The sequence below is a fragment of the Porticoccus litoralis genome (assembly GCF_030676955.1).
Classification (GTDB): domain Bacteria; phylum Pseudomonadota; class Gammaproteobacteria; order Pseudomonadales; family Porticoccaceae; genus Porticoccus; species Porticoccus litoralis.
In genome coordinates, this window is sequence record NZ_JAUUUU010000005.1 from 1 (window position 1) to 57671 (window position 57671).

Genomic DNA, 57671 nt, shown 5'->3' on the forward strand with positions numbered 1-57671 from the left:
TAAGGCTGGGTCACATCCGCATCGTCGCCATCGCTGACGGTGAAGGTGAAGTTCTCGGTGTCACTTTCACCGTCGTCCCAACCCTCAATATCAGTGGTCAGAACATACTGGTAAGCACCGGTGCCAGAGTTTACGTACAGCGTACCGTAGGTACCATCAACTGAAGTGTCGTAACCGGCCAGACTGTTATCGGCGCTACCACCCTGAACACCGTAGGTCAGGGTCTCAACATCCACATCGTCACCCACCAGCGTGCCGCTCAGACCGGAACTGCTCAGGGTGCCGCTCAGACGAACTTCGCTGATGCTGCCATCGGTCACATCCTGCAGGGTCGGCTGGTCGTCCGCACCGCTGATCAGTACGGCATAAGGCTGGGTCACATCCGCATCGTCGCCATCGCTGACGGTGAAGGTGAAGTTCTCGGTGTCACTTTCACCGTCGTCCCAACCCTCAATATCAGTGGTCAGAACATACTGGTAAGCACCGGTGCCAGAGTTTACGTACAGCGTACCGTAGGTACCATCAACTGAAGTGTCGTAACCGGCCAGACTGTTATCGGCGCTACCACCCTGAACACCGTAGGTCAGGGTCTCAACATCCACATCAGACGCAACCAAAGCGCCAGTCAGACCGGAGCTAGTAAGGTCGCCACTCAAGCGCACCTCAGACACACTACCATCATCGACTTCAGCCAATATTGGCTGATCATCAGTACCGATAATCGTTATGGTCAGATCGGCGGTTTGCTTATCGTTATAGGTATCCCATACGGTGTACTCAAAGGATTCGCTGAGAGATTCGCCCTCGCTCAAGCCCTGCACCAACGGGTTATCATTATTCAGTTCATAGGTGTAGCTACCGTCGGCTTTGAGGGTCAACGTGCCATAGTTCCCAGTAATTGGATTGCCGATATTAGCGGCATCACCATTAACTGCATCAATGACCAGAACATCTCCATCAGCATCTGTATCTGCAACATCACCAGGAGAAGCCGCAGTGATTACGTTGCCAGAAGTGGTGGTTTGCACATCCTCCTGCACTGAATTCTCATCGTCATTGGCAACTGGCGTTGTGTCATCATCGTAGATAGTGACAGTGGCCGTGTTGGAAGACGGACTCACAGTGGCATTAGTCGCGGACAGAATCATAATGTCGAAGGTTTCATTACCTTCGTCCAGATGATCTTCAACGATAGTGACTGTGACTGGGAAGCTGGTTTCTCCAGCGGGAATGATGACAGTATTTACCAATGGACCGTCATACCAGTCAGCCGGATTATCCGCTGTACCGGGCTTTAACTCATAGGTAACCGTCACGTCCTGATTGAAAGGCTTGTCCAGTTGCAGGATAAACACAACTTCTTTACCACCTTCACTGGTACCTTCAAGCACACTCGCGGCATTGCCGCTCACAAGAATAGGGTAGTCATCCGTTGGAATGGTTGGCGGCTCGCCACCATCCGGCGGATCCTGAATTTCAATTTCGACTTCAACTGAAACACTTACAGTCGGCACGCCCTCCTGCACGTCGGTATCAGCCGTTGGATCCAGAAGAGGCGGCGGAACATAGTCTGGATCAATACCTGCTGTAGGCGTCACTTCACCACCAATCAGGTTGAAATAGAGGCCCTGGCCAATTTCATCACCTGAGCCGCCAGCAGCCCCCGCCTCACCAGCAGCAGTTGCTTCCTGACCTTCGGTGATATCCTGGCCCTCATTAAGCGCCGCCAACAAGGCTTCAAACTCGGGGTTTTGCTCTTCGACACCATCGACCAGCGCCAGCTGCTGAAAGCTGTCCTGGGCAACAACAAAGGTGCCGCCACTATCCAACTGGCGGGTTGTACCATCTGCAAAGGTGATCGTCACGTGACTGCCATCAGTCACCTGTAATACATCACCCTCGCGGATAGCATCACCGGGATTGAGCTCTCGGAGCGTACCGTCAGCAGATACAACGACAACAGTCGCGCCGTCAGTGGAAGCAACAAACCCCATGATTTGCTGCCCATCATTGGACTCGATTGTGTTTCCTTGCTTAATTTGCTCGTTCATTTGCATAACCCTCCCGGCTTATCCCGGTCAAAATTCAGGCGTCACGCCTTATTGACGTTATCTCGATTACAGTTCCACACCCACGGTAAACAGCAGTTCACCCATGGTCTGGAACAACCGATACTCGTTGTAAAGAAGATCCTGCTGGGCAGCCACCAGTGACTGTTTGGCAGAAATCATTTCATTTTCTGTATTCAGCAGATCCAGCAAGGTCCTGCGACCCAGATCAAACTGCTTGATATAGGCTTCCTTGGTCGCGGAAGAATCCTTGACGTAGTCTTCCAGTGCTGGAATCTGATCACGAATTGCTTCGAAGGCTACCCAAGCCAAGCGGGTTTCCTGTTCCACCTGACGGTGAGTGTTGTTACGCACTTCCTTGGCCTTTTCGACCAGATACGCAAACTGCTGCTTACGAGCCTTGTCTGAACCACCACGGTAGAGGTTGTATCGCATTCTCAGCATGACCTTCAGATCATCGACCTGCTCTTCAACACCATCAATGTTGTCATTCAGATCACGCTCCAGCTCCACATGAAAATGAGGAAAGAAAGGGCTCTTGGTCTGTTCGTACTGGTAAGTCACCGATTCAATGTCAGCTGAGGCAGTTTTCAGCAGCGGGTGATTATCCAGCGCTTTGGCAACTGCATCGTCCACTGACATGGGCAGATACTTGCGATAAGTGCCAGGATGAGTCAAAGCGCCCTCACTGGGGTAAGTACCTACCACGCGCTGGAAGTTGGTTTTGGCATCCAGCAGGTTGGCTGTCTGACTGATCACGTTGGTTTTGGCTAAAGCCAAACGACCAGAAATCTGATCGAAATCAGCACGGCTGCCCACACCCGAATCAAAACGCTTTTTCATTTTGTCATAGATGTCTTCATGGGTTGCCAGCGTCTGCTTGGCCAACGCCAGGATATCCTGCTGCTTGATCACTTCCAGGTAAGTTCTGACTACCTGAAGTGCGACATCCTCAGCCACAGATTGCGCACGGAATTCAGAGCTCTTGTGGCGCGCCATCTGGTTTTTATGTTCATTGGGGGTTTGAAAACCGTCAAATACCAGCTGGCTGACATTGAGTTGTGCTTCCCGACGCTCGAGTTCGTTGCGGGTACGATTCGGGTCAGCAAATTCACGAGACGTGGGATCGCGTTCCTGGAAACCGAAACCAGCCAGCAGGTCTACTGTGGGGTAATAGCCGCCCAGTGCTTCACGCACCTGGCGATCTCTGGAGTCGACTTCACGCAACTCGGTGAGAACTTCCGGGTTGGTCTGTATGGTTTGGGCTATCGCCTCACGCAGGTCCAGGGACTCAGCCTGAACATGCAGTGCAGTGGCTGCCATTCCTGCTAGCAGCATTATTGATAACTGGCGCTTAAACATAATTTGTTTTCCTTTCGCACGACGTTGTTTGACACACGCCCCGAAACATTAACTGTTCCGATAGGTTGATTTGTATCACAGAACCTGCGGGATACAGTTACCGCTCAGAGGCGACTTATTACCGTTTATAGCTTTTGGCTTAAAAAGTGTGACGCAGCCTACATCTTTAACTATAGTAGAATCACCTGTTAGGTACATTACCTCTCTCGAAATGCCAACTCTTTTGTTTTCAAAATAGGCTTCAACAGGTAATCGAGAATGGTCTTTTTACCAGTAAGAATATCCACCTGAACCGTCATTCCAGGGATAATTGGCAGAGGGTCCTCAGGCTTGCCCAAGCTGCTGCTTTCTGTCTGCAATCTAACCTGGTAATAACTCACACCCTCTTCATCCACAATAGTGTCCGGGCTGATGTGAACCACCTTGGCTGCCAACCCACCGTGAATGGAAAAATCATAGGCGGTGAACTTGACGGTAGCCGATTGCGTTGGGTGAATGAAGGCAATGTCACGGGGTAATACCCGTGCATCCACCAACAATGAATCATCAAACGGCACAATTTCCACCAAATCCATACCTGGCTGAATCACCCCTCCGATTGTTTTTACCTTGAGCTGTTTAACCGTTCCTTTCATGGGGGAACGCACCACCGTACGTTTAACCCGATCTTCCAAGGCTTCATTACTCTGCTTGATTCGACCCAATTCCGACATCACATCATTCAGCTCACCCCGAGATTCGCTAGCAAATGTCTGGGCATGACTGATGACATTATTTTGGGCTTCGCTGTAGGCCGTTTCCAATTGTGGAATGGCAATCGCTGCCCGGTCCAGTTCACCCTTAAGGTCGGTCACCTGCCTTTCAAGTCGCAACAGTTCAACCTGAGACACGGCCCCCTCGGCCACCAGCGGACGGGTAAAATTCAGCTCCCGGCGCATCAGATCATAGCTATCCGACAAGCTCTGGCGATTTACCTTGATGGAAGAAAGCTCCTGCTTCTTCTGTGAAGCTTTTTGGTTAAGAATTTCCTGTTGTGACTGATGTTCCTGAAGTCGCGACTCATAAAGTGCACGCTCACTGGCTACCAGAACCGGATCGTAGTTTCCGCCAAGTTTGGCCAATTCCTCATCAAAACTGGTGCCATTCGCCTCTGCTCGCAGCCGCGCCGCCTTAATAGTCAGCTGTTCAGCCTGCAGAGACCGCTCCTTATAGGTAGAGGCAAAGATGGTGTCATCAATCTGTATCAGCGGTTGCCCCCGATCGACCACATCCCCTTCAGCTACGAGCAGCGAAGCAAGAATGCCACCTTCAAGATTTTGAACTACCTGGATATCACTAGACGGAACTATCTTCCCCTCGCCCCGAGTGAACTCATCAATTTTTGCGAGACTGGCCCAGACCAGCATCACCACGATAAAAGCAGCAATCACCCACAACAGCAATTGGGAAACAAGTGGAGACTGCTTAAGAACCGCCTCGGAGGAATAGGACATATATTTGAGGTCAACAGCGGGCGTCTGCTGAAAATGCTTTCGAAATTTGTTGCGCAACGTAGAAAACATTAGCTTTTGCCTCGGATTTTGCCTTCTTTAAGGGCTGCCAAAACCTGATCCTTGGGACCGTCGGCGACAATAGTGCCGCGATCCACTACCATCAGTCGATCGACCAGTGCCAGCATGCTCATTTTGTGGGTAATCAGGAAAAGTGTGCTGTCAGCAAACTCACTCTTGATCTGCCTACACAGGCTTTCCTCAGTGCCCTGGTCCATGGCCGAAGTCGGCTCATCCATCAGCAACACCTTGGGTTGCCGTAAGAATGTCCTGGCCATGGAAATGGCGCTGCGCTGTCCACTCGACAGATTCTCACCCCGCTCACCCACCGGCATCTCAAATCCCAGGGGATGGCTATTGATCAACTCCAGGATTCCGGCCTTTCTAGCAGCTTCAACCACCTCGGCATCACTAACGCCCTGGACACCAAAAGTGATGTTTTCTCGAACAGTACCAAAATACAGTTTGGCATCCTGCGCCACATAACCCACATTGGTACGCAGATCTGCCGGGTCCAGCTGTTTGACGTCAAAACCATCAACCAGAACTGCACCTTCATTCACGTCATAGAGGCGGATCATCAACTTCGCCAGCGTGGATTTACCAGAACCGATCCGGCCAATAACCCCCACTTTCTCTCCCGCTTTGATGGTGAAGTCCACATTTTCAATAGCTGGTCGTGGCTGGTCTGGATAACTAAATGTCACCTGCTTAAGCCGAATATTGCCCTCCAGTACGGGACGATGCAGATAACGTTTGTCAGCCTCACGCTCTACCGGCAACGCCATTACTTCATTGAGCGATTTCAATGTGCCTTCAGCATGGTCATAACTAACCAACAAACTGGCAATCTGGCTCAAGGGCGCGAGAGCCCGACCGTTGAGAATGACAGAGGCGATCAGGCCGCCCAGCGTCAGGTTTTGGTCTGCAATCAGGTAAACACCCACCACCACGATGGCCACCATAGCCACCTGCTGGAGAAACTGAACACTTTGTAAAGCGGTGTTTGAAATCAGGCGCGACTGCAATCCCCACTGGGAGACGTAACCCACCGACTGCTCCCAGCTTCTCTGCACCTGGCCTTCTGCGCCAAGAGTCTTGATGGTTTCGATTCCCACCAGGCTTTCAATTAGAGTGGCATTTTTCTTGGCGCTGCCGCGCATCACATTTTCAATGGTGGGCCGCAGTTTTTTCTGGGCACGCAACCCCAGATAAATGGCCAGCGGGAAGATGACTATCGGCACCGCTACCAGCCAACCACCCAGGTAGAAAATAAAAATCATAAAAATAATGACAAAGGGCAGATCAATCAGGGTCAGGATGGTTGAGGAGGTCACAAAATTGCGCAACATGTCAAAATCATGAATTCTCGAGGCAAAGGCGCCAGCCGAGCTCGGACGCACGGACATCTGTAAATTCAGCACTTTTTCAAACAGCTGTGCCGACAACACTACATCGGTTCTTTTTGCAGCCAGCTCTACCAGGTAGGCTCGCAACAGTTTTAATGCCAGGTCAAAGACATAAACAATCAACACGCCTATGGCCAGCGCCCACAGGGTTTCAACCGCATTGTTTGGCACCACACGGTCATAGACATTCATCACAAACAGGGGTTGTGCCAAAACAAACAGGTTAATCAAAAAAGAGGCCAGTAATACATCACGATAGATTTTTGATGAGCTTCGCAATACATCCCAGAACCAGTGGGCTCCTTTTTCCTGATGAATTTTTGGTGTGCGCGAATCAAATTGTTGCATGGGGCGAAGGTAAAACACCTTGCCACTGTAGATGGTTTGCAGCTCCTTCAGGTCAGCCTGTGTCTGTTCCTGGGTGACGGGGTTAGTCAGAAAAGCCAGATTTAGAGCGGTATCAAGACCACTCAGCACCAGCGCCTTGCCATCGGTGGTCAGCAATATGGCTGGCAGAACCTCCAGGGGGATGTCCTCCAGTGATCTTTGCAGCATCAATGAAGCCAATCCTGCCCTGTTGGCTGCGCGATTGAAGATTTTGGGAGTTAAACGGCCATTTTCCAATGGCAATCCTGAGGACACGGCAGGAGCTGATGTCGGTCGACCTTCCAGAGTGGCTGCCAATAACAAACAGTCCATCAACTCATAGGATTCGAGCTCAGAACTCGACGACAGGCCTTCGTTGGCTACCTCGGACATATTCATACAGTCAATCCATCAGCGAATTTAACACCAAAACGGGCGCAGCAATCCTATCACGCACATGGTGACACTCCCAATATCACGACCCCATATACTCAAGTTTGTCGATATAATGTCTTTTTTTCAGGATCGAACCCTCAAAATCGGCTATGCCAGAGCATCAACACGCCAATATTCCCCCGGTTAACCGCCGTTTTTCCGTTGCTCCGATGATGGAATACACAGATCGGTTCTGCCGATATTTTCATCGTTTATTGAGTAAACAGACACTGCTTTACACTGAGATGGTTACCAGCAGTGCGCTGATCCATGGTGATCAGCTACGTCACCTGGAATTCGCCGATATCGAACATCCAATAGCACTACAACTCGGTGGTAGTAACCCCACTGAACTTGAAGCAGCGACCCGTATTGCCGCCACTTACCATTACGACGAAATCAACCTTAATTGCGGTTGCCCCAGTGATCGGGTGCAATCCGGAATGTTTGGTGCGGTATTGATGAAAAATGCCGACCATGTGGTCAACTGCTTCAATGCCATGCAGGGTGCGACAGGGATCCCAATAACTATCAAACACCGCATTGGTGTTGACGATATGGATAGCTACGACTTTCTCTGTGATTTTGTCGGCAAACTAGCGGATGCCGGTTGTAAAACCTTTATCGTTCATGCCCGCAAGGCCTGGCTAAAAGGGCTTAGTCCGAAGCAAAACCGGGAAGTCCCTCCTCTGGACTACGAAGCCGTGTATCGACTGAAGCAGGATTTTCCTGACAGTGAAATTATTCTGAATGGTGGTGTAACAAGCATTGATCAATCACTGCAACACCTGCACCATGTTGACGGCGTGATGATGGGGCGAGAGGCCTACCACAATCCTTATATCCTCTCGCAGGTAGATACACGTCTATTTAATAATGAGACGTCACCACCGAGCAGAGCAGTCGTTCTCGAACAGTTCTCCAAGTTCGTGGAGCAGGAACTGTCCCGAGGGATCCGGCTGGGGCAAATGACCCGCCATATTCTTGGGCTTTACCAGGGCGTTCCCGGCGCAAGACGTTTTCGTCGTTATATCAGTGAGCATGCCCACCAGCCCCGGGCGGGAACCGATGTGTTACTGCAGGCTCTAAAGGCACTTAATGAAGTCAGAGTATGAATGAATATGCCCAGTAAACTGGATCAATTACGTGAAATGACCGTCGTCGTCGCCGATACCGGTGATATTGAAGCCATTCGCCAATATCAGCCAATTGATGCGACCACAAACCCCTCACTGCTGCTGAAAGCCGCATCCCTGCCCCACTATCAACACCTGATTGCAGCCAGTATTTCCAAGTCAAAATCAAAAGGCAGTGACTGGCTGCCAGACTGCATGGATGAGTTGTCTGTCGCCATTGGCCGGGAAATTCTCGATGTCGTACCCGGACGGGTTTCCACGGAAATTGATGCACGCCTGTCTTTTGATACCCAGGCCACAATCAGCCGCGGACTGTCACTGGTGGAAAAATACCAATCTGCGGGCATCGATAGTGACCGTATTCTGCTAAAAATTGCTTCCACCTGGGAGGGAATTCGTGCTGCGGAAGAGCTGGAAAAAAGTGGTGTGCAATGCAACCTGACGCTATTGTTCGGCTTTGATCAGGCAGCAGCAGCAGCAGATGCCGGAGCCTTCCTGATATCACCTTTTGTCGGTCGCATACTGGATTGGCACAAGGCCAATGGCGGCAAGCAGGACTATGCCGGCCATGAAGATCCTGGCGTTCTCTCCGTCAAAACCATTTACAATTTTTACAAGCAGCGTAATTACAACACCATTGTTATGGGCGCGAGTTTTCGCAACCCCGGAGAAATCGAGGCCCTTTCGGGTTGTGACCGCCTCACCATTAGCCCGCAGTTGCTTGCCGAACTTAGCGCCGACCATGGTGAGTTACCTCGACAACTGGACCCGCAGCAAACCGGAGACACCATCGACTATCAACTGGAGGGGGAATCAGCATTCCGCTTCAGGATGAATGACAATGCCATGGCCACGGAAAAACTGGCTGAAGGTATCCGCAATTTTGTGGCCGATCAGGTAAAACTGGAAAAAATGCTCTGGGAGATGAGCCGTTGATCGACCAAATCCAGAAGTTCTTTTCCTCCAAACTTAATCCCGTAAATGAGGAAACAGATCAGGAGAAGATGAGACTGGCAGCGGCTGCGCTGATGGTCGAAGTCATGGTCATCGACCGGGACCTAAATACAGCAGAGCTGACAGAAATCAAGTGTATGCTGGCGAAACGGTTTCAGCTTGCATCAGTAGAAATCGAGCAACTGGTAGAATTGGCCCGCAAGGAGGTCGACTCAGCCACCTCACTGTTTCAATTCACACGATTAATCAATGATCACTTTGATGCCGAAGCCAAAACCCATTTGATTGAAAATCTTTGGCGGGTCGCCTTTGCGGACCAGGTGCTGGATAAACATGAGGAAGCACTTATCCGGCGTATTGCAGAACTGCTATATGTGTCTCACATGGATTTTATTCAGGCTAAACAGCGCGCTATGGGCCGTTAAGCAAAGCGCATATCCCGTGTCAGCAATCCTGCTCAAGGGAATGGATAAGGTCGACAAATTCTTTCTGGTTGCGATCATTTAAAAGGGACAAAAGCCTGTGCGCTTCAAGGACCTGCTCCCGAATCTCTTCGACGCCGGACTCGATACTGCTCAGCTCCTCGTACCCGTCATCATCCTCGTGAGGGCCCTGGATAATATTGAAAATTTCATCCAACCCCATGACCGTCAAAATCTGGTAAATACTTTCGTCGTTGCAAAACACCGTGGGCTTGATGCCGTAATGTTCTTCGCAATACAGGGCCATTTTTGCCAGCAATCCCAGGGTGGTGCTATCCACCGCATCAGTGTCCATCATATCGGTCACGACTTCACTGACATGGCCATCCTTAAAAATCGCCTCAATATAATTATTCAGCGAGGTGCACAGGGTGACACGGACATCACCGACCAGTTTGATCAGATACGCATCTTCGTGGTGTGAAACCAGAATTTTTCCAGGTTGCACTAAAAACCTCTGCGAATTGTCAGTACGGTGACATCATCCGGGACATCACCTACCTCATTAATACCTAAACCTTCACAAATACTTTCCATGGAGGTGTCAGAGTGGGCCACAGTGTCTGCCAAGTACTGCTCTTTTTCCCGATAGGATTTACCCGGAAGAAACTCAAGTACGCCATCTGACACAATAACCATAGCAAACTTCTCGGGAAGCATAATTTCCTGCACGTCCCAGGTGGCATTGTCAAAAATACCCACCGGCTTACCCTTACCCGGTAATGTTCGTACATCGCCCTCACTAAAGAACACTGGCGTTGGCATATGTGCGGCCACGGAGTAACGCAAAATATTCTGTTCCATATCAATCGACGCTGAAAACAGTGTCAGGTGCTTATCCAAGCCCAGCGCCATAATCTGCCGGTTGATATGTTCGATAAAACCAAGAGGGGCCTTAGCCATAGCCTCATGGTCGTTGAGCGAAATGTGGCGACGAAGGATACGATTTAGTATGAATTTGAGCAATACCGTCAGAAATGCGGAAGAAGCGCCATGACCCGATACATCGGCCACATACAATACCATGTAGCGATCAAACACCACGTTGTAGCCAACAAAATCACCGCTCAAAAACAGGGATGGCACAATACGGTGGGCAATCTCATAGTCACCGTGTCGTAGTGGTGTGACGGGAAGCAAACTATGCTGAACTTGGCGACCCGCCATCTGGTCAATTTCCAGAATTCGTAGACTTTCTTCCAGCTCCCGATTTGCTTTCTCCAGCTGCTCGCGATATTGCCGGTTCTGTACCAATAGGCTCTTACATCCGGAGGCACGTTTAACAGCCTCACGAAAACGATCACCGGTAAAGGGCCTGATGACGACATCGGAGACATTTTGATGGAATAGTTCGACTACTTGTCTCGGATCAATTTCGGGCAGGACCATTATGTAGGCGACATCCAGATCCAACGATGCCAGGGCAAGCAATTGATCCTGCAGATCAGAAAATGGGAGGTTAATCACGACCACAGCAGGGTGATCGACCTGAATAGCATTTACGGCAGCCGTGGTGTCATCGAAGCAGGATACCTGCCATGGCGTGCCGACCAACAGGTCTTGCAGCTCATGGCAGTCATCTTGATTGTCGGCAACAATATACAGTTTGCCGTTTATTTCCATAGCTTAACCAGGGCCGACGTCGTGCGAGAATACAGCTCTTCGTCGCTGATAAAAGTTCAATCCGCCTGATAGGCCAACGGATCAGCAAGCAGCCTAGAACTCCTCGTAGTCGCCCCCGAAGTCATCCTCTACCAAACGGTCATTAAGGAGGAACTTCCGGCGCTGGAGATAGGCATCACGAATAAAGGTATAACGGTCACCGCGGATAAACTTCTCAGCTTCAAGGAGGTCCGCGCGGGTGGACAGCAGTTCCACACCATAAATAGTGTTACGGGTGGGCACATGGTCCACTTCGTTAATCGGATTGACGAGGCGATCCACAATTCTTGAGGGCGCATCGCGCATGGTGCTGGGGCCAAAGAATGGAATCACCACATAGGGGCCAGAATTAACACCATAAAAACCCAATGTCTGACCGAAGTCTTCACCATCATTTTTTGGCAGGCCCATGTTATCGGCTACATCAAAAAAACCGACCAAGCCAATGGTGGTGTTGATCACCAAACGACCTGTATCGTTGCCAGCCTGTTTGAACTTGCCCTGCAGAAGATCGTTAAGAATATTTACCACTTCTCCCACATTGGAGAACATACGGCTAATACCGCGTTCAACCGGGTCCGGGGTAATCGCTTTATAACCCTTTGCCACAGGTTTGAAGGCATAGGTGTCAACTGTATCGTTGAACACAAACACCTTGCGGTTAAAACCTTCCCAGGGATCTTCCGGATCTTTGGCATCCGTGGCGGCCATTACCTGACCTGACAACATAATTCCAGCAAGCAGCAGCATGAATTTTTTCATTGTGTCTTCCCCTTAACATTATTCTCGTAGCAGAAAATCCGCTGATTCTACACGTTCAGATAATACAGGTATACCGTCTAACTGCTCTTACAGCCCCTAAATATGGCCTTTCATTCTCAATAATCCTCATTAACTGTGTGGTTTTAAATGACAATTTTGTCATAAAAATGACACACATCTATCCGAGAATGCCCGCATGGTTTGAATGGGACGTTCCATTGAGCCTGAAATGGCCAGAGATAGGCCAGACACTTACTCACAACGCCCTCTATAAGGATTGGAGTTGACAATATGAAACGTACTGCAATTTGCTTAGCTGTTAGTGCTCTCGCGGCCAGTTCCATGGCCTATGCCGGAAGCATGAAAGACACCCCTGCCGCTGTAAGCGCCATTTCAGCCTCTGAAATTGAAAGCGCCAGCGTACAGGATTTAAAAAAATACGTTCTGGCTCTGTCCCAACGTATTGAAGACATGGAAGCCAAAACCGACAAGGTTGTGGCCCAAGCCAAGCCAGCCAAAACCTGGGCTGACAGCATCCAGTGGTCCGGTGATGTTCGTTACCGCTACGAAAACATCGACAACGATGCCAAAACTGACGAACGCAACCGCAACCGTGTTCGTGCCCGTATCGGCCTGACTGCTCAGATCACCGATGACGTGAAAGCCGGCGTAGCCCTCGCCAGCGGCAGCGACGACCCGGTTTCTTCCAACCAGACTCTGGGTGGCGGAGCCAGCTCTAAAGGCATCAACCTCGACCAGGGTTGGGTTGACTGGAAATTTGCCCCCAATACTCACCTGATCGCCGGTAAAACCAAAAACCTTTACTACGCCCCTGCAAAAAGCGGCTTGGTATGGGACGGCGATCTGCGTCCTGAAGGTGTTAACCTGAAATACGATAACGGCACTATTTGGGCCGTTGCTTCCTACCACTTCCTGAACAGTGATGACGGCAGCAGTGGTACTGGCGATATTGAAGAAATGTTTGGTGGCCAGGTAGGCTATAACGGCAATATCAACGATAACACTTCCTTTATCGTTGGCGCTGGCTACTACTACATCCCGGTTGAAGGCAGTGCCTCATTTGTAGATGGTGATTTCTTCGGCAACTCTGAAATTGCTGGTATGCACGCATTAGATTACAAAGTGGCTGAAGTGTTTGCCGAAGTGAATACCAAACTGGCCGGCGTCCCCGCCACCTTCTTTGCTGACTTTGTTCAGAACACTGAAAGCGATGCTGATGAAGACACCGGCTATGCCATTGGCTTCAAGCTGGGTAAAGCCAAGAAGCGTGGCGATGTCGAGTTCGGCTACATGTATGAAGACCTGGAAGCTGACGCGGTTTACGCAGCCTTTACCGATTCCGACTTCGGTGGCGGTGGTACCGACGTTAAAGGTCACAAGCTGAGTGCAGCCATCGGCCTCAGCAAAAACACCAAACTGGGGATCACCTACTTTAACAACGAATACGGTGATTACACTCTGAGCGATGAAGTGGATTACGATCGCGTACAGGTGGACCTAGCAACCAAGTTCTAATCAACACGGTTGATGCATCGTAAAAACGGCCCTTCGGGGCCGTTTTTTTATACTTGGAAAACCGCCATCACTCCGCCAGCACAATATCCAGTGACAGTAGCTGCTCAAGCACTTCTCTACCAAAGCCCATCAATGATTCAGGGTCTGATTGACCTAAAAGGCCTGCAAGCTCACGCAACACCGAGGCTCCCGATTGAGGGCTCTCCTCAAGTAATTGCAGCAACTGCATGGTCACCCGGTTGGTTTGCAGAAACCCAACCTCCTCTTGCCGATTGCGGTAAACCACCAAAAAAGCCGGCTCTTCGCCAGGTTCTTCCGGCTGATACTGCGGCCCGATAAGGTGTACCGGATATTGATAGGAGAGCCGCCAAGCCAAAGGGGAAACCTGCAATGGGTCTGACAGCACATCAACGCCCTCTTTCCGACCTGCCTCGATGCCACCCTCTGCCACATCCAGAGCCAGCTCTACCCACTCGTAATGGGCAAGCTCCAGCATAAAGCCGGGATCACAATCCACAGGCTGATGCCCCTCCTGCAGATACATGAGGAATTCCTGTGAGATTTCCAGAAAGTACGGGGAATGACTTTGGTGACTAGCAATAAATTGCCTGATCATGGCGTGCCAATCGCTATCAGCATAGAGACTACGCAGAATCGGGAACCCACTACTGATAAAGTCTTCAATATTGTTGTAAACCAGCTCCCGGTAGATTTTCAGGCGCCGGTCTTCAATGTCCGCGGGGGCGGGATTGGTATTGGGGTCCCGCAAATGGGCGGCAAATCGGTACTGGGTTTTCTGAAAGTCGGGGGCGCTGAGATCAGACATTGGTCAACTCCACCAAAGGCTGTGGGACGGCGACCGATTGAAGGTGCTGGATATGCTCGACTTCCAGCATCAGCTGTTCCACAGGAGGCAGGTTAAAATCCCTCTCCAGCAATGTTGGCATCACGCCAAACAATTCATAGCTTTTTTCAAGCAATGCCCAGACTGGATCAATGACATCAGCACCGTGGGTATCCACCCGCAGATCGTCCGCTTCTTTATAGTGCCCCGCCACGTGAACATAGGAAACACGATGACCAGGCAACTGCCGCAGGAACTCCTCCGGGTCGTAGCGATGATTGATACTGTTGACATAAATATTGTTCACGTCGAGCAACAAATCACAGTCGGCCTCTTCCAGCACAGCATTCAGAAAATCAATTTCACGCATCTCCTGCAGGGGCGCTGCATAGTAGGAAACATTTTCCATGGCAATACGCTGACCAAGAAAATCCTGAACCTGACGAATTCGATCCGCCACATAATGAACAGCTTCTTCCGTAAACGGAATTGGCATCAGATCGTAAAGATGGCCATCATCACTGCAATAGCTAAGGTGCTCGGTATAGGCACGTATCTGGTGTTCTGCCAGAAAGGCTTTGATATTGCCCAGCAATTCCATGTCCAGAGGCGCTGGAGAACCGATGGACAGTGACAAGCCATGGCAGACAACGGGAAAGCGCTCGGTGTAATGACGGAACTGACGTCCCAGCCGGCCACCGACATGAATCCAGTTTTCCGGGGCGACTTCCATGAAACTGACCTGATCAGTTGTCACGGAAGAAAGCGGGCCCAACAGAGCCCGCCTTAAACCCAAACCCGCCCCATGGACGGGATAATGACTTGTGGTCATGACAGATAAATACGCTGTAAATTAACCTTTACCACCGCACTTGCCTTCACCACATTTACCTTCTTTTTCAGACTTTTTCTCTTCGCCACACTTGCCTTCGCCACACTTGCCATCTTTTTCGGCTTTTTTGGCTTCACCACAGCGGCCTTCACCACACTTGCCATCTTTTTCAGCTTTTTTGCCTTCGCCACACTTACCTTCTCCGCATTTGCCTTCGCCATGGGAGTCAGCGAGGTTATAGCCAGAGCTCAGCTGGTTGGCCTGAAACGGATTTTCCGCCGCAGATGCCAGAGGGGCGATAGCAACTGATGCCATGAAAGCAGCGCCAACAGCTGCGGCCAGGGGTTTCAGGGTTTTCTTGGACATGATGTATCTCCATTAAAGGTTATCTTGTTGGGGGAGGTGCGTGATCATCCAGACCACACAGCTAATCAGACTGAGCGTTACAGAATAAGTTTCAAGGAAATGTGCGGTTATGCTTTTAGCTTATGAACGGCTTTCGGCCAGGCCCGGCGACAACGTAGCCCAATGGGCCAGAATACGCTTGTCCGAAATAGGAAACAGTGTCCTCAATTGCTGCGCAAACAAAGAGACCCGGTATTCCTCGATCATAAAGCGGTATTGCCAGATACCCTCCTGTACCTCTCTGGAATAATCCTGCCAGTGCGAATCAACTCCTTCCAGTTTGCTGGCGAGTTTATCCAGCATCAATACGTATTCACGCTCCTTGCCGGGTTGTGACGGTAGTTTATCCAACCTCACCGTCAACGCTTTCAGGTACCGTTGATACTGTTGCAGCCAGTCATAGGGTACACGATAGAGAAATCCCGGCTGAAACAGCATCGCCAGTTGGCGGTTGATATCCGGTACTGAATGAACAGCTGACAACCCCAGTTTTTTGATTGCTTTATGGATATCAGAAAGTGCCGGAAGCCAACCAATCAGCATCTGCTCGAGCTCATTGGCCGCTGCGACAATTTCGCCTTTACCGGCAACCAGCTGTTGTTCATAGTCGGCACGGGTTCGTGGCACATCTCTACCATCAACCAGAACTTTCTTGTAGGCGGCATCAATCAAGTCTGCCACCAACACATCCCTGCCCGGCAAGTGTGCCGCCTTGAGCTTGAGGTCCTGCCCTTTCAGCAGATCCTTTCGCAAGTATTTCACGCCCTGGGGATAGCTCAGCTGGTACAATCTGACCATACCATCGAGGGTGCTATTCAGCGCCGTGACGGGGTTGTCCAGCAACTTGAGGCCCACCTTTTGACCATTGGCAACCAGGGCTGGATAGGTACGGATCGTCAGACCCTGCTGTTGGATATCATAAACTTCTGGCAGGTTGTCAAAATTCCAGCCATTCAGGTCTGACTGCTCAATACCGTTGTCTGAAACTTGCTCAACCGTATGAGAAACCCTACCCCGATACTGCGCTTTGAGTTGTTTTATATCGCGGCCGTTGGTCAACAACTCTCCTTGTTCGTCAATCAGACGCACATTCAGCAGATACACATCGTCCAAAACCGCTGCCTGCCACTGCTCAGGTGTAATTTCTACCCCGGTGTGGCGCTTCAATTGATGCCCGAGGGCTTCTGTTAGCGGAACGTTGGCAGGTTTCATCTCGATTAATGCTTTGTCGACAACGTCCGGCACCGGGACAAAATGACGCCGTAGTGATTTGGGCAAACCTTTGACGAGGGCAATGCATTTATCCCGCAACATTCCGGGAACCAGCCACTCAAGGCGCGCAGCAGGCACCTGATGAAGAATACTGACTGGGATTGTCACACTGACACCATCCTCGGCATGACCCGGCTCAAAGTGATAGCTCAATGGGTAGCGTGTCCCCTGCCACTCCAGATAATCGGGAAACTGTGCGCCAGTGTTCTCTTCAAGCTGTCGCTGAGCCAGCAACGCTTCATCCATCCACAGTAGTTTTGGATCGTCTTTTTCAGCGCTCTTGCGCCAGTGTTCAAAGCCAGCAAGGTTCAAGACATCACTGGGAACACGCTGACGGTAGAACTCAAACATCACCTCATCATCTACCAGAATATCCCGACGGCGTGTTCGTGACTCCATTTCTTCCAGGTCTTCCTGAAGCGCCCTGTTATGACGAAAAAACTCTCCCTTACCCCGATATTCGCCCTCGACCAGCGCCGCGCGCAGAAACAGCTCGTGACAGGCTGATGGATCAATTTTGCTGTACTGACAGGGTTGCCGGTCCACAATGGGCAAGCCATACAATGTCTGGCGCTGATAGGCCATCACCTGGCCACTACGTGCGCTGTAGTGCGGTTCACTGTAGTGTTTCTTGACGAGGTGAGCCGCCAGCTCTGATAGCCACTCAGGCTCAATACGCGCATTAACGTGACTGTATAGCCGTGAGGTCTCGATTATTTCCGCTGCCATCAGCCATTTCGGTGGTTTTTTAAACAGCCCTGAACCAGGAAAAACGTGAAATTTTCGGTTGCGAGGCCCCATAAATTCCTTTTCTTCATGGCGAAATCCGATCTGGCCCAATAACCCCGTAAGCAGTGCCCGGTGCACGGCTGCGTAATCGGCTGGTTGACGATTTTCAGGCAACTTCAATTCCCGACAATAGCCGTGTAACTGATGATGCAAATCGCGCCACTCGCGCATTCTCAGTGGTGACACAAACTGTTGTCGGCAGTATTTGTCGAATTGGTTGCGCCCCAGTGCCTGGCGCTGCTCCTCCATGTGATTCCAGAGGTTGAGATACGCCACGAAGTCGGAATCCTTATCCTGCCACTGACGGTGTTTTTCATCCGCGGCCTGCTGTTTGTCGGCAGGCCGTTCCCTCGGGTCCTGCACACTCAACGCTGACACGATAATCAACACCTCCTTGAGGGCGCCCTCCTGAGCGGCAGCAACAAGCATCCGACCCAGACGCGGATCTGCTGGCAGCCTTGAAAGCTGCCGCCCGATACGAGTTAATTCACCGCGGCGGTTAACCGCCTGCAACTCCTGCAACAGGCTGAAGCCGTCGTTGATCAACCGCTGATCCGGGGCATCGACAAAGGGAAAGTCACGGATATCACCAATGCGCATCTGCAACATCTGCAAAATGACCGATGCCAGATTGGTGCGCACTATCTCGGGATCGGTAAACTCGGGTCGGCTGTTGAAGTCCTCCTCAGAATACAGACGAAAACAGACACCCTCGCTGATCCTACCGCAGCGGCCTTTGCGCTGGTTGGCACTGGCCTGTGAAACCGCCTCAATGGGCAAACGCTGCACTTTGGTGCGATAGCTGTAACGGCTGATACGCGCGGTGCCAGGATCAATGACATAGCGGATACCGGGGACTGTCAGCGATGTTTCGGCCACGTTGGTAGCGAGTACCACCCGCACACCTCGGTGTGGCTGAAATACCCGATTCTGTTCCGCCAGGCTCAAGCGGGCATAGAGAGGCACGACTTCAAGGTTCGGCAGCTGGGCCTTGCGAAGCACGTTAGCGGTTTCACGTATTTCCCGCTCACCGCTGTGAAACACGAGGATATCCCCACGCTTGGGCAGGCTGAGAATCTCTTCCACACTGTCGAGTACCTGCTGAGACAGGTCACGATCCTCTTCAGCCGGGCGATATTCCACTTCAACCGGATAGGTTCGGCCCGAAACTTCAATCACGGGAGCCTGATCAAAATGTTGCGAAAACCGTTCTACATCAATGGTAGCGGAGGTAATGATCAGCTTCAGGTCCGGACGTTGTGGCAGTATTTTCTTGAGATAGCCGAGCAGGAAATCGATGTTTAGGCTGCGTTCATGGGCCTCGTCGATAATCAGGGTGTCATAGCGATTCAGGTACCGGTCGTGCTGAATTTCCGCCAGCAGGATGCCGTCAGTCATCAATTTGACCAGGGTATTTTCGCTGCTCTGTTCATTGAAGCGTACCTGGTAGCCAATGGTTTCCCCCAGTGGCTGACCCAGCTCTTCGGCAATACGATTGGCCACTGTGCGTGCGGCGATGCGCCGTGGTTGGGTATGACCAATCATGCCTGACACACCCCTCCCCAACTCCAGGCAGATTTTCGGCAACTGGGTAGTCTTACCGGATCCGGTCTCCCCGGCGATCACCACCACCTGGTGATTTTCAATGGCGTCGCGGATATCATCCCGACGCCCAGCGATGGGCAGCTCTTCAGGGTAGCTTATTGCCGGCACGCTGGCTTTACGGGCCTTCAGGCTGGCATCGGACTGCTCCAGTAGCGCAGTGAACTGTTGCAGATCGCGATCAAACGGTTTGCCCTGCCCCGCACGTTGGCTGATTTTTTCCAACAGGCGTTCCAGACGATAGCGATCCGTTGCGAGACAATCGGCAATCCTGTCCCGCCATTGTTGAAGTTCATTGTTCATTCAAGACAACTAATCAGAAACCTGACGGGCCAGGTTGAACCCGGCCCTATGAATGTGGGCATCAATTATCGCGCAGTTCCCGACGCAATACCTTACCCACATTGGACAACGGCAATTCATCACGGAATTCAACGTACTTGGGCAGTTTGTAACGGGCTAACTGCTCGGCACAGAAATCGCGGATGTCTTTTTCGGTCAGTCCCGGATTGGCACTGACCACATAGAGTTTGACCGCCTCACCAGAGTGCTCGTCAGGCACACCTACCGCAGCACAGTAGGTCACATCCGGGTGACGGGAAACCACACCTTCAATCTCATTAGGGTAGACGTTGAAGCCCGAGACAATAATCATATCCTTCATTCGATCATGAATACGCAGGAAACCATCTTCATCCACTGAGGCGATATCCCCGGTTTTCAGCCAACCATCTGCCGTCACGGTTTTGGCGGTTTCTTCCGGGAAATGCAGGTAACCCTGCATCACCTGTGGCCCCCTCACCCACAACTCACCATGCTCATTCACAGCCAGTGGATTGCCATCGTCATCGGCAATCCTTATTTCCGTCCCGGGCAGAGCAATGCCCACCGCCCCCTGCTTGCCACCGGGTGAAGGAGTGAGAGAAACCACGGGCGACGCCTCCGTTAAACCGTAGGCTTCACTGATCTGGCAACCAGTTTTGTCAAACCAGTCGTTGCTGGTGCCGGTCGCCAGCGCTGACCCTCCGGATATGGTGAATTTCAGGGTAGAGAAATCGATACGGCCAAAATCCGGGTCTTTCATCAACGCGACAAAAAGCGTGTTTAGCCCGATAAATACCGATGCTGGCCACTGGCGCAGCAATTTTACAAACGCCTTGATATTGCGTGGATCTGGGATTAACTGGCTGTGCACACCTAAATGCACACCTACCGTGATGACCACGGCAAACGCATAGATATGGTAGAGCGGCAGAGGCGACACAAAGCGTTCCACACCCCGATCAATGCTACAGCTTTCCAAAACCATGGCAGATTGCCGTGTCACGCTGACCATATTGCTGTGACTGAGCATGGCCGGCTTTGAGACGCCCGTGGTGCCACCGGTGTACTGAAGAACCGCCAGGTCATCACCATCCAAAGCGACCTCCTGATGAGGTTGTTCACTACCCTTCTTTAGTGCTTCCAGAAGAGAAATTGAACCGGCAGAAGAACTAGCCTTGCCAAGCAATTTCATCAGCACTGACATCACCACTCGCTTCAGGGGCGAGTGCAGATCAAAGGGGGAGGTGGAAATAACCGTTTGCAGGGGCGTTTTGTCTTTTACCGCCAGTGTATGGTCCAAAAACTTGTCAAAAACCACCACAGCCTTTACATCCGCGTGGTTGAACTGATACTCCAGTTCGGTGGCTGTGTACATCGGGTTGACGTTGACGATGACCATCCCCGCCTTGAAAGCACCGTAGGTGACCACAAGGTACTGGATCAGGCTCGGCATCTGAATGGCAATGCGGTCACCGTGCTTCAAGCCGGTATGCTGTTGCAGGTAGCTGGCAAATGCACTGGACTGCCTGTCCAGCTCGGCATAGGTCAGCGTTCCCCCCAGAGAGGTGACAGCAGGTTGGCTGCCATAATTTCTGACTGTTTCAGCGAGGATATCCAACAGGTTATGCATCTCACTGGGTGGCAAGTCGTGGGGAATACCATAGTGGTCCCAAGAGTTGCGGACAGCCTCCATCACTTCCATTTTCGTGTCGATTTCAGACATTACCGCTCCCCTGCTCTGTCGATATTATGGTTATTATGGCTGGCCTGTCTTAGCGCCCGTTTTCCGGCAATGCTATCGAAACGTGCGGTCCAGGTACAGAATTCCCGCCTACCCACATCGTATCCGCTGGTTGTCAGCGGGTCAGTGCAGTCATGCCTTTTTCCAGCCCGGCCAAAGTCATGGGAAACATGCGCTCTGGGCCCATCAATTGCTGAATCAATTTGATAGAAGGTGTGTACTGCCAGTAATCAGTACGCACCGGGTTCAGCCAGATAAAGCGGTCATAATTATCCATGATACGCTGCATCCAGACGGCTCCGGCTTCCTGATTGTAGTACTCCGCGCTGCCGCCCGGTGCACTCACCTCGTAGGGCGACATGGTGGCATCACCCACAAAGATCACCTTGTAGTCACGGCTGTAGGTATGCAGCAGCTCCATGGTGGGCGTTTTGTCAATTTTCCTGCGGTGATTGTCACGCCAGACATAGTCGTAGAGGAAATTGTGAAAGTAGTAGTACTCCAGGTGCTTGAACTCACTTTTTACAGCAGAGAACAGCTCTTCGCACACTTTGACATGGGGATCCATGGAGCCTCCGACATCAAAGAACATCAGGACTTTGACCGCATTGTGGCGCTCCGGAACCATCTTGATATCCAGCAAGCCAGCATTGCGGGCAGTGGCGTCTATCGTGTCGTCCAGGGCCAACTCTTCTGCTGCGCCGGTACGGGCAAACTGACGCAGGCGTCGAAGTGCCAGTTTGATATTGCGCGTTCCCAGCTCGACTGAGTCGTCCAGATTGCGGAATGCCCGCTGCTCCCAGACCTTGACGCCCTGTTGCTGTTCACTCTCCCCGCCGACACGAATGCCTTCGGGGTGAAAGCCACCGTGTCCGAAGGGAGACGTACCACCGGTACCAACCCAGCGACTGCCTCCGGCATGACGCTTCTGTTGTTCAGCCAGTCGCTTTTTGAACGTGTCGAGTAATTGCTCCAGTCCGCCCAGACTCTCGATTCTGGCTTTTTCCTCATCACTCAGGTGCCTGGCAAACTCTTTGCGCAGCCACTCTTCAGGAATCAGGGCATCAATTAACTGTTCAATGTCAGATAGTTGATGAAGGTAGGCAGCAAAAGCCCGGTCGTAGCGATCGTAGTATTTTTCGTCCTTGATCAGGCAGGTTCTTGCCAGGAGGTAGAAATCATCCATGTCCGCAAAGGCTAATCGCTGTTGCAAAGCCTCCAGCAACACAAGATATTCCTTGATGGAAACGGGAATCTGCGCCTGCCGTATACTCTGATAGAAGTTGAGCAACATGGGTTCTGTGCCGGCGGATTACCGGCTCTCTCTGCGCGACATAAAGGCTAGTTTTTCCAGCAGATGCACGTCCTGTTCGTTTTTTAACAGGGCACCGTAGAGCGGCGGGATCACTTTACTGGGGTCTCGTTCCGCCAGCAGGTGATCGGGAATCTTGTCTGACAGCAGCAACTTCAACCAGTCAATCAGCTCGGACGTCGAAGGTTTTTTCTTTAAACCGGGCACCTGACGCACTTCAAAAAAGATATCCAGCGCCTCTTGCACCAGGGTTTTCTGAATATCGGGAAAATGCACCGCCACAATCTGCTCCATGGTCTCCCGCTCCGGGAATTTGATGAAGTGGAAAAAGCAGCGGCGCAAAAAGGCATCTGGTAATTCTTTTTCATTGTTGCTGGTGATGATCACCAGTGGTCGTTGCTTTGCCCGGATGGTCTCACCGGTCTCGTAGACATGGAACTCCATACGATCCAGCTCCAGCAACAGATCGTTGGGAAACTCGATATCAGCCTTGTCTATTTCATCAATCAGAAGCACCACCGGCTCATCAGCGACAAACGCCTGCCATAGCTTACCGGGCTTGATGTAGTTGGCAATGTCATGCACCCGGTCCTGGCCCAGCTGTGAATCCCGCAATCTGGATACAGCATCGTACTCATAGAGCCCTTGCTGTGCTTTGGTCGTGGACTTGATATGCCACGGAATCAATTGCCACCCCAGAGCTGCCGCCACTTCCTCAGCGAGCATGGTTTTACCAGTGCCCGGCTCGCCTTTAATCAGGAGTGGTCGTTTCAGGGTGACAGCCGCATTCACTGCCATTTGCAGGTCATCGGTGGCGACATAGCGATCAGTACCGGAAAACTTCATAATCGGACCTATTCAATAAATGCATTTGGCCATTCTAGCGCCAGCAGCAGGTACAGCAAACGACCTAAACAACGATCGCGTTCTGGAGAGTCAGTTTGACTAGACAACACCAAGAATGGCTTGGACATCCCAAGGGGCTCTACGTCTGTTTTGCCACGGAAATGTGGGAACGTTTTTCATTCTACGGCATGAAATATCTGCTATTGCTGTACCTCACCAAGTATCACCTGTTCAGCGATGCGATGGGGCTGGATGTGCTCGGCAGTTATGCCGCGTTGGTCTACGCCATGCCGGTGATCGGCGGATTACTGGCGGATCGTTACCTCGGCATGCGAAAGGCCGTGATTTTCGGTGGCTGCCTGCTGACCCTGGGACACCTCGGTATGGCCGTTGAGGGGACTCAGGCAATCAGGGTGAACGGGGATATTGTTCGCGATCAGGCGGCCTTGCAGATTTTCTATTTTTCCCTATCGCTCATCATCGTAGGCGTCGGTTTTCTCAAGCCCAACATTTCTACCATCGTCGGTCGTCTTTATGGTGAGCAGGATTCGCGCCGCGACAGCGGCTATACCATTTTTTATATGGGCATTAATATCGGCGCCTTCAGTGCCACCCTGCTGTGCGGTTACCTCGGGGAAACCCTGGGATGGCACTATGGTTTCGGTGCGGCAGGCGTCGGCATGGTTATCGGTCTGGTGATTTTCTTTTTCGGCCAGCGCCACCTGCAGGGCCTGGCAGAGCCGACACACCCCGAACTGTTAAAACAACCGGTGTTGCCCGGCTTCAATCGTGAGTGGTGTATTTACCTTGGCGCACTGCTGGCCCTGGTTGGCCTTTGGCAACTGATACAGGCCCATCAGTGGGTGCAATACTCGCTTAACGGACTGGCCATTGCCGTGGTGCTAGGCCTGATCTGGTTTATTATTGCCCGCTGCGACAGCGTGGAACGGGGTCGTATGTGCGTTCTGATGGTCCTGACATTCGCATCGGTGGTGTTCTGGGCGCTTTTTGAGCAAACCGCAGCCTCCATGACACTCTACGCCGACCGTGTGGTAGATCGCACTCTGCTAGGCATCACATTTAATGCATCTCAGTTTGGGGCATTAAACCCCCTATTTATCATGCTCTGCGCCCCGCTCTTTGCCGTGCTCTGGACGATGCTAGGCAAACGCCATCTCGAACCGTCAACACCGGTCAAGTTTGCACTTGGTATTATCCAGGCTGGGCTTGGCTTTGGAGCGCTGGTGCTTGGCGCCAACTTTCCCGACGAGACCGGAAAAGTGGCAGCACTGTGGTTGGTACTGGCCTACCTTCTCCACACCACCGGCGAGCTGTGTCTGTCACCGGTTGGCCTTTCCGCCGTGAGCAAGCTGGCGGTTTCTAAGGTAGTTGGACTGATGATGGGCACCTGGTTTCTGGCCACTGCGTATTCAGAATTCCTCGCGGTGCAGATTGCAAAACTCGCTCATATGGACTCCGTGCCAGGGCAAACGCTCAACACAGCGGAGGCATTGTCTTCTTACACCGGGCTATTTAATGACCTGCTGTTTGTGGGCTGTGGTGCCGGCTTTCTATTACTGGTTATCAGCCCGCTGCTGAAGCGACATATGCACGGAGTATCGTAACCGGCCTTCTATCCACCTGTTGAAAGCCGTTTTGAGGCTGGTTATGCAGGATAAGTGGGACTAGAAAAGCTGAGTCTACAAGGCGTGAAGCCGCATTTTGGGTTTCATGCTAACAACGCAAAGGCCACCCAGATAGTTTATCAACAGGCTGCTAGCTTTTGCTCTGCTCAACGCCTTTAAGCATCCCTTCTTCTTCCTGACCGGCATCAGGGCGCTTGAAGACCCCGAGCAATATAGCCAGCACATAGCACGCTACGGCCACCAGATAACAGGTAATAATCGGCTTTGCTCCTCGCAAAAAACCCACGTCGTCCGGCCCTGTGAGCCCTTCATAAAGGCTGACAAACCAGGCGGGTGCCAGGTAACCTGTATCGGGATAGGCTTTGATTGGAACCAGAATAAGAGCGGCAACAAAGAGGATAAGCTGGTTGCGAAAATGCCGACCTGGCAACAGATCCTTGAAGCGCACCAGAAACAGCAAAACCAGAAGGCAACCCAGATAATAAGCGACTATGCCCCAAAGATAATTTTCGTCCGAATACATGATCATCAACCTCCTTTAGTAGTCCTTTACAAAAGAATGACATGCGGACTTTCTTCAACCAGCACGACGTAAACTTTTAACCGACAAAATAGTAACACACCAGGCACAGAAAACTACCAAGGGTTGTAAGAGACCACGACGAACAAGCCTTTGGTTATAAGACCCAATAAATAATTCTTTCTTCCATATCAGTCGGTTGCACAGATGTCTCTGAAACAGCTCGTCCGCGAATCGACATGTTCATATCGTGGATTGTATGAGTATCCTCCGAAACCAGATGGTGCCAGGTCGGCAATGACTCTCCTTCCGATAATAATCGGTATGCACAGGTGCTTGGCAGCCAGTGGAATTGGCCGATATCCGCTGTAGTGAGTTGCAGACAGTCGGGCACTCGGGCAAGACGGTTTTCGTAATCCGTACAGCGGCAAGCATGCAAATCCAGAAGTTGGCAGGCGACGTCGGTGTAGTACACATCACCGGTATCTTCATCTTCAAGTTTGTGTAGGCAACATTTACCACAGCCATCACAAAGGGACTCCCACTCCTCTTGAGTCATTTCAGATAGAGACTTTATCTCCCAGAAATTTTCCATGAAGCAGAGATTAGAGCTTGCTGTTCTTGTTGCGCATTTCCTGCAAATACTGTTCTGGAGACGGCGGCATTTGCAGGTAGTACCCCTGATCGGCAATGGACTCCAGAACTTTGCCAACATCAGCCCTGGCCAGCTTCCTGTCTGCAGATAACGCCAGCGTCATTGCCAGCTCCGGCTTGCCAAAGCGCTGGAGTAATGACTCCGGAACACGGCTCAGGTCATCCTGTTTATCCACGTAAAGATACATACCCTCTTTTTTGGGGCTCCGATAGATCGTGCAAAGTTGTTTGGACATGGGCGAAATTCACTCACACGGGTTGTTCAGAAATGGCTTTGAGCAGAGCAGCGCCCACAACCTGATGGCGCCAACCGGTGGCAAGGGAATCGGGAAGTTCAGTGGGCATGTCATCACAGTGTGAGCGGACCAGCTGTTCAATGTCGCGTTTCCTGGCCAGCATCTCCACGGGCAACTGGTAGGATTCAGCACGATCTGTCACCACAGCTTTCAAGGCCTTGCCAATGTCCCGGGCCTCTTTGGGCAGAGGAGCATCAAGCGGCTTCAGTGGTGCTTCGGACACATTTTGCTCCGCCGTTTTCAGCATATCCAGCAGCAGGTCGCCATAACGCCTGATCAGGCCGGGGTGCATACCTTCAATGTCTGCCAGCGCCGCCTTATTTTTGGGCGTACTGGAGGCAATCTCCAGTAAGACTCGGTCAGGAATCACACGGTTACGGGGGCGGTTTCGACGGCGAGCTTCGTTTTCACGCCACAGACATAGTTGCTGCAAGGCCACCAGGGCTTGTTGTGACAGGCGCCAGGCCCCTTTGACCTTGCGGTAGTATTCACTGCCATCATCCCGGCTGTTGGCACGCGCCACCAGATCCCGCATTTCCTCCGCGATCCAGTCTCTTCTTTCCAAGCGGTCGAGATCGAGCAGCAACTGCTGGTAGACCGGTAACAGGTGGTAAACATCCGAGGCTGCGTACCCCAGTTGCGCTTCGGTTAACGGGCGTTGCAGCCAGTCAGAACGGGTTTCATCCTTGGGCACGTGAACATCCAGCATGTCTGCAACCAGGGCCGCATAGCCCCGCGAAAACCCATAGCCAGCCAACGCCGCCGCAATCTGGGTATCAAACAGCGGCAAAGGCAAACACCCCATCACATGTTGTAACACCTCAAGGTCTTCCGAGCAGGAGTGAAATACCTTGGTAATGGCATCATTGGTGAATACTTCCGCCAAGGGCTGCAAATTATCAATGGCAACGGGGTCAATCAGCCAGCAATGATTGCCGTCGTAGATCTGGATCAACCCCAGAATCGGGTAAAACGTATCCGTACGCATAAACTCGGTATCTACCGCCAGCGCAGGGCAACTGTTCAATTCAGCAATACATTTGCCAAGTGCCTGTTGGTCAGCAACAAGAATTGGGGCTGCGGCCTGTTCCGTCATGAAAACCTCGTCTGAAGGACTGGTAAAAACAACCGCATAAACCTACAGCTGCTTGCGACTTGAAAATGCATGGGCCAGGGTACCACCATCCACGTACTCCAGCTCACCACCCATGGGCACACCATGGGCAATTCGGCTGACAATCACATTTAGCTGACGCGCCCGCTCGCTGATGTAATGTGCGGTGGTCTCACCTTCAACCGTGAGATTAGTGGCGAGAATCAACTCACTGACATTCTCTTCTACAAGTCTATTCATCAACTGATCCACACCAATGGCTTCCGGACCGATACCATCGATCGGTGACAGGTGCCCTAACAGCACAAAATAGCGCCCCCGGTAGGTATTGCTCTGTTCAATGGCGAACAGATCTGCGGGAGTTTCAACCACACACAATTGCTGGTTGTCCCGCCGGGGATTAGCGCAGATTTCACAGTATTCGCTCTCAGTCAGTGTACGGCACAGCTGGCAACGGCCAACATGTTCTACCGCCTCATTCAGTGCCTGTACCAGGCGGGCCGCACCCTTGCGGTCTCGCTCCAGCAATTGCAGCGCCATGCGTTGCGCAGACTTTGGCCCAACGCCGGGAAGGCATCGCAGGGCATCAATCAGTTCATCAATCAGAGGGCTATACACAGACTGTCACACTTAAAAAGGCATTTGAAAACCGGGTGGCATTTGCATGCCACCTGTGAGTTTTTCCATCTGTTGGCGCTGCGTTTCCTCCACCTTGCGCACGGCATCATTGACCGCCGCCGCCAGGAGGTCTTCAAGAAATTCCTTGTCCTCTGACAACACACCGGGATCAATAGTGACTTTGCGTACATCGTGGCGGCCATTCATTACCACCTTCACCATGCCAGCACCGGATTCACCCGTTACTTCGGCCTTTGCCGCCTCAGCCTGCATCTTTTGCATTTTTTCCTGCATCTGCTGAGCTTGCTTCATTAAATCGTTAATATTCATTAAATTACCTTAAATATTTAATCTAAAGGTTTAATTGTATTTTCTAGTAACACGCCATTGAACATGTCGGTAATTCGACGCACATGCGGGTCCTGTTTCAGGCTGTTCACAGCATCCTGCTGACGCTCCTGTCGCAGCCGCTCCAGATACGCCTGCGGTGTTTCAGAACTGACCACACCCACTTCTATGACAACAGAAACCGGTACATTGAAATAACTGTCCAGAATGCCGGCCAAACGTTGCTGATGACCTTCTTCATAAAGAGATGCATGGTCAATATCCAGCACAAAATGAAGTACGGCATCCGAGACCTCAACCAGTGTCAGATTTGCCGCCGTGTTTTGGAGCAAGCCACCTATTTGAAGTGCCTGGTAAATATCCAGCCAATCAGACGGCTTTACTTTCTCCAAAGGCAATCTGGCCGCAGCAGCCCCATCGTTGCCGTGGCGTGCTTCATGGGTCTCCCTAGTTGCGGAGTCTGCTTCTGAGATATCTGCTGTAGTGACCGACTGCTGAGCATGTGCCGCACGGGAGAAGGCATGAAGAGTTTCCGTTGATACCAGAGAGTGTTCACCCTCACCAGACCCTGATCCGGCAATGGATTCATAATATTCGAGATCTGCATCGGATGCTTCTTCAGTCACATCCGCTTCGAACAAAGGGTTATTTGACTGGAGTTCGGTATCGCAAACCGGTGACTGTGAGGTTGCTACCTCGCCCCTTACAGAAGGTGCATTTCCGTCAACCAGACTTTTTGGGACGACTATTGATTGTTCAGCTGCAGGCGTTTTATTAGCTAAGGGCTCTTTATCGGCTGAGGGCTCTTTATCCGCTGAGGGCTCTTTATTCGCTGAAGGCTCTTTATCCGCTGAAGGCTCTTTATCCGCTGAGGGCTCTCCATCAACCAGGGGCTCTATATTTGAAGGCTCTTCCCTGGCGATAGGCTCTTCGATAACGGAAGATGCAGGCTCGTCAGCAGGAGGGGTAATGGCAATAACTTTCTCAGGAGTCGATTCCTGATTAACCCCCAGGGCTTCAACGATGGCAGCAGCCCGGTGGCTCTTGTTGTCCACCGGGGCTTCAGGTTCAGGCTTTTTTACGGGGGCCAAATCCTCCCCTGCATCGATCCGGGAAGGGGCAGCAGATGAAACAGATGGCGGGTTAGGACCAGACCCAGCCACCGGGCGGAAAGCCAGTGTTCGCAGCAGCGCCATTTCAAAACCCAAACGCGGGTCTGGCGCCAGAGGCAAATCCCTGCGACCCAGCAAGGCAATCTGGTAAAACAACTGCACATCTTCGGCGCTCATGGCTTTCGCCAGCTCCTGCACCAACTGGTAGTCACCATGGCGGTTATCCAGCGCATCCGGTACTGTCTGGGCGATGGCCACCCGATGCCATACGGACAACAAATCCCCGAGTGCGGCCCCATAGTCCGGGGCGTGTTCAGCCATACGGTCGACAACAGCCAGCACTTCCGTACCATCGCCATTGGCCAGTGCCCTAGCAATATCGGCGATTGCGCTCAGGTCAATACTGCCCAACATGTTGTTGACTTCAGATTCTGTGATTGTTCCCGCGCCGTGGGAAATAGCCTGGTCCGTCAGGCTTAGTGCATCACGCATACTGCCATCTGCAGCACGGGCCAAAGCCCACAAAGCGGCTTCCTCGTTAGGAACCTGCTCTTCACCCAACACAAACTGCAAATGCTCGACGATACGTTCCGGGCTCAGGTTTTTCAGGTTAAATTGCAGGCAGCGCGACAGAATAGTGACAGGCAGTTTTTGGGGGTCAGTAGTCGCCAGCAGAAACTTCACATGGGGCGGCGGTTCTTCAAGGGTTTTTAGCAGCGCATTAAAGCTGTGCCCGGAGAGCATGTGAACTTCGTCAATCAGATAGACTTTATAACGTCCAACAGTGGGTGCGTACTGCACATTTTCCAGCAACTCACGAGTGTCCTCGACCTTGGTCCGGGAAGCAGCATCCACTTCAATCAGGTCAACAAACCGACCTTCTCCAATGGAAACACAAGCGCTACAAGTGCCACAGGGCTCGGAACTTACATCCTGCTCGCAGTTAAGGCACTTGGCCAGAATGCGGGCAATAGTGGTTTTACCGACACCTCGGGTACCGGTGAATAGATAGGCATGGTGCAGGCGGTTGTTATCCAGTGCGTTGACCAGTGCCCGCAGCACATGCTCCTGCCCGACCATCTCGCTGAAATTGCGAGGCCGCCATTTTCGGGCCAGCACCTGATAACTCATGAATTCGTATCCAGCAGAGGGAAAAAAGCCATTATAGGGGCAACGGATTGGCTTCGAAAGGCAACGAATAGTTCCTGACAAATACCCATCAATGGCACAGGAAGACCATCAGGCAGATTCCCTAACCATATCATCCGAAGGGCTGCTGTCCGGCATACTGACACTATCCTTGTCACCACCGGTTTCACCATCCCACAGGTTGACCATTCTGATTCGCGATGGCCGCTCAATCTGCAAACTGGCGAAGTCAAAAAGATCAGTATCTGCCAATTGTGAGGGGGCGACGCTTTTGATCGCAGCAAAGATGGTTTCCAGGCGACCCGGATGCTGTTTCTCCCAGCCCTGCAGCATCTCCTTGATGACCTGACGTTGCAGATTGTCTTGGGAGCCACAGAGATTACAGGGAATAATCGGAAATTCTTTCAAACCGGCATAGGCTTCCAGGTCTTCTTCCTTGCAGTAAGCCAGCGGGCGAATGACGACGTTCTGCTTGTCGTCACTAAGCAGTTTCGGCGGCATAGCCTTCAACTTGCCGCCATAAAACATATTGAGAAACAGCGTTTCGATAATGTCATCCCGGTGGTGACCCAGAGCGATCTTGGTCGCGCCGATTTGCTGGGCAAAACCGTACAATGTGCCACGGCGCAGTCTTGAGCAGAGTCCGCAATAGGTTTTGCCTTCCGGAACCAGTTCGGTGACGACACTGTAGGTGTCCTTTTCCAGAATGTGGAACGGCACACCGAGGCCAGACAGATAGGCAGGCAGTACCTCCGGGGGAAAACCGGGCTGCTTTTGATCCAGATTAACCGCCACTATTTCAAATGATACCGGTGCCGTCTTCTGCAGGTTGAGCAAAATATCCAACATGCAGTAGGAATCCTTGCCACCGGACAGACAGACCATGATTTTGTCGCCGTCTTCAATCATGTTGTAGTCGGCAATGGCGCTGCCAACATTGCGACGCAGGCGTTTTTGCAGCTTGTTAAATTCCAGTCGTTCTTTGCGGGTATCAAACTCTGTCATGGCACATCATTACGTTGCTACTGGAGCGAAGTTGAGAAAACAGTTGTGGGCGTTAAGGCGGGCCATTGTATAGTTTTCTGGCCCAATCCCAAACCGTTACAGCGCTCAGGCACTCTGCGTGTAACGTGCCTTGAGGGCACTGTAGAGCTGATCCTTGAAATCAGCACGGCTGTGGTCCAATTCTGACACCGCCTCTACGAGGTGCTCATTGTCTTCCTTCCCGCCCCAGTGCTTTCTGTAGGTGCCATCCTGGTAGCCATGATCCTGACGAAAGAAATTCAGCACATTTTTGCCCACATAGCGGGTATAGAGTTCGTCAAAACTCAGGTCAATGCCGTCCATCAGTGTCGCGAATCCTGGCACATCAAATTTACGGGTTTGCAGGGTATACAGCGTAAAGGCCTCCAGGTCTTCCCGGAAATCACCGGATGGGGCCGCGCGTGAGAAGCCCTCCGCTACTTGTCCGGCAATAGACTCATGCCCATCGGAATCCAGTAACAGAATACTCAAACCGAAATGCCAGATATCCACCAGCTCCAGCTTCACCTGGTCCGCATCCGGCGTCTGCTTTTTCCACCATTTCCAGCCATAGTGGTCGAGCAGTTCTGCACACTCCACCCAGATCGCCCGATACCAGGCAAAGTTTTGCTCAACCCAATTACTGTTGACCTTGCTGTTCATGGCATCTTGTAGCTCAAGCATCGCCAGAATTTGTTGTTTCATCAGAGCGGCTTTCTCATTCATTGGGTTATGCCCTTACAAACATATTGCTGCGCTTCTCATTACCGATAGTCGTGCCGGGACCATGCCCCGTCACAACCGATACATCATCGTCCAGCTCATAGAGACGTTGCCGGATCGATTTGACGATCTCCTTGTGGTTACCGCCAGGCAAATCTGTGCGGCCGATGCCGCCACGAAACAGGGTATCACCGGCAATCAGAGTGTTTGCCGGGGCAAACCAGAAGCTGGTTGAGCCTGGGGTATGACCTGGCGTGTGCATGGCAACCCCCTCACAGCATCCCAGGTCGTGGTCATCCTGTAGATAGCCATCCGGTTTCGGCAGTGAAATTTGCGGCACACCAAACATCAGACACTGTTGTGCGACCCCATCCCACAAAAACATATCTTCGCGATGCAGCTGAATCGGCGCACCGGTTGCTTTCCTGATATCGCCAGCAGCGAGAATATGATCCAGGTGGGCATGGGTATGGATGATGGCCACCACCTGAAGTGATAGCTCGTTCAGTTTTGCCAGTATCAATTCCGGGTTACCACCGGGATCGATCACCAGCGCTTTTTTTGTTACAGGGTCACCAATAATGGTGCAGTTGCACTGTAGCGGACCCACCGGAAAAGTCAGGACAATGGGGGAGTTTTCTTCACTCATGGATAACTGTTATTCAAATATTGAAAGATGATCATGGTACCACAGCTCTCTAGGCTGATCGGGCATGAGAAACCATGCTGATCCATCACACAGGGTATTGCGTAACACTGTTTACACACATGGATACCGGGCAGTTTCGGAACCATTGGTGCTGCGTGGACTCATAACATCCACGCACTCTTCGTCGGCATCGGGGCTCTTGTTCACGAAAAAATTTTCCCGAAGACAGCAGTGGTCAGCGAAGTCAGAAAAAAGGGTTGCCAGAAAGGACTAAAAACGCAAGCATGGCGCCCATAAAAATAAAGCCCGCTACAACTCAGACATACTATGGAGTAAGGCAATGAAATTACTTTCACAATTAATAGCCGTTCTCGCCCTCGCACTTTCACTGCAGGTCTCTGCCGATGAACCCCGGGAAGCGAGCATCGACTGGCAATCTTCAGCCGACATTTCCACATTGATCGAATTCAAGCTCGATGCGGTCAACGGCGAAATCACTTATGGACCCAATTTTGCGTACTCAGACAAAGCTCTGCTGGACAACTTCTCAGAGATCTACCTGGTTCGCGCCATTGACCACCAGGGCCAGGATCAATACGTGCTTTACATCACTGCGCAGTACAACGACAAGGACTGGCGCTCCTACAAAAATGCCAAGCTGAAAAACGGTGCCCAGCCGATAAAACTGGTATCCCTATCTACCGACATGAATGTATGCCCAGAGGCCTCCTGTCGCTATGAAGAGCGCATGGCCATCCCCCTGAGCATGATCAACTTTTTTGACAGCGCCAACATGGGCATGAACCTGACCATTGACGGTAACAGTTCCTATAACATCGCGCTCCCCAGCAGCTACTTCAGAGCCATACTCGATGCCGCTCCTGAAGAAGAACTCTACGACAACCTGCCAGCGCAGGATCAAAGCATCTGATACTTAACACCAGAAATACACCAAATAAAAAGGGGCCTACAGGCCCCTTTTTATTTACTTATTTGGATGTATCACCAACACCGCTCGAATTGACAAACCCCACTCAAGACGGAAGCGTTGTGCTTTTCTGATACAAATTATCTATAACGACCAAGCCGGGCTACATGGAGGCCGAAAACCACCGCCCATGGCTGACACCTCCCGGCGTCAGCCAGGAAAATCTGACTAGCAAGAAAAAATTGCGCAAGATATTGAACAATCTATCGTCCGCGCGCCGGGGCTTGGCAGTGGCGACATCCATCAGGGACGTGATCGCTTTTTATCCCACCGGCCAGTTACTCTTTATATTCCATGAAACAGCACCCACCCTGCCCCAGGATAAATTCTATAACTGGGATATCCGACTGGATTGGACAAGGGTACTGTCGAAAAACTTATCTAAAGAGCTATCAGTAGCGAATCGCAGAAAGCGACAAATCAGGACAAATCGTTTCAGATCAACAAAAATCTGCAACTGCTGTAATGGTGCCCGGAGCCGGGGTCGAACCGGCACGGAGGTTACCCTCCGAGGGATTTTAAGTCCCTTGCGTCTACCAATTTCGCCATCCGGGCATGGAGGGGATGGTCAACGGCACAGCGGCTCCATTTGTATAAATGCTTTCGCTGTGCCGGGAGAATAATGGAGGCGCGGGTCGGAATCGAACCGGCGTACACGGAGTTGCAGTCCGCTGCATGACCACTCTGCCACCGCGCCTTCGGGATGCGGGATTGTACCCGACGAGTTTTTCAAAGAACAGTAAAGAAGGCGGGTATTCTATGGATTGACCGCCGAGAATCAACTCATTTTTCCCCTGTACACCACCGTCACTCAAATAGCTGAACAAGTTTTGTTCAATTGACTTTGGATAACTCCGGCCAAGCAGCGCGCAGATAAATGATCATGGACCACAAGGTGAGTATGGCCGCTACATACAGGAGTGCAATACCCAGGTAATCGAGTGTTGGGTGTGCAGTCGGATCAATGGCGAGCAGAAAGGCAATGGCAATCATCTGCAGGGTGGTTTTCACCTTACCCAGGTAAGACACTGCAACACTGGTACGCTTGCCCAGTTCTGCCATCCATTCACGCAACGCCGAGATCACGATTTCACGGCCAATAATAACAATGGTTGGCAAGGCAAACAGCAGTGTGGCGTGTTCCTCAAGCAGCATAACTAGCGCCGAGGCGACAATCAGTTTATCCGCTACAGGATCGAGAAAAGCACCAAAAGGCGTGAACTGGTCTAGCTTGCGTGCCAGGTAACCATCCAGCCAGTCTGTGCCTGCAGCAATACCAAAAATAGCTGCACTGGCAAGGTGTCGCCATTCCCACGGCAGATAGAAGACGAAAATCAGGATGGGAATCATCGCGATGCGCAGCAGGGTAAGAATATTAGGAGGATTCCACATGGACAGATACTACTTCGGCTATTTTTGGCGAGGGAACAAATTACCCATTGTGGAGGGCACTGTAAATACTTTCGGCAACTTTCCTGCTGATTCCGGGCACACGCATCAATTCCGCCACGCTGGCCCGCTCCACTTCTCGCACACCACCAAAGAATCGCAGTAACTCTCTGCGCCGTTTCGGCCCCACGCCCTCAATACCCTCAAGCGTAGAGGTGCGGCGCTTACGATCACGGCTCTGACGGTGCCCGGTAATGGCAAAGCGATGAGCCTCGTCCCGTATCTGCTGAATCAACAATAGCGCGGAAGACTGGGTATCTAAGACCACTTCGTGATCTCCCCGTGACAGCAACAGTGTCTCGAAGCCCGCCTTGCGGGTTCTGCCCTTGGCCACTCCAACAACCAATACACCCACGACACCCAGCTCATCGAGAACTAATGCCGCCTTGCGCATTTGCCCTTTGCCACCATCAATCAGCAATACGTCCGGCAGTTTGCCATCCTCTTTTTTTATCCGGGTATAACGCCGAACCAAAGCCTGCTCCATGGCAGCGTAGTCATCTCCCGCTGCCACATCGCGGATGTTCATACGGCGATAATCGGATTTAAGGGGACCGTTATTATCAAAGACCACACAGGAAGCCATGGTAGCCTCGCCACTGCTGTGGCTGATATCAAAGCACTCCAGCCGTTCCGGTGGTGTTTCCAGATCGAGCAGCTGTTGCAGGGCATCCAGGCGCTGCTGTGTATTCTGTCGCGAGGCCATTCGGCCATTGAGATTCTGCCTGGCGGTGCGTTCGGCCAGGTCAAGCCATTGCGCACGGGTACTGCGCCCCCCCTGTTGTACGGAGACCTTGAATGCCGCCACCTCACTGATGGCTGCGGCAAGCAGGCCGCTCTCAGGTACCGCATGGCTGGTGATCAGCTGTTTGGGGAAGTCACCCCGCGCGCCCTCTCGCAGGTAGTACTGCGGTAGAAAGTCCGCCAGTAAGTCGCCCTCACTGGCCGCCAGGGGCACCTTGGGATAGAAGCTGCGGCTGCCGAGTATGCGCCCTTGCCTGATGTACAGGACATGGACACACCCCTGATCACCTTCCAGCGCGGCAGCCATAATATCAATCTGACCATTACCCGACTCAACCACCTGCTCCGCCTGAATTGTCCGCAACGCCACGATCTGGTCGCGATACTGGGCTGCGCGCTCAAAGTCCAGTGACAGCGATGCCTGATCCATATCTGTTTCCAGTTCGCGTATCAGTCCATCGCTTTTACCCTCCAGAAACATGCGTGTATGGCGAACATCACGCTGATAGTCCTCTGCAGAAACCAGGTCCACACAGGGGGCGGTGCAGCGATTAATCTGATACTGCAGACAGGGACGTGACCGATTGCGGTAAAAACTGTCTTCGCACTGCCGGACACGAAAGGTTTTCTGCAAAAAGTTCATGCTGTCGCGAACCGCCTGCACACTGGGAAAAGGCCCGAAATAGCTACCGCCCCGACGCTTGCTGCCACGATGAAAAGCCAACCGGGGAAAGTCATCGCGGTCTGACAGGAAGATGTAGGGATAGGATTTGTCATCCCGAAGCAGAATATTAAACGGCGGGCGGTTCTGCTTGATCAGGTTCTGCTCCAACAGCAGCGCCTCGATTTCCGTCTGCGTCACCGTCACATCAATATTGGCAATACGGCACACCAGTGCGGCCGTTTTCGGGGAAAGCCCATTGTTGCGAAAATAACTGGCCACGCGTTTGCGCAGATTTTTAGCCTTGCCCACGTAGAGCACCGCCCCATCTTCACCATACATCTGGTAAACGCCGGGACGCTGGGTTAACTGCTGCAGGAAAGGTTTTGAGTCGAAAGCCATACCGCCATTCTACAGGGGATGCGGCTACGGGTGGATTAGGCCTGCTAAAAAACGTTTATGAGCCCGGGAATGCAAGGCAAGAGTGGATGAAGATAGAAGTCTATTCCGAATAAATGAGCGTATTTAACTCAGTGTTAACCACGCAGATGGTTTTTCAACAGGCTGCTATATAACCTCTGATGGATCTACCAGACCATATTTGACGGCTGCCAGAGTCAGTTCCACATCATTGGTAACGCCCAGTTTTTCATAAATGCGGTATTTGTAGGTATTGATGGTTTTGGGGCTGATGTTCAGCGTTTCCGCAACATCTTTCGCCCGGTTACCACTGGTGATGAGGGCAGCGATCTGTAATTCCCGCTGGGACAGGCACCCCAACGGCGAGTTGTCGGAAGCAGGTTTAATCCCATTCATCGCCATCATTTGCGCCAGTTCAGGGCTGATATACACCCCACCGGAAAGCACTTTTTCAAGAGCAGTTTTTACTTCTGCGGAATTGGCATTTTTAGTGATATAGGCGGATGCCCCGGCTTTCAAAAGTGCCACTGGGTGTACATCGTCGTTAAAAGCACTCACGACGATCACCTTGGTATCCGGGTAATGGGAAAGAATGCGATGGGTTGCCTCAAGGCCACCGATACCGGGCATGCGAATATCCATAAAGACGATATCCGGCTGTACTTCACGGACCTTTTCGATGGCCTCTTCGCCACTGGATGCCTGGGCCGTGACAGTGATGCCGTCAACTTCCGTCAACATGCGACAGATGCCAAGACGAATCAAATCATGATCGTCCACCACCAGTACACTTTTCAGACCCAATCCAGCACTCATGTATATGACCTAAAATTTGCGCCTAGGCTATCACTGAGGGAACAAGGTTGCCACGTGAACACGACGGAAAGTGATATTCAATCGCGCCTTATTCACCCCAGGCATCTTCGGCAAACGATGACGCAAGTGATGTTGAAATTCTCCCTCCATCACCAACAGGGAACCGTGACCCAGATCAAGCTCTCTCAAGCCAACTTCTCGACGTGATTTGTGTTTTATCTGAAAACGGCGAACGGCACCGAGACTGACGGAAGCGATGATGGGGTTGCTTCCCAGCTCTGGTTCATCGTCACTGTGCCAGTCAACACTGTCGCTGCCATCGCGGTAAAGATTGACCAGCGCACTGTTAAAAACGGTTCCACAAGCTGATTCCACCTGTTGCTTGATCGTTTTCAAGTCAGGCAACCAGGACAATGCCCTAAACAGGCGTCCTGAATAACTGTAATCTGCACCTGCATCGCCGTACCAGGCATTCAACCTGGGAATTTTGCGCCTTTGCCCGGCAATCCAGATATCGCTCTGTTCCCAGGAAATCTCTGCCTGAAGAGAGGCCATCAGTCGGTCTGCCTCCGACTCAGGAATCAGATGGGGAAAATAGCGCAACTGCCCGCCGGGAAGATTGATTAGTAAAGCATCGCGATCTGGCTCAAGCAGTGGATACTGGCTCATGGGTATATGCGGGGTTCCAGCTCCAGAGTGATGGCAAATTTACTCTGTACGGAGTGAATAATTTCATCCGCCAACTCAAGTAACTGTTGACCGGTACCGCCACGATTGGTCAGTACCAAAGCCTGTTGCTGGTGAACACCGACCGGTCCACGGGATACTCCTTTCCAGCCCGCCTGATCCACCAGCCAGCCAGCCGCCAGTTTGACGCTGCCATCTGACTGAGGATAGGTCACTAGCTGAGGGTAATTACTTGCCAGTTGCTCGGCCTGCTCAGAAGAAATCACGGGGTTTTTGAAAAAACTGCCAACATTAGGTATATCCATAGGGTCGGGCAATTTACTGCGGCGAATATCACACACGACGCGGGAAACCACTTCTGGTGTCACCTCAGACAGATTTTGCTGCGCAATAGCCTGTTTCAGGGCGGGGTAATCCAGCCTTAATATCGGCTGAGAACTTAGGGCTAACGTCAGTGATGTAATGACATACTGATCGCGAACGGCGTGTTTGAAAACGCTGTCCCGGTAGGCAAACTGGCAGTCTTCAGCTGACAGAATGACTTGCTCGCCAGTATCGACATGTATAGCCGCCAAGCTATGAAAATGCTCGCTGAGTTCAACCCCATAGGCACCGATGTTTTGAATGGGCGCCGCCCCGGCTAACCCAGGAATCAGTGAGAGGTTTTCCAGGCCAAACCACCCTTTCGACAAAGTGTGTAACACCAGCTGATGCCAGTTCTCGCCAGCACCCACATGCACCAGGTGCCGGTCATTCTCCTGCATATCCAGTTCTATGCCGGGAATCGCCATAGCCACAACCAGCCCGGGAATATTGTCAGCCAAAATGACATTACTGCCGCCGCCCAGCACTGTAACTTTCAAGTTTTTGTCACGAGCCCATGTGAGGGCTTCCCGAAGCACATCCAGCGTATCTACTCGGCAGAAGTACTCAGCTGTTGCTGGCAGAGCCAGCGTGTTCATTGATTTGAGAGGGACTGCAGACTGGATATGCAGCATCAACCTAGCTGCTCACGCAAATGGGACAGTAAGCCGGAGGCCGCATCTTCAACGAGATCCAGCACCTGGGAAAAACTTTCTTCGCCACCGTAGTAAGGGTCAGGGACTTCTTTCAGGCCACTGGTACCGAAGTCAAGAAAAAGGCCCAGGTGGCCATTGAACTCGGGCAATGCCAGAGCCTTCAAGTCCCAGAGGTTTTGCTGATCCATGGCCAGTATGTAATCAAAGTCTCGAAAATCTTCCGGTCGCACCTGCCTCGCCCGCAGGTGGCTGAGATCGTGTCCACGATCCAGGGCCGCAGCACTGGCGCGACGGTCTGGAGGACGGCCGATATGCCAGTCACCTGTTCCTGCAGAATCAATCAGGATCTGCTCTTCCAATCCGGACTCCCGCACCATTTTTTCAAAAATACCGTGGGCCGTGGGGGAACGGCAGATATTGCCAAGACAGACAAACAACACTCTGATCGGTTTCATGGCTTTCCCGCTTCCACCATGGCGATCACGCGCTGTAGATCTTCCTCCGTATCCACGCCGCCCGGGACGTCTTCGACGGAAGCTGCAACGTGGATGCGCTCTCCATTCCAGAGAAAACGCAATTGTTCCAGACACTCTATCTGCTCCAAGGGAGCCATCGGCCAAGTCACAAACTGATTCAGTAACGCCACACGGTAGGCATAGATCCCAATGTGACGCATGGGTGCAAGGGTATCGGAAATTGACGCAACGCGGTTATCCGGAAATTCACGGGGCCAGGGTATGGGGGCTCGGCTGAAATAAAGTGCCAGACCGTTCTGGTCTGCCACCACTTTGACAATATTGGGGTTGAGGAAACTGGCGTCATCGACAATGGGTTCACACAACGTGGCAACACCAGCTGTTTTCTGACCGGCCAGATTGGCCGCAACCTGATCGATCACCTGGGGCGGAATCAATGGCTCATCCCCCTGAACATTCACCACGATATGCTCTTCGGTGAACTTGCAATGCTGAGCCACCTCCTGCAGGCGATCAGTACCGGACTGGTGCTCAGCAGATGTCATACAACACTCGCCGCCAAAAGCAGTTATCTGATCGGCGATTCGCTGGTCGTCCGTGGCAACAATAACCCGCTCTGCCTGACTGAGGGCTGCCTGACGATAGACCCGTTCAATCATTGTCATTCCGGCAATATCACGCAAGGGCTTGCCCGGCAAACGGGTGGAGGAAAAGCGTGCGGGAATCACTACGGAAAACGACATGTCAGTTCAGGTACTCTTTTTAAGTGTTGCAACCCGTTTGGCAAGACGTGACAGCAAATCGCTACTCAGCACCGCGGTCACATCCAGCACCCAGATATTGTCCAGGCCAAATTGGGCGCACTTTACCGCATCTTTGGCTGTGATGATAACCGGCAGGTCATCAGCAAAAGACAATTCCTCACCGGTAAAGACATGGTGATCAGGCAGCGGATGCAGTATGGGCTCCAGCCCGAGCGTTTTGAGAGAACGTGCAAAACGTTGTGGGTTGCCGATACCCGCCACTGCGTGAACCCGCTTCCCGCCCTGCCACTGCTGGGGCGATATAACGGTGCCACTCTTCAGATGGCGCAGACCTACAGGAAGCAGCTGAAACACGTCCTGATTATCTTTATGAGCGGTAGATTCCGAGCCGTTGACCAGAACAAAATCCACCTCTTCAAGCCTGGTTACCGGTTCCCGTAGAGGGCCCGCCGGCAGGCAATGGCGATTGCCAAAACCGCGCTCACCATCCACCACCACCAATTCAATATCCCTGGGTAGACGATAATGTTGCAGGCCATCGTCACTCATGATCAGATCGCAATCTGTGTGTTCAAGTAAAAAAAGACCCGCCTGGTAACGGTCTTTGCAAACAACCACAGGGCAGTGACAGGCCAGCAGCAAGGGCTCATCGCCCACTTGCTCCGCCGTACTTTCGGACGTGACCAGCATGGGATTATCCCCATGGTCACCTCCATAGCCCCGGCTAATGACCCCCGGTCGATAGCCCAGTTTGATGAAATAGTCGACCAGAGACGCCAACAACGGAGTTTTACCCGTACCACCAACACTGATATTGCCCACAACAATCACCGGCACTGGCAGCGCGGGGCTGGGAGACAGTCGTTGCTGGCAAAAACGGCGCAACATGGCGACAAGTCTAAACAGCCAGGACAGCGGCAAGAGGCAGAGCGACCAGCTAGTCGGCCGGTACCAAGCCTGCTGCAAAGCATTGGAGAGGGTCATGCTAGATTCGCCGGTTTAACTGGATTGTACGACATCGTCACTGAATTGCTTCTGATGCAGTTGTGCATAGCGACCATTAAGTGCCAACAACTGCTCGTGAGTGCCCTGCTCCACGATTTTGCCCTGATCCATCACCATAATGCGGTCGGCGTTTTCAATAGTGCTGAGCCGGTGTGCAATAACAAACGTGGTTCGCCCTTTCATCACCTGCTCCAGAGCGCGCTGGATATGGTGTTCGGACTCTGTATCCAGTGCCGATGTAGCCTCATCAAGAATCAGTACTGGGGCGTTCTTCAACAGTGCCCGAGCAATGGCCAGGCGTTGACGCTGACCACCAGACAGCATCACACCATCATCTCCAACCTGGGTATTAAAGCCTTCCGGCAATCGCTCGATAAACTCCAGGGCGTGGGCTGCTTTCGCCGCACTCCTGACCTGCTCCTCTGAGCATTGGCTCAACACCCCATAGGCAATATTGTTATAGATGGTGTCGTTAAAGAGCGTTACGTTCTGGGAGACCAGGGCGATATGGCTCCGCAGGTTGGCCAATTTGTAATCATTAACGTCGATACCATCCAGAAGAATTTCACCCTGGTCGTGGTTATAAAACCGAGGAATCAGGCTCACCAGCGTTGTTTTACCACTGCCGGACTGCCCAACAAGGGCAATGCTCTCCCCAGGAGACACTTCCAGATTGATACCGTTCAGCACATTGCCGTGTTCTTCCGAGTAGGCAAAACTAACGTTGCGGAATTCAAAGCGTCCTTCAACACGCTCTTTTTCCACCGTGCCCATATCAATCTCTTCGGGTTCATCCAGGGTGGCAAAAATGGTTCCCGCTGCGGCGACGCCTTTCTGGATACTGCTGTTCACCTCGGACAACTGGCGAATGGGTTTTGCCAACAGTCCGGCAGACCCGAGAAATTGCACAAATTCACCACCACTCATATTGGCGAGCACATTTGGGTCGAGCGCCAGCCACATCAGACCTGACAGGGACATGGCCACCAGCATCTGAATAATGGGGGAACTCAAACCTTCCGCCACCGCCATTTTCATGTGTTGGCGACGGCTATAATTGCTGGCCTGTTGCATACGGCGACGTTCATACTCGGTGCCGCCAAACAGGTGCATTTCCCGGTGGCCGCCCACCGCTTCCTGGGTCACGTGGGTCACATTGCCCACCGAGGTCTGTATGCGACGACTCAACAACCGGAAGCGCTTGCTGATAAAACCCACCACCGTACCAATCACCGGCAATACGATGACGAAGATGGCCGCCAGCCGCCAGTTTAAATAGAACAGATAGCCGATCAGACCAGCCACTAACGCGCCTTCACGAATAATGATTTTTAAGGAGCTGGTAGCCGCTTGTGTCACCTGGGCCACATGGAATGTCACCCGTGAGATTAGGTGCCCAGACATATTGGTGTCGAAATAGCTACTTGGCAATCTTGTATATTTGTTAAAGAGTTTGACCCTGAGGTTGTGCACCAGTATCTGGGTCACATAAGCCATGCAATAGCCACCAACAAAAAAACCGATACCGCGCACAATAGCGATCATGAACATGACCAGCGGAATGATCCAGCGGGTGTCCTGCACGGCATCCTCACCACCCAGAAAGCTGGCTATCCAGGTCGTCGACCCCTTGCCAAGATCAAGGGCAGCGATACCCGCAGCACTTTCATCACCCGAGAGGGTATTGATGGCGTTGACGGTATAGCCAAACAGGTCAATAAAAGCGATCTCCATGGAGGAGAAAAGAATCAGACCCAGGATACTCAGTAAAAAGATGCCGATGTAACCCTTGAGGTAGGAAAGCAAACGTAAATAGACCTGCATACCGGACATCTCAGGGTGTTCGGTATCGGGGACGGACTTCGCCACTATGACTCCTCAGGTATCGTTGTCAGGCTGTTTTGTCGTTATTTTGAGATGTACAAAGCCCATTCTACCTGCTGCGTCCATGGCTGTAACCACCGCCTGGTGTGTTGTATTGGCATCGGCGGTAATCGTAAGGGGGGTATTCGAGTTGCCCTGAGACACCTCATCCAGCGCTTTCATCAGCGTCTCGATTTGACGATTGATCAGCGGCTTGCCGTTGATACTGTAATCCCCCTCCCTGCCGATTAATACTTCGATCTGTTGCGCGGGCGTTTCTTCTATCTTGCCATCGGCCTCTGGCAAATCGAGAACCAGGTGAGACTCCTTGGTAAAAGTCGTGGATACCATGAAAAAGATCAGCAGGAGAAACACCACATCAATCAGTGGTGTCAGGTTGACGCCCTGATCGTTTTTCCGCTGTCTGCGAAACTTCACCCGTTAGCGCCCTCTTCGGTGCGGAACACCCGGTCGCCGTGCAAAGCATCAACCAGCTTGACGGCCTGATCCTCCATTTCGACCACCAGCGAATCCACTCGACGTTCAAAAAAACGGTGGAAGACCAGCGCCGGAATGGCCACCGTCAGTCCCGCAGCCGTGGTGATCAGCGCCTCGGAGATACCTCCTGCCAGCACCCCAGCGTTGCCAGTGCCTTCAATCATAATGGCCGTAAATACCTTGATCATGCCAATCACTGTTCCCAGCAACCCCAGCAATGGCGCGATGGCGGCGATGGTTCCCAGCGGTGCGAGATTTTTTTCCAGCTCATGAATAACCTGGGCAGCCGCCTCTTCAACACTGTCTTTCATAACCTCACGGCCATGGGCTGAATTGCTGATTCCAGCCGCCAAAATAGTTCCCAGCGGTGATGACGACCGCAGCTGGTGAATATTTTCTTTGGTCAACTGGTTCTGCTTTAGCCAGTGCCAAACCTGGCCCAACAGTGTTGGCGGGACAACCTTGGCTGGCCGTAGCGTCCAGTAGCGTTCAAACGCTATGGCAATTACCACAATGGAAGAAAGAATGATCGGCAGCATTAACCAGCCACCTGCAATGATTAACTCGTACACATCCGTTCCCCGGTCACCTGAATGCTCTGGACTTTACCATAATCAATTCCTGCTCCACACCAAACCACCGGCGCCTGTGAGCAAAATTATTGTCCCCTTCACATTTCGGGGAAATATCCACTCCGAAATCAGCCATCAATACCAGTAACGCGGTCGGTCAGAGCGGGCATTGGTGACTTCAAGGTTATCAGCGGAGACCCAATTAAACTGAACTGCACCCTGCTCCGCTGTATTCCACAAAACAGCTCCTGCCGATTGATAACGTTCACGTACCGCTTCTGCAGGGTGCCCATAGTGATGACGGTATCCCGCCGAGAACACCACATGCACAGGTGACAATACGGACACGAAAGATGCAGATGAGGAGGTCTTGCTCCCATGATGAGGCGCCAATAAAACCCTGATGGGACCCCTAAGGTCCTGGAGGGTATCCAGAAGTTGCTGTTCTACCAATGACTCGATATCACCGGTTAGCAATATCCGCTCTGTACCGTAACCAATCAACAATACGCAGGACTGATTATTTCCCTGGCCTGCGCTGTTGTGTGGATGTAACACCGCGAAATCGATCCCGTCCCACTGCCACGATTCACCAGCCCGGCAAGTCCTTGCCTTGAAGTCGACATCCTCCAGCTTTTCACCCGTAAGCACGTCTTCCGCGGGTATCAGGTAATTAAGTCCAGCTGCACCACCCGCATGGTCGTTATCCGCATGGCTGATGATCAATCTGTCTATCCTGTTGACACCCTGACGCCGTAAAAATGGGGCGACAACCGCACTGCCTGTATCAAACTGTCGCCCATGGGCAGGCCCCACATCATAGACCAAGGTGTGCTTGCTGGTTCTCACCACCACAGACAGCCCTTGTCCTACATCCAGAACTGTCAGTGACAATGGGTATGGGTTGGTGTTGGGCAGATAAAAGATAGCAACCAATAATGGAGCTATGAGCCAACGTCCAGGGAACCCATTCGGCAGAATTAACAGAATCGCCAACAACATCAACACTAGAGTATTGCTAAACGATGCTGGCCAGTGTGGATAAACCGGCAACCAAACAGGCATGGGAACAGTGCCGAGTAATGTCATCAATTGTTCAAGCTGCCACCCGGCTATGCTCCACAAATAAACGGCCATACTCCAATTGAACAGTGAGACGGCGGCACCCAGAAGACAAACAGGCACCACCAGAAAACCTATCCAGGGAATCACTAGCATATTCACGACAGGAGCGAACCAAGCCACCGGCAACTGCCAGAAAACCAAGGGTAGCCATAGCACAAGAAACACCACCCACTGCACCTGAATGCCGCGCCACCATCGAGACAAGTTAACGGCCACTGGCACCAGCCACAATAAGCCTGCGACCGCGCCAAAGGATAACCAGAAACCGGCACTCAACACCGCCAGTGGGTCAATAACAGCAACACCAGCCAGAGCCAAGCCAAAGCCGCTCGCCCGGGAAACATGTCGATTCAACAATACTGCGACAATCGCCACTGCGATCATCACCAAAGCTCGCTGGGTGGGCAAACTGAATCCAGCTAACAGACTGTATCCCAGAGCAAACAGCAGTGCTGCCACCGAACCGCCATAGACCGCGTTACCCTGTAATCCTAAAAGTGTAGCCACACGAATCAGTGACGCTCCTAGCCAATAACCCATGGCAGCCATGAGACCGATATGTAAGCCGGACACCACAAGCAGGTGTACCAAACCAAACCGGGCCAAACGATCCCAGTCTGTTTTAGCTATTAAAGAGCGATCCCCAAGGGTTAAGGCCACAATAAAACCCTGTGACTGCTCATCTAGAGGGGAGGAAAGGATGAACTTCCTCAACTGATAACGCCATGAATCAATGGTTGTCACGCTATCCAGATGGCGATTGTGGGGCGATTCGCGTACATACCCCGTAGCGGAGATGTTTTGCCTCATCAGCCAGGCCTGATAATCGAATCCCCCAGGATTAACGCTTCCCCGAGGCCTGCGCAATCGAACCTTCAATTGCCAGACCTGTCCGGGTTGTAGCTCCTGTGGCGGCTGGTACCAACTGATACGCAAGCGTCGCAACTCGGGCAAGGTTGGGGTTTCGAGAACTTTCAGATTGAAACGCTGAGGATGTCCATCGTCGACGGGGATACCCTGAACAATCCCGGTGACCAGATGATCTGACGGCGTCAGGCTTTCGGGCAGTTGAACGGCAAGACTGGCATGTCCCCAGTAGACCCCAAAGCACATACCCCATAAAAGCCAGGCAGGGATTTTAAAGCGAAGAAGAAAGCTCAGGATCCCCAACGCAAGCATCAACAGGATGGCACTGCAACCCGGAAGGGTTGGCCAGTAGGCCACCGCAAAAATTCCAATGGCAAAACTATAGCTTCCATACATGGCGAACATCCCTGTCACCAGTTACTAAAACACAGCTGTTGAGTATAACCCGCCATCCATCAGCGTAGTTCCTCATGTACGCCTTCACTGCGGGGGTTGGCGCTACGACCAAACTACCCCAAAATAGAGAAAAGGAACCTACGGGGGCAATACAACCATCAGGAATCTGCGCCGATATCCGCAAATGACAAAAAATAATTCACAAGCAGAGAAAACAGGGATCGTACTTACCGGGGGTGGCGCCAGAGCCGCCTATCAGGTTGGTGTGCTTCGTGCCGTTGCAGAAACACTACCACGGGAAACCAAAAACCCTTTTCCAATTATCTGCGGCACTTCAGCTGGCGCTATCAACGCCATGGCCATTGCTGGCCGTGCCGGTCCCTTCAGCTTGCGCATAAAAAAACTTGAGGCAATCTGGCGGCAGCTGGATGCTGAAAAGGTTTATCGCACAGACTTTCTCGGCGTTGCCAAGAACAGCCTGAACATGCTGCTGTCCCTGTTCCACAGCGGCTACGCCATCGGCAAGCCAAAAGCTCTGCTGGACAACACTCCCCTGCGCGACCTGCTGGATAACTACATTCGGTTTCGGCATATCAAAGAAGCTATTGCCAACGGTGAGCTGGATGCCGTAAGCATCACTGCCATGAGTTATAACTCGGGCAAGTCAGTTACATTTTTCCAAGGGAAGGAGGGTATCCAGCCCTGGCAGAAATCCCGGCAACGTGGACTACCCACCGATCTCAACATCGATCACCTCATGGCCTCTTCTGCCATTCCAGTACTTTTTCCTGCCATGAAAATTGGTGACAACTACTTTGGCGATGGCGCACTGCGCCAACTGAAACCGATCAGCCCGGCACTACGTATGGGTGCCAAGAAAGTTTTTATCATCGGGGTTAGCGACAGCCTGGTACGGAACCCCCGTCCCATTGCCCCCACTTCATATCACTCCCCCTCCATCGCTCAAATTATGGGGCATATGCTTAACAGTGCCTTTATAGACAGTATTGAGAGCGACCTGGGAACACTTGAAAAGATAACCAGGCTAGCTGGAAGCATGACGACTTCCGAACGTGAGCGACTGGGGTTATCTGACCTGCAACCCATAAAATCCCTAGCCATTCACCCTTCCCAATCGATCAATCGTATTGCGGTCGATCACTTGCATGAATTGCCTAAAAGTGTGCGCATGTTCATGAAGGTGACCGGCGCCACAGCTCGGGGAGGTGGAATCAACACCGCCAGCTACCTACTATTCTCCAAGGGCTTCTGCCGCAAGCTGCTTGAGCTCGGCTACCAGGATGGACTCGCACAACAGCAGGCCATTCTGGACTTTTTTGACGACAATAAATAACCAAAATGGGCATTGCTTTGAAACTTACACCTTGTAAGATGGGTCCAACTTACAAATTTGCGGAATGAGGATCATTACCATGTCAATTGAGAAGGCTGTTGTATCAACGACCCTGGACCCCGCAGCCACAAAAGTACTGCGTAACACCTATGCACTGCTGGCAATGACGCTGGCCTTCAGTGCTGTCATGAGTGGTGTGGCGATGGCTATCAACGCGCCCTTCATGGGTCTGTGGATGTTGCTTCCCTACTTCGTTTGCCTGTGGATGGTAGAGAAGAATAAAAACAGTACTGCCGGACTGTTCTGGGTATTCGCGCTGACTGGCTGGATGGGCTTTACGCTAGGTCCCATACTGAGTTTTTATCTCGCCACATCCGGGGCCGAGCCCATTATGACCGCTCTGGGTGGTACAGCGCTGATCTTTGCCGGCTGTTCGGCTTACGTGCTGATTACGCGCAAAGAACTTTCATTTATGACCGGATTCCTGATGACCGGGGTATTGGTGGCATTTGTTGCAGCCATCGCTAATGTCTTCCTGCAAATTCAGGGGCTGGCACTGGCCGTTTCCTGTATGTTCCTGTTCCTGTCAGCAGGAATCATCATGTGGCAAACCAGCGCCATCATTCACGGTGGTGAGCGCAATTACATTTCAGCAACCGTCACGCTTTTCGTGATGATCTATAACCTGTTCACCAGCCTGCTCAGCCTGATTGGCCTCAGTAATGACTGATACCGCTGGTGGAAAAAGCATCGGTTAACCATCTCAACAAGCTACCTGCCTGGTCGGAACCTACCGCCAGGCAGCTGGCGGCTGAAGACAATCTGGAACTCACGGAAGCCCACATGGAAATACTCCGGGTGGCTCGGCAGTTTTATGCCGATTTTGGTTTTTCACCGTCCATGCGTCCACTAACCCGCTACGTTTCAGATCACCTTGATCTCAGCAAAGGCCGCAGCGTCTATCTAATGCAGTTATTCCCGGAAAGCCCGGCAAAGTCAGTAGCTCGTCTGGCGGGGCTTCCCACACCTAAAAACTGTCTATAACAAAGCAAAAAGGGGGCTTTTTTGAGTATCGCCAAGGAATCGTGCGAAGCCTGCCGGGCGGATGCACCTAAAGTGACCCATGAGGAAGAACAAACCCTGTTAAAGGAACTGACCGGCTGGACTATCAAGGAACGGGATGGCATCCGACAGTTGGAACAGTGCTTCACTTTTAGCAATTTTGCCGACGCCATGACCTTCGCCAATGGTGTCGGCGAAGAAGCAGAGCGTGTTGGACACCACCCTGCACTTTTGGTGGAATGGGGAAAAGTTACCGTCACCTGGTGGAGCCACAAAATTCGTGGTTTGCACCGAAATGACTTTATCATGGCCGCCCGCACCAGCGAGCGATACCCCACCTAGATCATTTTAAGAGCCACTCAAAAAAAACGGCTACGAAAGTAGCCGCTTTCATTCTCAACCGTACTCCGTTGATCTCCTGAAGTTAACTTGTTTAGGCCAGACCTTTCACTCAAGGTGCCCACTTCACGAAACGGCTGGCACTGTTTTCAGCGTCAATCAACAAGCCACTGGGAGAAGCCTCTAATCCCGCCGCCTGGAGACTCGGATGATGACTAACAACCTCTTTCATCATCATTTCTTCTCGCCCTTTTGTGACCTCCACAAACAGGACGTGTTTCCCGCTTTTAATCACATCCTCAAAGCGCTTGAAATGGATGTTGGGCTCCTGAATGCCCCACATCCCACCTTCCCAGGTAATAAAACCCATGACGACTATGGCCAATAGCACGAAGGGCGCCCAGCCAATGCTCTGCGTGGCGCCAGAAAAAATGGCAAAGGCCATCACCAGTACCGCACAGAGAAAACCAAATACGAAGGCCTTGGCTGTCGTGCGGAAAACATCCCTCCTCATCAAAGGCGCCACATCATTCAGGTGGTGCTTCTGGAGACCCGCATCATCCATGCTCAGCACGTGAATTTGCGGTGTCGTCATACCTCTGGCTTCGAGTTCCTTCTCAATCTGACTCAGATCGTCAAGGTCATCGCTAATAAAATAATAGCGTCTCATAAAAAGCCTCCCATCATCATTAGAAAAGGTGGTCGTTTAACTGTCACCTAGTAGCCTGCGTTAAGGGCGGAAAACACGGCCCAAAACATAACAACACCTGAAGTATAGTTGGGCCTGGACGCATAACGATTCTGAGAGAAAAATAATCTATATCAAAAGTGCATAAGCTAGACAAGGTGTAGTATCACTTTGCGATTACCCGGCTGGTGTCGATGCTCCCAGAGAAAGATTCCCTGCCAGGTGCCCAGCCCCAAGTTTCCTCCCAGGACCGGTACGGAGATCGATGTCGCCGTCAGACTGGACTTGATATGAGCCGGCATATCATCCGGCCCCTCCAATGTGTGGGTATAGAGATTGTCATTCTCCGGAACTAACCGGTTAAGCCATCGTTCCAAATCAGCTCGAGCAGATGGGTCGAAATTTTCCTGAATCAGCAGGCTTGCCGACGTGTGCTGGATAAATAATGTGCACAAGCCCTCGTTCATCTCAGCCCTGGACACCACAGACTTAACCTGAGGAGTGATATCCAGCAATCCCTGCCCGGTCACCGCTATTTTGAGCACCTCAATCATATATCCCTCCAAAAGTACCTTTTTTGCGGTAGATGTTTTACATTATCTTTGGTCTTCATCATGGTACGTCATAAGAGAGGTTACGATGAATTATCAGGGAAGCCATCTGGGATTTTCCCAGTTACTGGATGCCTGGGAGAAACGTTCTGCCGAAAACTCCGACCTGTTACCTACCTCAATTACCATTCACAAGCCAGATCAAATAAAACTTCAGGCTCTCGCTGAGATGTATCAGCTGCCTGCAGATGAGATTGCTGCGCATTTGCTCAACATCGCACTGGAAACTCTCGAGGCAGAGATGCCCTATGTGCCGGGGCCGGAGGTAATCCGCATTGAGGAAGGCAATGAGATTTTCGAAGATATCGGCCCCATGCCCCGATATCTTGAGATCCAGCGGCAAATCAGGGAAAAGCTCGAATCATAGCCCGTACAGGCGTCAACACAGCACTTAATCCATTGTGTTGACCATGACGCGCCGATGTTGCCAGACACCGGCCTGTTGTCACTCACCAGTGAATATCTGCTGATACAATTTGTTTATTCAGTATAATTTGCACCCCGGAATAGAGGTGTCGATTTGCAACCGGTTAATCCTGACGAGTATCACACTCAACTCACGCAAAAAATTCGCCAGCTGAGAGAAGACTTTCAGACTCTTCAACTGCCCGATATTGAGGTGCATGAATCTCCGACCATTCATTACCGGATGAGAGCCGAATTCCGCATATGGCACGAACAGCAACGTGCTCATTACGCGATGAACCATCCCGGTGAAAAAAATACCTACATCATTGAAGATTTTCCAGCCGGGTCCCGCTTGATCAATACCCTGATGCCGCCTCTGCTGGAGGCAATCAATGCCAGCGAGGTATTAAGCCGACGTCTGTTTTCAGCTGAATTCCTCACCACCCTCAGTGGCGATGCGCTCATTACCCTGATTTACCACAAACCACTGGATAGTGAATGGCAGACAGCTGCACGCGATCTCCAAACGCAACTGGGCGTGACTGTCATAGGTAGAAGCCGAAAACAAAAAATCGTATTGCAACGGGACTATGTGCAAGAAACCCTTCAGGTGGCCAACCGGGATTATCACTACCAGCAAATGGAAAGCAGTTTTACCCAACCCAATGCCGAGGTTAACCAGAAGATGCTTAACTGGGCGCTGGAACGATCCAGGGGGTGTGGTGGCGACCTGCTGGAACTGTACTGTGGCAACGGTAATTTTACCTGTGTGCTGGCACAGCAGTTTGAACGGGTGCTGGCAACAGAAATTTCAAAACTCTCAGTTCGATCTGCAGAACACAACCTGAATGCCAATCAGGTTGATAATGTCAGCATCGTGCGCATGTCCAGTGAAGAGCTGACCGAGGCCCTGAATGGTGTCAGGCCCTTCAGGCGACTGCGTGATATCGACCTTCAGGGTTACGGGTTTACCACCGTGTTTGTAGATCCCCCCCGCGCAGGCCTGGACGAAGGCACCCTCAGGTTGACGCAACGTTTTGACTACATCATTTATATTTCCTGTAATCCGAAAACCCTGAGAGAAAACCTGGAAACGCTATCCGACACTCACGATATCAAACATTTCGCCGTGTTTGACCAATTCCCCTACACTCAACACCTGGAATGCGGGGTCTTTCTCAGCAAAAAAGTCCCGGTATAGCGACTTCAACAAATACTACTTGTCCGTACCCGTAAAAATTGGTGCAATCAACTCAACACAACCCATCTCAATACATGCAGCGACATAAGGATTTTTTAATGAGAAAGATTTTGCTTCTCGCCACATTAGTTATTCCAGGCTACCTCAGTGCTGAATCACTCAATGTTTCCATGAACTGCCCGGAATGGGTGCAAGCAAGGCAGCAGAACGATTACCAGAATGCCCTTTCCTGGTTACAGGGATACATCAGCGCCTATAACGAGTACGAGTATGCAGGGAAAGACCCAGATGGCGTGCTGGGCACCAAAGACGCGGATGCCGTAGCCCAGTGGATGGATAATTACTGCAAACAAAACGAATCAAGCAACCCACAGGAAGCGATTGCCAACCTGATAGAAAAACGGCAGCACGTAAAGAATGCCTGCCCTGTCCGCAAGCAGAGTGGACGCCCATGCATTCCCGAAGAGGAACCTGAAAAACCGGCAATTAACGAAGAGCAGTGATGGTGTAAGAAAACCTGCTACCCAGGTGGCAGGTTGACACCTTCCAGGAGCAGGAAGGCCGGAAGAAGAAAACACAACTCTCTGATCAGATAGTCATCGCTCCGGTAGAGCAAGATGCCAGAGAGCTGTGTTCACCGAATAAGGCTTACAGGCCCTGGTTGTTCAACCAGATAGAGTGCTCAACACTGCCTTCTACCATACCTTCCGGAATTTCCAGCTTTTTCGGTTCTGGCTTGGGAGCAGCTTCTTTCACTTCTTCCACCGCCTCTACAACAGCTTCTTTCACTTCTTCAGCAGCAGTAGTGGCCTCTTCCATTACTTTCTCAGCGGCGGGTGCCTCAACGGCAGATGCTGCTTCAGCAGCTTTTTCTTCTTTGGCGCCATTGTCCGCACCACCACAAGCTGTCAGGCCAATAGCGATTACGGAAATACCAAATAATTTAATTAATTTCATCTTCTAACCCTCAAAATCAAAAAAAGTCTTATACCGGGCCATGCCCCGGAGCCAGAGTCTAAAACGCCCTTTTACAAGAATCCAGAGCTAATTCCCCCAATTGTCGCAAGTTACAGGGGAAAATGCCTGAAAAGACCAGAACTTTACCTCTTATCAGCATATAGCCCATATTTACACATCATTGGTCACTTTCTTCTGTCGATGTAAAAATTAGAACTATCTTATTTGGGGTAGGAAAACACAGCGGACCTAAACACAATGAATAAACCTTTTAACGCCTTGTTTCTGGATCTTGATGGCGTACTTTTTGTGGGTAACGATGCGCTGCCTGGAGCCGTGAGGGCTGTTAAGAAAGCCCGCGAAGAAGCTCTCATACTGAGATTTTTGACTAATACCGCCACCCAATCCCGCCAGCACTTGCTGGACAAACTTGGTGCCATGGGCTTTACCCTTTCAGAAGATGAGCTGTTTACCGCCCCCATTGCGGCAAAGCACTATATCCTGGACCATAATCTACGCCCCTATTGCCTGATTCACGAAAACATTCGCTGTGATATGGCAGGGATTGACGAAATCAATCCCAATTGCGTTCTGCTAGGGGATGCAAGGGACGATCTCAACTACCAAACACTGAACCATGCTTTTCAACTCTGTATCAACGGTGCTCAACTGATTGGCATCGGCATGAATCGTTACTTTAAAGGTGAAGAGGGGCTGATGTTGGATGCTGGCCCGTTCATTCGTGCCATTGAGTGGGCTGCAGGCACAGAAGCCCTGATCATGGGAAAACCCGGCAAGGATTTTTTCCAGCAGGTAGTTGCATCGACACCGTTTCAGGCCGGGCAATGCCTGATGGTTGGCGACGATGTGATCGGCGATGTGGAGGGTGCCGTTAATGCGGGGTTAATGGGATGTCTGGTGCGCACAGGAAAATTTCGTCCGGAGGATGAAAGGCATTTACCCCCAGGCGCAAAAATAGTGGATTCCCTTTACAGATTGTTCAGCTGATATCAACCTCCAGCTGATGGTGCCCCCCCCCCTCAGCAAGGCAGAAATTTGCACTGTCGTCATTTCCGTGTTTTATTCCATCCCGAAAATATTGGCTTTGCTGAGGCCAACTCGATTCAGCCAAACCGTCAATCACAGCTCGAACTCTACAGTATGCAACCAACACAGTACCTGAATATCAGTCTTGCCGGGCTAGCCACATTCGGCATCTTTTTTTATACCTTCGCCAATGGCATGGGCAATCTCATCATTGCTGCAGGTTGTATCGGCCTGTTGCTTAACACGATCATCGCGGGTTTCTTTGCCCTGGATAGTTTTCGCAGGGGCATTCTTTCGGCCCTGGCGTACAGTGCCCCACTGGCAGTATTTTCCGCATTGGCGGTTGGCGACCTGGTGCTTAAAGGCAGAAGCGGCCCTTTTATCTTCTGGTTTTCAGCAGCGGCCATCACTTTTACCGCCGGCTTGTGTGGCGCACTTTTGATATTCGTCTACCGCCTCTTCGTGCCGAAAAACTGAATCAGCATCTGCCAGAGAAACGCCGACCGGTTTAAACTAAGCATTGATAAGTCGATGACCACATCTGCATTACCCAGGAGCTCCCGTGAATGACATTGTAATCAAGCAACCTCGCCTCTATACCCCCCTGCAGGTTGGTTTTGGCTCCTTTTTTGGCGGCCCGGTGGCCATGATCTATTTTCTGTGGCAGAACTTTAAGACGTTGGATAACCAGAGCGGCATGCAGTATTCCCTGGCAGGGGGCATTTTATTTAACGTCGGCCTGCTACTTTTCATGCCCATGCTGCCGGACTATTTTCCCGGTGTTGTGATCCCGTTTGTGTATTCCCTTGTCGCCCTCTCCATTGCCGCCACCTGGCAGATGCGAAAGGACGCGATTGAGCACTCTGTTCACTACCTTTTCCAGTCGAACTGGCGAGTTTTTTTCATCAGCATTGCTCTGTTGGTCGTCTGGATGTTAGGTGCCTACATGCTGGCTATTTGGCTGGACATGCTCGGAGTGATCGATCTCGGGGAGGCGCCAGTAGCACCCGAACTGGATGATCTGTCGATTTAGCAACAACAATAAAAAACTATTGAGGAGTACCCTATGGCTGTCTATCTGATTGGTGAAGTGACCATTACCGACGAATCCTGGATACCGAATTACGCCACGAATGTTCACGATATTGCCCATAAGCACGGGGGTAAATACCTGTCACGAAGCAGCAATATCAAGACGGTGGAAGGCGAGGAATGCAAAGCAAACATGATTGCTCTGGTTGAATTCCCGACCATGGAAGCACTTGAGGGTTTCCTGAATGACCCTGAATACGCTGAATTTCGCCAGTCGAGGATCAAGGGCAGTATCAGTAACCTGCATGTCATCGACGACAGTGATGCCGCAGGCAGTATTCCCTATCTGAAGAAAGGCTAAAACTGGATTAATTCGCCTTTTTCAGATAACAGGTCAGCAACACGATACGCACGCCATTAACGCGCCCTTCTATCTGTTCGGGATTGGCGGTGAGGGAGATATTTCGAACCGTCGTCCCGCGCTTGGCGGTAAATCCGGCGCCTTTGACATCCAGGTCCTTGATCAGGGTGACGTTGTCTCCGGCCTGCAGCTCGGCTCCGTTGCAGTCCCGAGTAACTTCTTCAGGTTCCTGTTCCTGAGCGTGGCCCTGTTTGGCCCACGCCATCACCTCGTCCTCAAGATACAGCATATCGAGCAGATCACGGGCCCAGACCTCTTCCCTCAGGCGTGAAAGCATTCGCCAGGCCATCACCTGCACCGCAGGTACCTGACTCCACATACTGTCATTGAGACAACGCCAATGATTGGGGTCTAGCAGTTCCGGTTGTTCTATCTGTTCTCGACAGGTGGCACACAATAAGACAGCTTTTTCATCGCTGGCTTCAAGTTCAGGGGGAATCGGGTACACACTCAATGCAGTGTCGTTCTTGCACAATTCGCATTGATTGCCACTTCTTTCCTGCAAGACTAGTTCAATATTCATCGATCTCCCCCCTATCCCGTGAGGCCCGGCATATTAGTGTCGTGGGGCTCAGGGCACAAGGGCCTATAGCACGTTAGTGATTGTCAGCAGAGTAAAACATCACACCCGATGAAGCAGATTCCTTCTTATTGAGTAA

58 protein-coding genes and 2 tRNA genes (1 of these 60 running past the window's edge) are annotated in these 57671 nt (G+C 51.7%); 17 read left to right on the forward strand and 43 right to left on the reverse strand.

Annotated elements, in window-relative coordinates; translation table 11 throughout:
* From Q8A57_RS09035 to Q8A57_RS09050, 4 genes are all read right to left on the reverse strand, one after another.
* A partial coding sequence (locus tag Q8A57_RS09035; protein WP_305170779.1) for a retention module-containing protein occupies positions 1–2051 on the reverse strand: 2051 nt, incomplete at its 3' end.
* A 66-nt stretch (positions 2052–2117) separates the two neighbouring features.
* Complete coding sequence (locus tag Q8A57_RS09040; protein WP_305170780.1) at positions 2118–3431, reverse strand: TolC family outer membrane protein; 1314 nt, start codon at positions 3429–3431, stop codon at positions 2118–2120.
* Positions 3432–3628: 197 nt separating this feature from the next.
* On the reverse strand, positions 3629–4993 hold the full coding sequence (locus Q8A57_RS09045; RefSeq protein ID WP_305170781.1) for an HlyD family type I secretion periplasmic adaptor subunit: 1365 nt from the start codon (positions 4991–4993) through the stop codon (positions 3629–3631).
* A complete protein-coding gene (locus tag Q8A57_RS09050; protein ID WP_305170782.1) occupies positions 4993–7155 on the reverse strand; it encodes a type I secretion system permease/ATPase in 2163 nt (720 codons plus the stop codon). Before Q8A57_RS09050 ends, Q8A57_RS09045 begins: the two co-directional genes overlap by 1 nt.
* 146 nt (positions 7156–7301) lie before the next feature.
* Here Q8A57_RS09050 and dusA point away from each other — a divergent pair, with 146 nt between their 5' ends.
* Genes dusA through Q8A57_RS09065 form a run of 3 tightly spaced genes read left to right on the forward strand, consistent with a single transcriptional unit; the run spans position 7302 to position 9706 of the window.
* Positions 7302–8306 carry a tRNA dihydrouridine(20/20a) synthase DusA gene (dusA, locus tag Q8A57_RS09055; protein ID WP_305170783.1) on the forward strand — a complete coding sequence of 335 codons (1005 nt, stop codon included), beginning with the start codon at positions 7302–7304 and terminating at the stop codon, positions 8304–8306.
* A 6-nt stretch (positions 8307–8312) separates the two neighbouring features.
* Entirely contained in the window at positions 8313–9263 is a 951-nt protein-coding gene (gene tal / locus Q8A57_RS09060; RefSeq protein ID WP_305170918.1) for a transaldolase, read from the forward strand.
* Positions 9260–9706, forward strand: coding sequence for a tellurite resistance TerB family protein (locus tag Q8A57_RS09065; protein WP_305170784.1), 447 nt, complete (start codon positions 9260–9262; stop codon positions 9704–9706). The genes tal and Q8A57_RS09065 overlap by 4 nt, the downstream gene beginning before the upstream one ends.
* Positions 9707–9725: 19 nt before the next feature.
* Here the strand turns inward: Q8A57_RS09065 and Q8A57_RS09070 are convergent, their stop codons facing one another.
* The 3 genes from Q8A57_RS09070 to Q8A57_RS09080 all read right to left on the reverse strand — a co-directional run bounded on the left by Q8A57_RS09070 (position 9726) and on the right by Q8A57_RS09080 (position 12187).
* Positions 9726–10211 carry an STAS domain-containing protein gene (locus Q8A57_RS09070; RefSeq protein WP_305170785.1) on the reverse strand — a complete coding sequence of 162 codons (486 nt, stop codon included), beginning with the start codon at positions 10209–10211 and terminating at the stop codon, positions 9726–9728.
* On the reverse strand, positions 10211–11386 hold the full coding sequence (locus tag Q8A57_RS09075; protein ID WP_305170786.1) for a PP2C family protein-serine/threonine phosphatase: 1176 nt from the start codon (positions 11384–11386) through the stop codon (positions 10211–10213). The genes Q8A57_RS09070 and Q8A57_RS09075 overlap by 1 nt, the downstream gene beginning before the upstream one ends.
* A gap of 93 nt (positions 11387–11479) precedes the next feature.
* On the reverse strand, positions 11480–12187 hold the full coding sequence (locus Q8A57_RS09080) for an MlaA family lipoprotein (protein WP_305170787.1): 708 nt from the start codon (positions 12185–12187) through the stop codon (positions 11480–11482).
* Between the two features lie 291 nt (positions 12188–12478).
* Between Q8A57_RS09080 and Q8A57_RS09085 the strand changes: the two genes are divergently transcribed.
* The gene (locus Q8A57_RS09085) at positions 12479–13723 is read left to right on the forward strand and encodes a putative porin (RefSeq protein ID WP_305170788.1); all 1245 of its coding nucleotides are present in this window, start codon (positions 12479–12481) and stop codon (positions 13721–13723) included.
* A gap of 67 nt (positions 13724–13790) precedes the next feature.
* Here Q8A57_RS09085 and Q8A57_RS09090 read toward each other — a convergent pair whose 3' ends face one another.
* The 7 genes from Q8A57_RS09090 to Q8A57_RS09120 form a co-directional block, all read right to left on the reverse strand.
* Complete coding sequence (locus Q8A57_RS09090; protein WP_305170789.1) at positions 13791–14549, reverse strand: HvfC family RiPP maturation protein; 759 nt, start codon at positions 14547–14549, stop codon at positions 13791–13793.
* A complete protein-coding gene (locus Q8A57_RS09095; protein WP_305170790.1) occupies positions 14542–15399 on the reverse strand; it encodes an HvfB family MNIO-type RiPP peptide maturase in 858 nt (285 codons plus the stop codon). The genes Q8A57_RS09090 and Q8A57_RS09095 overlap by 8 nt, the downstream gene beginning before the upstream one ends.
* Before the next feature lie 21 nt (positions 15400–15420).
* On the reverse strand, positions 15421–15765 hold the full coding sequence (locus Q8A57_RS09100) for an HvfA family oxazolone/thioamide-modified RiPP metallophore (protein WP_305170791.1): 345 nt from the start codon (positions 15763–15765) through the stop codon (positions 15421–15423).
* A 120-nt stretch (positions 15766–15885) separates the two neighbouring features.
* Positions 15886–19770, reverse strand: a complete 3885-nt coding sequence (gene hrpA, locus Q8A57_RS09105; protein ID WP_305170792.1) for an ATP-dependent RNA helicase HrpA — start codon at positions 19768–19770, stop codon at positions 15886–15888.
* 61 nt (positions 19771–19831) lie between these two features.
* Complete coding sequence (locus Q8A57_RS09110; RefSeq protein WP_305170793.1) at positions 19832–21514, reverse strand: AMP-binding protein; 1683 nt, start codon at positions 21512–21514, stop codon at positions 19832–19834.
* Between the two features lie 133 nt (positions 21515–21647).
* Entirely contained in the window at positions 21648–22826 is a 1179-nt protein-coding gene (locus tag Q8A57_RS09115; protein WP_305170794.1) for a vWA domain-containing protein, read from the reverse strand.
* Between the two features lie 18 nt (positions 22827–22844).
* On the reverse strand, positions 22845–23690 hold the full coding sequence (locus tag Q8A57_RS09120; RefSeq protein WP_305170795.1) for an AAA family ATPase: 846 nt from the start codon (positions 23688–23690) through the stop codon (positions 22845–22847).
* A 95-nt stretch (positions 23691–23785) separates the two neighbouring features.
* On the opposite strand from Q8A57_RS09120, the gene Q8A57_RS09125 reads away from it, so the two are divergent.
* Complete coding sequence (locus Q8A57_RS09125; RefSeq protein WP_305170796.1) at positions 23786–25315, forward strand: peptide MFS transporter; 1530 nt, start codon at positions 23786–23788, stop codon at positions 25313–25315.
* 151 nt (positions 25316–25466) lie between these two features.
* On the opposite strand, the gene Q8A57_RS09130 is transcribed toward Q8A57_RS09125, so the two are convergent.
* The 10 genes from Q8A57_RS09130 to Q8A57_RS09175 all read right to left on the reverse strand — a co-directional run bounded on the left by Q8A57_RS09130 (position 25467) and on the right by Q8A57_RS09175 (position 33542).
* Positions 25467–25859, reverse strand: coding sequence for a hypothetical protein (locus tag Q8A57_RS09130; RefSeq protein ID WP_305170797.1), 393 nt, complete (start codon positions 25857–25859; stop codon positions 25467–25469).
* A gap of 154 nt (positions 25860–26013) precedes the next feature.
* Positions 26014–26451 (reverse strand): YcgN family cysteine cluster protein, encoded by a 438-nt coding sequence (locus Q8A57_RS09135; RefSeq protein ID WP_305170798.1) that lies wholly within the window; start codon positions 26449–26451, stop codon positions 26014–26016.
* Between the two features lie 10 nt (positions 26452–26461).
* Complete coding sequence (locus Q8A57_RS09140) at positions 26462–26746, reverse strand: YcgL domain-containing protein (protein WP_305170799.1); 285 nt, start codon at positions 26744–26746, stop codon at positions 26462–26464.
* A 13-nt stretch (positions 26747–26759) separates the two neighbouring features.
* Positions 26760–27902: a ribonuclease D gene (rnd, locus tag Q8A57_RS09145; protein WP_305170800.1), complete on the reverse strand. Its 1143-nt coding sequence runs from the start codon at positions 27900–27902 to the stop codon at positions 26760–26762.
* Between the two features lie 42 nt (positions 27903–27944).
* Complete coding sequence (gene recR, locus Q8A57_RS09150) at positions 27945–28538, reverse strand: recombination mediator RecR (RefSeq protein WP_305170801.1); 594 nt, start codon at positions 28536–28538, stop codon at positions 27945–27947.
* A 12-nt stretch (positions 28539–28550) separates the two neighbouring features.
* Complete coding sequence (locus Q8A57_RS09155) at positions 28551–28868, reverse strand: YbaB/EbfC family nucleoid-associated protein (RefSeq protein ID WP_305170802.1); 318 nt, start codon at positions 28866–28868, stop codon at positions 28551–28553.
* Positions 28869–28885: 17 nt separating this feature from the next.
* The gene (dnaX, locus tag Q8A57_RS09160; RefSeq protein WP_305170803.1) at positions 28886–31129 is read right to left on the reverse strand and encodes a DNA polymerase III subunit gamma/tau; all 2244 of its coding nucleotides are present in this window, start codon (positions 31127–31129) and stop codon (positions 28886–28888) included.
* A 108-nt stretch (positions 31130–31237) separates the two neighbouring features.
* Positions 31238–32152 carry a tRNA 2-thiocytidine(32) synthetase TtcA gene (ttcA, locus tag Q8A57_RS09165; RefSeq protein ID WP_305170804.1) on the reverse strand — a complete coding sequence of 305 codons (915 nt, stop codon included), beginning with the start codon at positions 32150–32152 and terminating at the stop codon, positions 31238–31240.
* A 105-nt stretch (positions 32153–32257) separates the two neighbouring features.
* Positions 32258–32875 (reverse strand): dUTP diphosphatase, encoded by a 618-nt coding sequence (locus Q8A57_RS09170; protein ID WP_305170919.1) that lies wholly within the window; start codon positions 32873–32875, stop codon positions 32258–32260.
* Between the two features lie 25 nt (positions 32876–32900).
* A complete protein-coding gene (locus Q8A57_RS09175; RefSeq protein ID WP_305170805.1) occupies positions 32901–33542 on the reverse strand; it encodes an MBL fold metallo-hydrolase in 642 nt (213 codons plus the stop codon).
* Between the two features lie 340 nt (positions 33543–33882).
* Between Q8A57_RS09175 and Q8A57_RS09180 the strand changes: the two genes are divergently transcribed.
* Positions 33883–34473 carry a hypothetical protein gene (locus Q8A57_RS09180; protein ID WP_305170806.1) on the forward strand — a complete coding sequence of 197 codons (591 nt, stop codon included), beginning with the start codon at positions 33883–33885 and terminating at the stop codon, positions 34471–34473.
* Positions 34474–34996: 523 nt separating this feature from the next.
* Here Q8A57_RS09180 and Q8A57_RS09185 read toward each other — a convergent pair.
* From Q8A57_RS09185 to Q8A57_RS09250, 14 genes are all read right to left on the reverse strand, one after another.
* Positions 34997–35085 (reverse strand) — tRNA-Leu (locus Q8A57_RS09185).
* 68 nt (positions 35086–35153) lie between these two features.
* A tRNA-Cys gene (locus Q8A57_RS09190) sits at positions 35154–35227 on the reverse strand.
* A gap of 137 nt (positions 35228–35364) precedes the next feature.
* The gene (pgsA, locus tag Q8A57_RS09195; protein WP_305170807.1) at positions 35365–35922 is read right to left on the reverse strand and encodes a CDP-diacylglycerol--glycerol-3-phosphate 3-phosphatidyltransferase; all 558 of its coding nucleotides are present in this window, start codon (positions 35920–35922) and stop codon (positions 35365–35367) included.
* A 40-nt stretch (positions 35923–35962) separates the two neighbouring features.
* Positions 35963–37786 (reverse strand): excinuclease ABC subunit UvrC, encoded by a 1824-nt coding sequence (gene uvrC, locus Q8A57_RS09200; RefSeq protein WP_305170808.1) that lies wholly within the window; start codon positions 37784–37786, stop codon positions 35963–35965.
* A gap of 165 nt (positions 37787–37951) precedes the next feature.
* Positions 37952–38620, reverse strand: a complete 669-nt coding sequence (locus tag Q8A57_RS09205) for a response regulator (RefSeq protein ID WP_369427807.1) — start codon at positions 38618–38620, stop codon at positions 37952–37954.
* Positions 38621–38650: 30 nt separating this feature from the next.
* Positions 38651–39289, reverse strand: a complete 639-nt coding sequence (locus Q8A57_RS09210; protein ID WP_305170809.1) for an alpha-ketoglutarate-dependent dioxygenase AlkB family protein — start codon at positions 39287–39289, stop codon at positions 38651–38653.
* Complete coding sequence (gene murB, locus Q8A57_RS09215; protein ID WP_305170810.1) at positions 39286–40305, reverse strand: UDP-N-acetylmuramate dehydrogenase; 1020 nt, start codon at positions 40303–40305, stop codon at positions 39286–39288. The genes Q8A57_RS09210 and murB overlap by 4 nt, the downstream gene beginning before the upstream one ends.
* Positions 40305–40781: a low molecular weight protein-tyrosine-phosphatase gene (locus Q8A57_RS09220; RefSeq protein WP_305170811.1), complete on the reverse strand. Its 477-nt coding sequence runs from the start codon at positions 40779–40781 to the stop codon at positions 40305–40307. The genes murB and Q8A57_RS09220 overlap by 1 nt, the downstream gene beginning before the upstream one ends.
* A complete protein-coding gene (gene kdsB / locus Q8A57_RS09225; RefSeq protein WP_305170812.1) occupies positions 40778–41545 on the reverse strand; it encodes a 3-deoxy-manno-octulosonate cytidylyltransferase in 768 nt (255 codons plus the stop codon). Before kdsB ends, Q8A57_RS09220 begins: the two co-directional genes overlap by 4 nt.
* A gap of 6 nt (positions 41546–41551) precedes the next feature.
* The gene (gene lpxK, locus Q8A57_RS09230; RefSeq protein WP_305170813.1) at positions 41552–42550 is read right to left on the reverse strand and encodes a tetraacyldisaccharide 4'-kinase; all 999 of its coding nucleotides are present in this window, start codon (positions 42548–42550) and stop codon (positions 41552–41554) included.
* Between the two features lie 15 nt (positions 42551–42565).
* Positions 42566–44440: a lipid A export permease/ATP-binding protein MsbA gene (gene msbA / locus Q8A57_RS09235; protein WP_369427808.1), complete on the reverse strand. Its 1875-nt coding sequence runs from the start codon at positions 44438–44440 to the stop codon at positions 42566–42568.
* A gap of 9 nt (positions 44441–44449) precedes the next feature.
* Positions 44450–44872, reverse strand: a complete 423-nt coding sequence (locus Q8A57_RS09240; protein ID WP_305170814.1) for an ExbD/TolR family protein — start codon at positions 44870–44872, stop codon at positions 44450–44452.
* The gene (locus tag Q8A57_RS09245) at positions 44869–45504 is read right to left on the reverse strand and encodes a MotA/TolQ/ExbB proton channel family protein (protein WP_305170815.1); all 636 of its coding nucleotides are present in this window, start codon (positions 45502–45504) and stop codon (positions 44869–44871) included. Before Q8A57_RS09245 ends, Q8A57_RS09240 begins: the two co-directional genes overlap by 4 nt.
* A 135-nt stretch (positions 45505–45639) precedes the next feature.
* Positions 45640–47892, reverse strand: a complete 2253-nt coding sequence (locus tag Q8A57_RS09250) for a DNA internalization-related competence protein ComEC/Rec2 (protein ID WP_305170816.1) — start codon at positions 47890–47892, stop codon at positions 45640–45642.
* Between the two features lie 184 nt (positions 47893–48076).
* Here Q8A57_RS09250 and Q8A57_RS09255 point away from each other — a divergent pair, with 184 nt between their 5' ends.
* From Q8A57_RS09255 to Q8A57_RS09270, 4 genes are all read left to right on the forward strand, one after another.
* Positions 48077–49246: a patatin-like phospholipase family protein gene (locus Q8A57_RS09255; RefSeq protein ID WP_305170817.1), complete on the forward strand. Its 1170-nt coding sequence runs from the start codon at positions 48077–48079 to the stop codon at positions 49244–49246.
* Between the two features lie 79 nt (positions 49247–49325).
* Positions 49326–49976, forward strand: coding sequence for a Bax inhibitor-1/YccA family protein (locus tag Q8A57_RS09260; protein ID WP_305170818.1), 651 nt, complete (start codon positions 49326–49328; stop codon positions 49974–49976).
* An 8-nt stretch (positions 49977–49984) separates the two neighbouring features.
* Complete coding sequence (locus tag Q8A57_RS09265) at positions 49985–50290, forward strand: TusE/DsrC/DsvC family sulfur relay protein (protein ID WP_305170819.1); 306 nt, start codon at positions 49985–49987, stop codon at positions 50288–50290.
* Positions 50291–50311: 21 nt separating this feature from the next.
* Positions 50312–50650, forward strand: a complete 339-nt coding sequence (locus Q8A57_RS09270) for a 4a-hydroxytetrahydrobiopterin dehydratase (protein ID WP_305170820.1) — start codon at positions 50312–50314, stop codon at positions 50648–50650.
* 109 nt (positions 50651–50759) lie between these two features.
* On the opposite strand, the gene Q8A57_RS09275 is transcribed toward Q8A57_RS09270, so the two are convergent.
* Together Q8A57_RS09275 and Q8A57_RS09280 are read right to left on the reverse strand one after the other, a co-directional pair.
* Positions 50760–51317, reverse strand: a complete 558-nt coding sequence (locus tag Q8A57_RS09275) for an NAD/FAD-utilizing enzyme (RefSeq protein ID WP_305170821.1) — start codon at positions 51315–51317, stop codon at positions 50760–50762.
* 167 nt (positions 51318–51484) lie between these two features.
* On the reverse strand, positions 51485–51889 hold the full coding sequence (locus tag Q8A57_RS09280; RefSeq protein ID WP_305170822.1) for a secondary thiamine-phosphate synthase enzyme YjbQ: 405 nt from the start codon (positions 51887–51889) through the stop codon (positions 51485–51487).
* Positions 51890–51974: 85 nt separating this feature from the next.
* On the opposite strand from Q8A57_RS09280, the gene Q8A57_RS09285 reads away from it, so the two are divergent.
* The 3 genes from Q8A57_RS09285 to Q8A57_RS09295 all read left to right on the forward strand — a co-directional run bounded on the left by Q8A57_RS09285 (position 51975) and on the right by Q8A57_RS09295 (position 54058).
* Positions 51975–52313, forward strand: coding sequence for a hypothetical protein (locus tag Q8A57_RS09285; protein WP_305170823.1), 339 nt, complete (start codon positions 51975–51977; stop codon positions 52311–52313).
* Between the two features lie 153 nt (positions 52314–52466).
* Positions 52467–53555: a tRNA (uridine(54)-C5)-methyltransferase TrmA gene (trmA, locus tag Q8A57_RS09290; RefSeq protein ID WP_305170824.1), complete on the forward strand. Its 1089-nt coding sequence runs from the start codon at positions 52467–52469 to the stop codon at positions 53553–53555.
* A 98-nt stretch (positions 53556–53653) separates the two neighbouring features.
* The gene (locus Q8A57_RS09295) at positions 53654–54058 is read left to right on the forward strand and encodes a hypothetical protein (RefSeq protein WP_305170825.1); all 405 of its coding nucleotides are present in this window, start codon (positions 53654–53656) and stop codon (positions 54056–54058) included.
* A gap of 145 nt (positions 54059–54203) precedes the next feature.
* On the opposite strand, the gene Q8A57_RS09300 is transcribed toward Q8A57_RS09295, so the two are convergent.
* Entirely contained in the window at positions 54204–54512 is a 309-nt protein-coding gene (locus Q8A57_RS09300; protein WP_305170826.1) for a hypothetical protein, read from the reverse strand.
* Positions 54513–54770: 258 nt separating this feature from the next.
* On the opposite strand from Q8A57_RS09300, the gene Q8A57_RS09305 reads away from it, so the two are divergent.
* The 4 genes from Q8A57_RS09305 to Q8A57_RS09320 all read left to right on the forward strand — a co-directional run bounded on the left by Q8A57_RS09305 (position 54771) and on the right by Q8A57_RS09320 (position 56952).
* Positions 54771–55520, forward strand: a complete 750-nt coding sequence (locus tag Q8A57_RS09305) for a TIGR01458 family HAD-type hydrolase (protein WP_305170827.1) — start codon at positions 54771–54773, stop codon at positions 55518–55520.
* Positions 55521–55568: 48 nt separating this feature from the next.
* The gene (locus Q8A57_RS09310) at positions 55569–56036 is read left to right on the forward strand and encodes a hypothetical protein (RefSeq protein ID WP_305170828.1); all 468 of its coding nucleotides are present in this window, start codon (positions 55569–55571) and stop codon (positions 56034–56036) included.
* Positions 56037–56121: 85 nt separating this feature from the next.
* Positions 56122–56592 (forward strand): hypothetical protein, encoded by a 471-nt coding sequence (locus Q8A57_RS09315; protein WP_305170829.1) that lies wholly within the window; start codon positions 56122–56124, stop codon positions 56590–56592.
* 33 nt (positions 56593–56625) lie between these two features.
* Positions 56626–56952 carry a DUF1330 domain-containing protein gene (locus Q8A57_RS09320; protein WP_305170830.1) on the forward strand — a complete coding sequence of 109 codons (327 nt, stop codon included), beginning with the start codon at positions 56626–56628 and terminating at the stop codon, positions 56950–56952.
* Between the two features lie 7 nt (positions 56953–56959).
* Here Q8A57_RS09320 and Q8A57_RS09325 read toward each other — a convergent pair whose 3' ends face one another.
* Positions 56960–57535, reverse strand: coding sequence for a PhnA domain-containing protein (locus Q8A57_RS09325; protein WP_305170831.1), 576 nt, complete (start codon positions 57533–57535; stop codon positions 56960–56962).
* A gap of 73 nt (positions 57536–57608) precedes the next feature.
* A protein-coding gene (locus Q8A57_RS09330; RefSeq protein ID WP_305170832.1) for a DUF2489 domain-containing protein crosses the window boundary here: on the reverse strand, positions 57609–57671 show its 3' portion. It continues 432 nt past the right edge of the window; 63 of the gene's 495 nt are visible here — the last part of the coding sequence; its start codon lies off the right edge, out of view; its stop codon occupies positions 57609–57611.

Bases quoted from the DNA above. Each gene is read 5' to 3' on its own strand.
- Q8A57_RS09040 (WP_305170780.1), bottom strand. From the start codon at position 3,431: ATGTTTAAGCGCCAGTTATCAATAATGCTGCTAGCAGGAATGGCAGCC.
- Q8A57_RS09045 (WP_305170781.1), bottom strand. From the start codon at position 4,993: ATGTTTTCTACGTTGCGCAACAAATTTCGAAAGCATTTTCAGCAGACG.
- Q8A57_RS09050 (WP_305170782.1), bottom strand. From the start codon at position 7,155: ATGAATATGTCCGAGGTAGCCAACGAAGGCCTGTCGTCGAGTTCTGAG.
- dusA (WP_305170783.1), top strand. From the start codon at position 7,302: ATGCCAGAGCATCAACACGCCAATATTCCCCCGGTTAACCGCCGTTTT.
- tal (WP_305170918.1), top strand. From the start codon at position 8,313: ATGCCCAGTAAACTGGATCAATTACGTGAAATGACCGTCGTCGTCGCC.
- Q8A57_RS09075 (WP_305170786.1), bottom strand. From the start codon at position 11,386: ATGGAAATAAACGGCAAACTGTATATTGTTGCCGACAATCAAGATGAC.
- Q8A57_RS09080 (WP_305170787.1), bottom strand. From the start codon at position 12,187: ATGAAAAAATTCATGCTGCTGCTTGCTGGAATTATGTTGTCAGGTCAG.
- Q8A57_RS09085 (WP_305170788.1), top strand. From the start codon at position 12,479: ATGAAACGTACTGCAATTTGCTTAGCTGTTAGTGCTCTCGCGGCCAGT.
- Q8A57_RS09090 (WP_305170789.1), bottom strand. From the start codon at position 14,549: ATGTCTGATCTCAGCGCCCCCGACTTTCAGAAAACCCAGTACCGATTT.
- Q8A57_RS09095 (WP_305170790.1), bottom strand. From the start codon at position 15,399: ATGACCACAAGTCATTATCCCGTCCATGGGGCGGGTTTGGGTTTAAGG.
- Q8A57_RS09100 (WP_305170791.1), bottom strand. From the start codon at position 15,765: ATGTCCAAGAAAACCCTGAAACCCCTGGCCGCAGCTGTTGGCGCTGCT.
- hrpA (WP_305170792.1), bottom strand. From the start codon at position 19,770: ATGAACAATGAACTTCAACAATGGCGGGACAGGATTGCCGATTGTCTC.
- Q8A57_RS09110 (WP_305170793.1), bottom strand. From the start codon at position 21,514: ATGTCTGAAATCGACACGAAAATGGAAGTGATGGAGGCTGTCCGCAAC.
- Q8A57_RS09115 (WP_305170794.1), bottom strand. From the start codon at position 22,826: ATGTTGCTCAACTTCTATCAGAGTATACGGCAGGCGCAGATTCCCGTT.
- Q8A57_RS09120 (WP_305170795.1), bottom strand. From the start codon at position 23,690: ATGAAGTTTTCCGGTACTGATCGCTATGTCGCCACCGATGACCTGCAA.
- Q8A57_RS09130 (WP_305170797.1), bottom strand. From the start codon at position 25,859: ATGTATTCGGACGAAAATTATCTTTGGGGCATAGTCGCTTATTATCTG.
- Q8A57_RS09135 (WP_305170798.1), bottom strand. From the start codon at position 26,451: ATGGAAAATTTCTGGGAGATAAAGTCTCTATCTGAAATGACTCAAGAG.
- Q8A57_RS09140 (WP_305170799.1), bottom strand. From the start codon at position 26,746: ATGTCCAAACAACTTTGCACGATCTATCGGAGCCCCAAAAAAGAGGGT.
- rnd (WP_305170800.1), bottom strand. From the start codon at position 27,902: ATGACGGAACAGGCCGCAGCCCCAATTCTTGTTGCTGACCAACAGGCA.
- Q8A57_RS09155 (WP_305170802.1), bottom strand. From the start codon at position 28,868: ATGAATATTAACGATTTAATGAAGCAAGCTCAGCAGATGCAGGAAAAA.
- dnaX (WP_305170803.1), bottom strand. From the start codon at position 31,129: ATGAGTTATCAGGTGCTGGCCCGAAAATGGCGGCCTCGCAATTTCAGC.
- ttcA (WP_305170804.1), bottom strand. From the start codon at position 32,152: ATGACAGAGTTTGATACCCGCAAAGAACGACTGGAATTTAACAAGCTG.
- Q8A57_RS09170 (WP_305170919.1), bottom strand. From the start codon at position 32,875: ATGAAACAACAAATTCTGGCGATGCTTGAGCTACAAGATGCCATGAAC.
- Q8A57_RS09175 (WP_305170805.1), bottom strand. From the start codon at position 33,542: ATGAGTGAAGAAAACTCCCCCATTGTCCTGACTTTTCCGGTGGGTCCG.
- Q8A57_RS09180 (WP_305170806.1), top strand. From the start codon at position 33,883: ATGAAATTACTTTCACAATTAATAGCCGTTCTCGCCCTCGCACTTTCA.
- pgsA (WP_305170807.1), bottom strand. From the start codon at position 35,922: ATGTGGAATCCTCCTAATATTCTTACCCTGCTGCGCATCGCGATGATT.
- uvrC (WP_305170808.1), bottom strand. From the start codon at position 37,786: ATGGCTTTCGACTCAAAACCTTTCCTGCAGCAGTTAACCCAGCGTCCC.
- Q8A57_RS09205 (WP_369427807.1), bottom strand. From the start codon at position 38,620: ATGAGTGCTGGATTGGGTCTGAAAAGTGTACTGGTGGTGGACGATCAT.
- Q8A57_RS09210 (WP_305170809.1), bottom strand. From the start codon at position 39,289: ATGAGCCAGTATCCACTGCTTGAGCCAGATCGCGATGCTTTACTAATC.
- murB (WP_305170810.1), bottom strand. From the start codon at position 40,305: ATGCTGCATATCCAGTCTGCAGTCCCTCTCAAATCAATGAACACGCTG.
- Q8A57_RS09220 (WP_305170811.1), bottom strand. From the start codon at position 40,781: ATGAAACCGATCAGAGTGTTGTTTGTCTGTCTTGGCAATATCTGCCGT.
- kdsB (WP_305170812.1), bottom strand. From the start codon at position 41,545: ATGTCGTTTTCCGTAGTGATTCCCGCACGCTTTTCCTCCACCCGTTTG.
- lpxK (WP_305170813.1), bottom strand. From the start codon at position 42,550: ATGACCCTCTCCAATGCTTTGCAGCAGGCTTGGTACCGGCCGACTAGC.
- Q8A57_RS09250 (WP_305170816.1), bottom strand. From the start codon at position 47,892: ATGTATGGAAGCTATAGTTTTGCCATTGGAATTTTTGCGGTGGCCTAC.
- Q8A57_RS09255 (WP_305170817.1), top strand. From the start codon at position 48,077: ATGACAAAAAATAATTCACAAGCAGAGAAAACAGGGATCGTACTTACC.
- Q8A57_RS09260 (WP_305170818.1), top strand. From the start codon at position 49,326: ATGTCAATTGAGAAGGCTGTTGTATCAACGACCCTGGACCCCGCAGCC.
- Q8A57_RS09275 (WP_305170821.1), bottom strand. From the start codon at position 51,317: ATGAGACGCTATTATTTTATTAGCGATGACCTTGACGATCTGAGTCAG.
- Q8A57_RS09280 (WP_305170822.1), bottom strand. From the start codon at position 51,889: ATGATTGAGGTGCTCAAAATAGCGGTGACCGGGCAGGGATTGCTGGAT.
- Q8A57_RS09285 (WP_305170823.1), top strand. From the start codon at position 51,975: ATGAATTATCAGGGAAGCCATCTGGGATTTTCCCAGTTACTGGATGCC.
- Q8A57_RS09295 (WP_305170825.1), top strand. From the start codon at position 53,654: ATGAGAAAGATTTTGCTTCTCGCCACATTAGTTATTCCAGGCTACCTC.
- Q8A57_RS09300 (WP_305170826.1), bottom strand. From the start codon at position 54,512: ATGAAATTAATTAAATTATTTGGTATTTCCGTAATCGCTATTGGCCTG.
- Q8A57_RS09305 (WP_305170827.1), top strand. From the start codon at position 54,771: ATGAATAAACCTTTTAACGCCTTGTTTCTGGATCTTGATGGCGTACTT.
- Q8A57_RS09320 (WP_305170830.1), top strand. From the start codon at position 56,626: ATGGCTGTCTATCTGATTGGTGAAGTGACCATTACCGACGAATCCTGG.
- Q8A57_RS09325 (WP_305170831.1), bottom strand. From the start codon at position 57,535: ATGAATATTGAACTAGTCTTGCAGGAAAGAAGTGGCAATCAATGCGAA.